The 55,105-nt window shown below is 71.8% G+C and carries 57 protein-coding genes (2 of these 57 cut by a window edge); 16 read left to right on the top strand and 41 right to left on the bottom strand.

Annotated features, from left to right (window positions below; translation table 11 throughout):
* Positions 1–2,119, bottom strand: partial view of a protein kinase domain-containing protein gene (locus tag V4Y03_RS20790; protein ID WP_443079808.1) — the 5' portion only. It extends 389 nt beyond the left edge of the window; 2,119 of the gene's 2,508 nt are visible here — the first part of the coding sequence; the start codon lies at positions 2,117–2,119; its stop codon lies off the left edge, out of view.
* Between the two features lie 190 nt (positions 2,120–2,309).
* Entirely contained in the window at positions 2,310–4,016 is a 1,707-nt protein-coding gene (locus V4Y03_RS20785) for a glycerol-3-phosphate dehydrogenase/oxidase (protein ID WP_317874243.1), read from the bottom strand.
* Positions 4,017–4,325: 309 nt separating this feature from the next.
* On the opposite strand from V4Y03_RS20785, the gene V4Y03_RS20780 reads away from it, so the two are divergent.
* Positions 4,326–5,567: a nucleotide sugar dehydrogenase gene (locus V4Y03_RS20780; protein WP_332435870.1), complete on the top strand. Its 1,242-nt coding sequence runs from the start codon at positions 4,326–4,328 to the stop codon at positions 5,565–5,567.
* A gap of 90 nt (positions 5,568–5,657) precedes the next feature.
* Positions 5,658–6,149 (top strand): hypothetical protein, encoded by a 492-nt coding sequence (locus V4Y03_RS20775; protein WP_317874245.1) that lies wholly within the window; start codon positions 5,658–5,660, stop codon positions 6,147–6,149.
* A gap of 67 nt (positions 6,150–6,216) precedes the next feature.
* Here the strand turns inward: V4Y03_RS20775 and V4Y03_RS20770 are convergent, their stop codons facing one another.
* The 4 genes from V4Y03_RS20770 to V4Y03_RS20755 all read right to left on the bottom strand — a co-directional run bounded on the left by V4Y03_RS20770 (position 6,217) and on the right by V4Y03_RS20755 (position 10,611).
* Positions 6,217–7,341 (bottom strand): GuaB3 family IMP dehydrogenase-related protein, encoded by a 1,125-nt coding sequence (locus tag V4Y03_RS20770; protein WP_332435869.1) that lies wholly within the window; start codon positions 7,339–7,341, stop codon positions 6,217–6,219.
* 106 nt (positions 7,342–7,447) lie between these two features.
* The gene (gene guaB, locus V4Y03_RS20765) at positions 7,448–8,950 is read right to left on the bottom strand and encodes an IMP dehydrogenase (RefSeq protein WP_332435868.1); all 1,503 of its coding nucleotides are present in this window, start codon (positions 8,948–8,950) and stop codon (positions 7,448–7,450) included.
* Positions 8,951–9,153: 203 nt separating this feature from the next.
* Positions 9,154–9,756 carry a sigma-70 family RNA polymerase sigma factor gene (locus V4Y03_RS20760; RefSeq protein ID WP_056552247.1) on the bottom strand — a complete coding sequence of 201 codons (603 nt, stop codon included), beginning with the start codon at positions 9,754–9,756 and terminating at the stop codon, positions 9,154–9,156.
* 243 nt (positions 9,757–9,999) lie between these two features.
* Positions 10,000–10,611, bottom strand: a complete 612-nt coding sequence (locus tag V4Y03_RS20755) for a response regulator transcription factor (RefSeq protein ID WP_003948568.1) — start codon at positions 10,609–10,611, stop codon at positions 10,000–10,002.
* 433 nt (positions 10,612–11,044) lie between these two features.
* On the opposite strand from V4Y03_RS20755, the gene V4Y03_RS20750 reads away from it, so the two are divergent.
* Entirely contained in the window at positions 11,045–11,407 is a 363-nt protein-coding gene (locus V4Y03_RS20750; protein WP_332435867.1) for a WhiB family transcriptional regulator, read from the top strand.
* 133 nt (positions 11,408–11,540) lie between these two features.
* Here V4Y03_RS20750 and V4Y03_RS20745 read toward each other — a convergent pair whose 3' ends face one another.
* Complete coding sequence (locus V4Y03_RS20745; RefSeq protein WP_317874249.1) at positions 11,541–12,434, bottom strand: LysR family transcriptional regulator; 894 nt, start codon at positions 12,432–12,434, stop codon at positions 11,541–11,543.
* 81 nt (positions 12,435–12,515) lie between these two features.
* On the opposite strand from V4Y03_RS20745, the gene V4Y03_RS20740 reads away from it, so the two are divergent.
* Both V4Y03_RS20740 and V4Y03_RS20735 read left to right on the top strand, forming a co-directional pair.
* On the top strand, positions 12,516–13,190 hold the full coding sequence (locus tag V4Y03_RS20740) for an MOSC domain-containing protein (RefSeq protein ID WP_332435866.1): 675 nt from the start codon (positions 12,516–12,518) through the stop codon (positions 13,188–13,190).
* A 50-nt stretch (positions 13,191–13,240) separates the two neighbouring features.
* Positions 13,241–14,014, top strand: coding sequence for an SDR family NAD(P)-dependent oxidoreductase (locus V4Y03_RS20735; RefSeq protein ID WP_317874251.1), 774 nt, complete (start codon positions 13,241–13,243; stop codon positions 14,012–14,014).
* Positions 14,015–14,027: 13 nt separating this feature from the next.
* Here the strand turns inward: V4Y03_RS20735 and V4Y03_RS20730 are convergent, their stop codons facing one another.
* Positions 14,028–15,881 carry a DUF2264 domain-containing protein gene (locus V4Y03_RS20730; RefSeq protein ID WP_332435865.1) on the bottom strand — a complete coding sequence of 618 codons (1,854 nt, stop codon included), beginning with the start codon at positions 15,879–15,881 and terminating at the stop codon, positions 14,028–14,030.
* A gap of 163 nt (positions 15,882–16,044) precedes the next feature.
* Here V4Y03_RS20730 and V4Y03_RS20725 point away from each other — a divergent pair, with 163 nt between their 5' ends.
* From V4Y03_RS20725 to V4Y03_RS20700, 6 genes are all read left to right on the top strand, one after another.
* Positions 16,045–17,142: a LacI family DNA-binding transcriptional regulator gene (locus V4Y03_RS20725; protein WP_332435864.1), complete on the top strand. Its 1,098-nt coding sequence runs from the start codon at positions 16,045–16,047 to the stop codon at positions 17,140–17,142.
* Positions 17,143–17,242: 100 nt separating this feature from the next.
* Positions 17,243–18,559 (top strand): ABC transporter substrate-binding protein, encoded by a 1,317-nt coding sequence (locus V4Y03_RS20720; protein ID WP_332435863.1) that lies wholly within the window; start codon positions 17,243–17,245, stop codon positions 18,557–18,559.
* A gap of 4 nt (positions 18,560–18,563) precedes the next feature.
* Complete coding sequence (locus V4Y03_RS20715) at positions 18,564–19,472, top strand: carbohydrate ABC transporter permease (RefSeq protein ID WP_317874255.1); 909 nt, start codon at positions 18,564–18,566, stop codon at positions 19,470–19,472.
* Complete coding sequence (locus tag V4Y03_RS20710) at positions 19,469–20,323, top strand: carbohydrate ABC transporter permease (RefSeq protein WP_317874256.1); 855 nt, start codon at positions 19,469–19,471, stop codon at positions 20,321–20,323. The genes V4Y03_RS20715 and V4Y03_RS20710 overlap by 4 nt, the downstream gene beginning before the upstream one ends.
* Positions 20,324–20,340: 17 nt before the next feature.
* Positions 20,341–21,363 (top strand): hydroxyacid dehydrogenase, encoded by a 1,023-nt coding sequence (locus V4Y03_RS20705; RefSeq protein WP_332435862.1) that lies wholly within the window; start codon positions 20,341–20,343, stop codon positions 21,361–21,363.
* Between the two features lie 88 nt (positions 21,364–21,451).
* Positions 21,452–22,150 (top strand): ester cyclase, encoded by a 699-nt coding sequence (locus V4Y03_RS20700; RefSeq protein WP_317874258.1) that lies wholly within the window; start codon positions 21,452–21,454, stop codon positions 22,148–22,150.
* Between the two features lie 90 nt (positions 22,151–22,240).
* Here the strand turns inward: V4Y03_RS20700 and groL are convergent, their stop codons facing one another.
* The 4 genes from groL to V4Y03_RS20680 all read right to left on the bottom strand — a co-directional run bounded on the left by groL (position 22,241) and on the right by V4Y03_RS20680 (position 25,662).
* The gene (gene groL, locus V4Y03_RS20695; RefSeq protein ID WP_317874259.1) at positions 22,241–23,869 is read right to left on the bottom strand and encodes a chaperonin GroEL; all 1,629 of its coding nucleotides are present in this window, start codon (positions 23,867–23,869) and stop codon (positions 22,241–22,243) included.
* A 134-nt stretch (positions 23,870–24,003) separates the two neighbouring features.
* On the bottom strand, positions 24,004–24,312 hold the full coding sequence (groES, locus tag V4Y03_RS20690) for a co-chaperone GroES (protein WP_017239619.1): 309 nt from the start codon (positions 24,310–24,312) through the stop codon (positions 24,004–24,006).
* A 175-nt stretch (positions 24,313–24,487) separates the two neighbouring features.
* A complete protein-coding gene (locus V4Y03_RS20685) occupies positions 24,488–24,745 on the bottom strand; it encodes a hypothetical protein (RefSeq protein ID WP_332435861.1) in 258 nt (85 codons plus the stop codon).
* On the bottom strand, positions 24,742–25,662 hold the full coding sequence (locus V4Y03_RS20680) for a polysaccharide deacetylase family protein (RefSeq protein WP_332435860.1): 921 nt from the start codon (positions 25,660–25,662) through the stop codon (positions 24,742–24,744). Before V4Y03_RS20680 ends, V4Y03_RS20685 begins: the two co-directional genes overlap by 4 nt.
* 129 nt (positions 25,663–25,791) lie before the next feature.
* Between V4Y03_RS20680 and V4Y03_RS20675 the strand changes: the two genes are divergently transcribed.
* The gene (locus tag V4Y03_RS20675) at positions 25,792–26,985 is read left to right on the top strand and encodes a class I SAM-dependent methyltransferase (RefSeq protein WP_332435859.1); all 1,194 of its coding nucleotides are present in this window, start codon (positions 25,792–25,794) and stop codon (positions 26,983–26,985) included.
* Here V4Y03_RS20675 and V4Y03_RS20670 read toward each other — a convergent pair.
* The 8 genes from V4Y03_RS20670 to tsaB all read right to left on the bottom strand — a co-directional run bounded on the left by V4Y03_RS20670 (position 26,982) and on the right by tsaB (position 32,934).
* On the bottom strand, positions 26,982–27,623 hold the full coding sequence (locus V4Y03_RS20670; RefSeq protein WP_317878876.1) for a hypothetical protein: 642 nt from the start codon (positions 27,621–27,623) through the stop codon (positions 26,982–26,984). The genes V4Y03_RS20675 and V4Y03_RS20670 overlap by 4 nt on opposite strands.
* 10 nt (positions 27,624–27,633) lie before the next feature.
* A complete protein-coding gene (locus V4Y03_RS20665) occupies positions 27,634–28,962 on the bottom strand; it encodes an RNA polymerase sigma factor (protein ID WP_443079807.1) in 1,329 nt (442 codons plus the stop codon).
* Positions 28,963–29,005: 43 nt separating this feature from the next.
* Positions 29,006–29,371, bottom strand: coding sequence for a YciI family protein (locus tag V4Y03_RS20660; RefSeq protein WP_317878964.1), 366 nt, complete (start codon positions 29,369–29,371; stop codon positions 29,006–29,008).
* Positions 29,372–29,470: 99 nt separating this feature from the next.
* Complete coding sequence (locus tag V4Y03_RS20655; RefSeq protein ID WP_332435858.1) at positions 29,471–30,337, bottom strand: polysaccharide deacetylase family protein; 867 nt, start codon at positions 30,335–30,337, stop codon at positions 29,471–29,473.
* Positions 30,338–30,383: 46 nt separating this feature from the next.
* Complete coding sequence (locus V4Y03_RS20650; protein ID WP_317878931.1) at positions 30,384–30,623, bottom strand: hypothetical protein; 240 nt, start codon at positions 30,621–30,623, stop codon at positions 30,384–30,386.
* Positions 30,624–30,637: 14 nt separating this feature from the next.
* The gene (gene tsaD / locus V4Y03_RS20645) at positions 30,638–31,747 is read right to left on the bottom strand and encodes a tRNA (adenosine(37)-N6)-threonylcarbamoyltransferase complex transferase subunit TsaD (protein ID WP_317878930.1); all 1,110 of its coding nucleotides are present in this window, start codon (positions 31,745–31,747) and stop codon (positions 30,638–30,640) included.
* Positions 31,748–31,777: 30 nt separating this feature from the next.
* On the bottom strand, positions 31,778–32,239 hold the full coding sequence (rimI, locus tag V4Y03_RS20640) for a ribosomal protein S18-alanine N-acetyltransferase (protein ID WP_317878932.1): 462 nt from the start codon (positions 32,237–32,239) through the stop codon (positions 31,778–31,780).
* Between the two features lie 23 nt (positions 32,240–32,262).
* Complete coding sequence (gene tsaB / locus V4Y03_RS20635; RefSeq protein WP_332435857.1) at positions 32,263–32,934, bottom strand: tRNA (adenosine(37)-N6)-threonylcarbamoyltransferase complex dimerization subunit type 1 TsaB; 672 nt, start codon at positions 32,932–32,934, stop codon at positions 32,263–32,265.
* A gap of 96 nt (positions 32,935–33,030) precedes the next feature.
* Between tsaB and V4Y03_RS20630 the strand changes: the two genes are divergently transcribed.
* Positions 33,031–33,597: a hypothetical protein gene (locus V4Y03_RS20630; protein ID WP_332435856.1), complete on the top strand. Its 567-nt coding sequence runs from the start codon at positions 33,031–33,033 to the stop codon at positions 33,595–33,597.
* Between the two features lie 32 nt (positions 33,598–33,629).
* On the opposite strand, the gene V4Y03_RS20625 is transcribed toward V4Y03_RS20630, so the two are convergent.
* From V4Y03_RS20625 to V4Y03_RS20585, 9 genes are all read right to left on the bottom strand, one after another.
* Positions 33,630–33,809, bottom strand: coding sequence for a hypothetical protein (locus V4Y03_RS20625; RefSeq protein ID WP_332435855.1), 180 nt, complete (start codon positions 33,807–33,809; stop codon positions 33,630–33,632).
* A 114-nt stretch (positions 33,810–33,923) separates the two neighbouring features.
* The gene (gene tsaE, locus V4Y03_RS20620; protein WP_317877991.1) at positions 33,924–34,424 is read right to left on the bottom strand and encodes a tRNA (adenosine(37)-N6)-threonylcarbamoyltransferase complex ATPase subunit type 1 TsaE; all 501 of its coding nucleotides are present in this window, start codon (positions 34,422–34,424) and stop codon (positions 33,924–33,926) included.
* 10 nt (positions 34,425–34,434) lie between these two features.
* A complete protein-coding gene (locus tag V4Y03_RS20615; RefSeq protein ID WP_332435854.1) occupies positions 34,435–35,613 on the bottom strand; it encodes an alpha/beta fold hydrolase in 1,179 nt (392 codons plus the stop codon).
* A 10-nt stretch (positions 35,614–35,623) separates the two neighbouring features.
* Positions 35,624–36,772, bottom strand: a complete 1,149-nt coding sequence (gene alr / locus V4Y03_RS20610) for an alanine racemase (RefSeq protein WP_317877993.1) — start codon at positions 36,770–36,772, stop codon at positions 35,624–35,626.
* Positions 36,773–36,792: 20 nt separating this feature from the next.
* Positions 36,793–37,638, bottom strand: a complete 846-nt coding sequence (locus V4Y03_RS20605; protein WP_443079806.1) for a L,D-transpeptidase family protein — start codon at positions 37,636–37,638, stop codon at positions 36,793–36,795.
* Between the two features lie 185 nt (positions 37,639–37,823).
* Positions 37,824–39,272, bottom strand: a complete 1,449-nt coding sequence (locus V4Y03_RS20600; RefSeq protein WP_332435853.1) for an NAD(P)H-hydrate dehydratase — start codon at positions 39,270–39,272, stop codon at positions 37,824–37,826.
* A 185-nt stretch (positions 39,273–39,457) separates the two neighbouring features.
* Complete coding sequence (locus V4Y03_RS20595; protein ID WP_332435852.1) at positions 39,458–39,826, bottom strand: holo-ACP synthase; 369 nt, start codon at positions 39,824–39,826, stop codon at positions 39,458–39,460.
* A gap of 7 nt (positions 39,827–39,833) precedes the next feature.
* A complete protein-coding gene (glmS, locus tag V4Y03_RS20590; protein WP_317874240.1) occupies positions 39,834–41,681 on the bottom strand; it encodes a glutamine--fructose-6-phosphate transaminase (isomerizing) in 1,848 nt (615 codons plus the stop codon).
* A 39-nt stretch (positions 41,682–41,720) separates the two neighbouring features.
* Positions 41,721–42,479, bottom strand: a complete 759-nt coding sequence (locus V4Y03_RS20585) for a sensor domain-containing protein (protein WP_332435851.1) — start codon at positions 42,477–42,479, stop codon at positions 41,721–41,723.
* A gap of 209 nt (positions 42,480–42,688) precedes the next feature.
* Between V4Y03_RS20585 and coaA the strand changes: the two genes are divergently transcribed.
* Positions 42,689–43,657, top strand: coding sequence for a type I pantothenate kinase (gene coaA, locus V4Y03_RS20580; RefSeq protein WP_317874238.1), 969 nt, complete (start codon positions 42,689–42,691; stop codon positions 43,655–43,657).
* An 18-nt stretch (positions 43,658–43,675) separates the two neighbouring features.
* Positions 43,676–44,626, top strand: coding sequence for a DUF389 domain-containing protein (locus tag V4Y03_RS20575; protein ID WP_317874237.1), 951 nt, complete (start codon positions 43,676–43,678; stop codon positions 44,624–44,626).
* Between the two features lie 104 nt (positions 44,627–44,730).
* Here the strand turns inward: V4Y03_RS20575 and glmM are convergent, their stop codons facing one another.
* The 4 genes from glmM to V4Y03_RS20555 all read right to left on the bottom strand — a co-directional run bounded on the left by glmM (position 44,731) and on the right by V4Y03_RS20555 (position 49,108).
* A complete protein-coding gene (gene glmM / locus V4Y03_RS20570; protein WP_317874236.1) occupies positions 44,731–46,089 on the bottom strand; it encodes a phosphoglucosamine mutase in 1,359 nt (452 codons plus the stop codon).
* Positions 46,090–46,221: 132 nt separating this feature from the next.
* Entirely contained in the window at positions 46,222–46,734 is a 513-nt protein-coding gene (gene rpsI, locus V4Y03_RS20565; RefSeq protein ID WP_015035601.1) for a 30S ribosomal protein S9, read from the bottom strand.
* A gap of 44 nt (positions 46,735–46,778) precedes the next feature.
* Positions 46,779–47,222, bottom strand: coding sequence for a 50S ribosomal protein L13 (gene rplM / locus V4Y03_RS20560; RefSeq protein ID WP_030318630.1), 444 nt, complete (start codon positions 47,220–47,222; stop codon positions 46,779–46,781).
* Positions 47,223–47,485: 263 nt separating this feature from the next.
* Entirely contained in the window at positions 47,486–49,108 is a 1,623-nt protein-coding gene (locus V4Y03_RS20555) for an ABC-F family ATP-binding cassette domain-containing protein (protein WP_317874235.1), read from the bottom strand.
* Positions 49,109–49,164: 56 nt separating this feature from the next.
* Here V4Y03_RS20555 and V4Y03_RS20550 point away from each other — a divergent pair, with 56 nt between their 5' ends.
* Positions 49,165–50,160 (top strand): hypothetical protein, encoded by a 996-nt coding sequence (locus V4Y03_RS20550; protein WP_332435850.1) that lies wholly within the window; start codon positions 49,165–49,167, stop codon positions 50,158–50,160.
* On the opposite strand, the gene truA is transcribed toward V4Y03_RS20550, so the two are convergent.
* The 8 genes from truA to map form a co-directional block, all read right to left on the bottom strand.
* A complete protein-coding gene (truA, locus tag V4Y03_RS20545; protein WP_332435849.1) occupies positions 50,131–50,988 on the bottom strand; it encodes a tRNA pseudouridine(38-40) synthase TruA in 858 nt (285 codons plus the stop codon). The two genes, V4Y03_RS20550 and truA, sit on opposite strands and share 30 nt — an antisense overlap.
* A 103-nt stretch (positions 50,989–51,091) precedes the next feature.
* On the bottom strand, positions 51,092–51,562 hold the full coding sequence (rplQ, locus tag V4Y03_RS20540; protein WP_317874232.1) for a 50S ribosomal protein L17: 471 nt from the start codon (positions 51,560–51,562) through the stop codon (positions 51,092–51,094).
* A gap of 178 nt (positions 51,563–51,740) precedes the next feature.
* Positions 51,741–52,763, bottom strand: coding sequence for a DNA-directed RNA polymerase subunit alpha (locus tag V4Y03_RS20535; protein WP_317874231.1), 1,023 nt, complete (start codon positions 52,761–52,763; stop codon positions 51,741–51,743).
* Positions 52,764–52,893: 130 nt separating this feature from the next.
* Entirely contained in the window at positions 52,894–53,298 is a 405-nt protein-coding gene (gene rpsK, locus V4Y03_RS20530; RefSeq protein WP_003956432.1) for a 30S ribosomal protein S11, read from the bottom strand.
* Between the two features lie 66 nt (positions 53,299–53,364).
* Positions 53,365–53,745: a 30S ribosomal protein S13 gene (gene rpsM / locus V4Y03_RS20525; RefSeq protein ID WP_030214048.1), complete on the bottom strand. Its 381-nt coding sequence runs from the start codon at positions 53,743–53,745 to the stop codon at positions 53,365–53,367.
* Positions 53,746–53,944: 199 nt separating this feature from the next.
* Entirely contained in the window at positions 53,945–54,058 is a 114-nt protein-coding gene (rpmJ, locus tag V4Y03_RS20520) for a 50S ribosomal protein L36 (protein WP_003956441.1), read from the bottom strand.
* A 63-nt stretch (positions 54,059–54,121) separates the two neighbouring features.
* On the bottom strand, positions 54,122–54,343 hold the full coding sequence (gene infA / locus V4Y03_RS20515; RefSeq protein WP_003956442.1) for a translation initiation factor IF-1: 222 nt from the start codon (positions 54,341–54,343) through the stop codon (positions 54,122–54,124).
* Positions 54,344–54,522: 179 nt separating this feature from the next.
* Positions 54,523–55,105, bottom strand: the 3' portion of a protein-coding gene (gene map / locus V4Y03_RS20510; RefSeq protein WP_332435848.1) for a type I methionyl aminopeptidase. 284 nt of this gene lie beyond the right edge of the window; 583 of the gene's 867 nt are visible here — the last part of the coding sequence; its start codon lies beyond the right edge, outside the window — the gene reads right to left on this strand; its stop codon occupies positions 54,523–54,525.

The raw sequence follows: 55,105 nt of genomic DNA, 5'->3' as shown, positions 1-55,105 counted from the left end.
GGAAGGTCGAGGGCATCGCCATCGAGAAGTGGAAGCGGTCGCTGGTGACGAGGGTGTAGCCGGCGGGCAGTTGCGCGCCCGCGCCGCCGGGCTTCCCGGACGGCGTGACGCCGTTGCCGTTCGTCCCGTTGGCCCCGTTCGTGGCGCCGGTGGTGCCGTTCGCGCCCGTCGAACCGTTGGATCCGCTGTCCCCCGGCTGCACGCCGCCCTGCTGGCCGGGGCCGCCGGAGGTCTGTCCCTTGCCGCCGTCCGCTCCGGCGCCGCCGGAGCCGTCACCGCCGGCCGAGGCACCGGCCGAGGAGGTGGTGCCCCCGTCGCCCTTGCCCTGGTCGCCCTCGTCGCCACCGCCGAGAGAGACCGCGAGGATCGTCCCGAGCAGGGCGAGCACCACGACGGCGGCGATGATCACCAGCGTGCGGCGCGGCACGACATCGGTGAGCGGGGCGCGCGCCGGGGCCGGCCGGCCGGTGCCCCGCTGCTGCGCGGAGCCCGCGCCCGCGTGTGCGTTCCCGTGCGCCACCGGCGTGGATTCGGGCTTCACCGAGGCCGCCGCGTTGCGTACGGACTTCAGGGCGCCCCGCATCCGGTCGGCGGCGTCGGTCGTCCTGTCCTGGCCGGCCGCGGGTGCCGCCGGTCCCACCGGCGCCCCCGGAGTCCCCTCGGGGCGGGGCGGCAGCGGTACGACCCTGGTGACCTCGGGCGAGACCTGGGGCGCCGCCGCGGGAGCGTCGAGCACGGCGCGCAGCAGCACGCGCGCGCCGGCGTCGTCGAGCCGCTGGGCGGGATCCTTGGCGAGCAGGCCGTAGATGACCTTCTCCAGCTCGGGTCCCGCGTTCTTCGGCGGGTCGACCGGCTCGGTCATCACCGCCGTGAGGGTGGCGATGGCGGAACCCTTGTCGTACGGCGGGCTGCCCTCGACCGCCGCGTAGATCAGGCCGCCGAGCGACCACATGTCCGCGGCGGGGCCGGGCTTGTGGCCGCGGGCGCGCTCCGGGGAGATGTACGAGGGGGCGCCGACGAGCATGCCGGTGGAGGTGATCGAGGGGTCGCCCTCCACCTGGGCGATGCCGAAGTCGGTGAGGACGACCCGGCCGTCCTCGGCGATCAGCACGTTGGACGGCTTCACGTCGCGGTGCAGGATGCCCTCGCGGTGGGCCGAGCGCAGCACGTCGAGGATGGCGAGGCCGACCTCGGCGGCGCGCCGAGGCGTGAGGGTGCCGTCCTCGCGCACGGCGTCCGCGAGGGACTTGCCCTCGATGAGTTCCATGACGATCCACGGACGGTCGTCCTCGTCGACGACGTCGTACACGGTCACGGCGCCGTTGTTGCGGATCCGGGCGATGGCCTTGGCCTCGCGCAGGGTCCGGGTGATGAGGCGTCGCTTCTCGTCGTCGTCGATGCTGGTGGGGAAGCGGAGTTCCTTGACCGCGACGGTACGGCCGAGGGTCTCGTCGACCGCGCGCCACACCGTGCCCATGCCGCCGCGCCCGAGGACCGCGCCGAGGCGGTAGCGGCCCGCGAGCAGCCGGCCTTCGCCGGCCGCGGCCTTGCGCATCCGGTCTCCGCCGGTGCCGCGCGCGGAGGCCGCGCCCGGTGCCGACCGGCGGTCGCTCCCGCCGTCGCCGTCCCCGGCGCCGAACCCGGCCCGCCCGGTCGACGGCTCGGTCCCCCGCAGCCGCCCGGCCAGGGCGGCATCGTCGCCACCACCGCCGGCTCCGGTCCCGGTGCCGGATCCCGCCGGACCCGTCGCACCGTCAGACGGCACGTCCTGAGGGCCCTTAGCACCGTCAGACGGCACGTCCTGAGGGCCCTTAGCGCCCTCGGGGCCCGACGCCGACTCGGGCGCCGATCCCGGCCCCGACGCCGACCCGGGCTCCGAGCCCGGCCCCGAGTCAAGCCCCGGCTTCGGTTCCGACCTGGGCTCCGGATCGCTCCCGCGCCCGTCCTCCGAGTCTCGCGCACCCCGGCTGACCTGCGCGTCCTCGTCCGCGTCCCGTACGTCCCGCTCAGGCTCACGCGCTGCCGGGACCACTCCTCGGTCGCCGTCGGTCGCGGCCCCCGCGGCGGCGTCCCGCCTGGGGTCCTTCGCCGTGTCCCGCGACTGCTCCGCCTCCGACATGCGTCCCCTCTGCGATCCCTGATCTTCGCCGCGTCTGCCGCTTCCCGCGCGATGCGGTAACCCGCCCTGGAAGAGAGCCCATTGTCCCTCACCTCGGGACGGGTGGCGCCCCCGGGTCCGTACTCCGGGATGACGACGCCCCCGCACACCCCCCAGGTTCCCACCGGAATCGGGCGACCCGGACGTACTGTCAGATCGGCACGATGTCCGGCGCCCCGAGCCGCGCCGCGTCGGCCGTCAGGTCGTCGGGCTGCCGCTGCGACTCGCGCTCCGCCTCGACCCGCTTCTCGTAGTGCTCGACCTCCTTCTCGATCTGCCGGTCGTCCCAGCCGAGGACGGGCGCCATCAGCTCGGCGCACTCGCGGGCGCTGCGGGTGCCCCGGTCGAAGGTCTCGATGGAGATCCTGGTCCGCCGGGTGAGGACGTCGTCGAGGTGGCGGGCGCCCTCGTGCGAGGCGGCGTAGACGATCTCGGCGCGCAGGTAGTCGTCGGCCGCCGCGAGCGGTTCGCCCAGGGCGGGATCCTCGGCGACGAGGTCGAGGATCTGCTCCGTCAGGGAGCCGTAGCGGTTGAGGAGGTGCTCGACGCGGACGACGTGGAGGCCGGTGCGCGCGGCGATCCTGGCCCGCGCGTTCCACAGGGCCCGATAGCCCTCGGCGCCGAGGAGCGGGGTGTCCTCGGTGACGCAGGGGGCGACGCGCTGATCGAGGCCGTGCACGGCCTCGTCGACGGCGTCCTTCGCCATGACGCGGTACGTCGTGTACTTGCCGCCTGCCACCACGACGAGGCCGGGGACGGGGTGGGCGACAGTGTGCTCGCGCGAGAGCTTGCTCGTGGCGTCCGACTCGCCGGCGAGCAGGGGCCGCAGGCCCGCGTAGACGCCCTGGACGTCGTCGCGGGTGAGGGGCGTGGAGAGCACGGTGTTCACATGCTCAAGGAGGTAGTCGATGTCGGCGCTGGACGCGGCGGGGTGGGCCTTGTCGAGGTCCCACTCGGTGTCCGTGGTGCCGACGATCCAGTGGCGGCCCCAGGGGATCACGAAGAGAACGGACTTCTCGGTGCGCAGGATGAGTCCGGTGGTCGAGTGGATCCGGTCCTTGGGGACGACGAGGTGGATGCCCTTGGAGGCGCGGACGTGGAACTGGCCGCGCTCGCCGATGAGGGCCTGGGTGTCGTCGGTCCACACCCCGGTGGCGTTGACGATCTGCTTGGCCCGGATCTCGTACGCGAGACCGGCCTCGACGTCCTGGACGCGCGCGCCGACGACCCGCTCGCCCTCGCGCAGGAAGCCGGTGACGCGGGCCCGGCTCGCGGCCCTGGCGCCGTAGGAGGCGGCGGTGCGCACGAGGGTGGTGACGAAGCGGGCGTCGTCCATCTGGGCGTCGTAGTACTGGAGGGCGCCGACGAGCGCGTCCTTCCGCAGGCAGGGGGCGACCCGCAGGGCCGAGCGCCGGGAGAGGTGCCGGTGGACGGGGAGGCCCCGGCCGTGGCCGGAGGAGAGCGACATCGCGTCGTACAGCGCGACGCCGGAGCCCGCGTAGAACCGCTCCCAGCCCTTGTGCTGGAGCGGATAGAGGAACGGGACCGGCTTCACCAGATGGGGTGCGAGCCGCTCCAGGAGCAGACCGCGCTCCTTGAGGGCTTCTCTGACCAGGGCGAAGTCCAGCATCTCCAGATAGCGCAGGCCGCCGTGGATGAGCTTGCTGGACCGGCTGGAGGTGCCGGAGGCCCAGTCGCGGGCCTCGACGATGCCGGTGGAGAGCCCTCTCGTGACGGCGTCGAGGGCGGTCCCCGCGCCGACCACTCCGGCGCCGACGACCAGCACGTCCAACTCACGCTCGGCCATGGCCGCGAGCGCCTCGGTGCGCTCGGCGGGTCCCAGTGTCGCTGTCCTCACGGCTGCGGCTCCCGTCGTTCCTGTCGTTCCCGTAGTCCCTGTCGTCCTCGTCGTCGCGCGTCGTTCGCTTCTCACCGACACGCGAACCGGACCGCGTGTGGTCCGGCTCACAGCTCGATTCTGTCCCGCCCCGGCGACTTCAGCCACCGCCTCGCCGCCGACCTGTGGATAACACTCGATGACCTTCGGCCCCACAATGCGGCATATCGGTCATATTTACGCCTAGTCTGACATTGCGCTCGACCCCTTCTGTCCACCGGGCTTGCGCCGCGCGTGCCCTCCGGCTACTGGGAAGGACGGTCCACCTCCATGCCCGCTGATCTCGCCGTCATCGGCCTCGGCCACCACGGACTCCCTCTCGCCCAGGCCGCCGCCGCCGCAGGCGTCGACACCATCGGCTACGACACCGACCCCCGGCCCGTCGCCGATCTCGCCGCGGGCCGGTCCCCGGTCGACGGCTCCCTCACCGTCCCGGAGATCCGCCGGATGCTCTCCGGGCGCTTCCGGCCGACCGCCGACCCCACCGAACTCGGCCGGGTCCGCACCGCCGTCATCTGCGCCCCGACCCCCCTCGCCCCCGACCGCACCCTCGACCTCACCACCGTGACCGACGCGGCCCGCGCGCTCGCCGCCCGGCTGCGCCCCCACACCACCGTCCTCCTGGAGTCGCCCGTCCCGCCCGGCACCACCGAGGGCCTGCTCCGCGACCTCCTCGAAGAGGGCTCGGGCCTCCGCGCCGGCCGCGACTTCCACCTCGCGTACTCCCCCGGCCGCCTCGACCCCGGCAGCCGCACCCACGGCTTCGCCGGCACCCCCAAGGTCATCGGCGGCCTCACCCCGGCCTGCACCGAATCGGCGGCCGCCTTCTACGGCCGGCTCACCGACAAGGTGGTACGCGCGCGTGGCCCCCGCGAGGCGGAGACGGTCAAGCTCCTCGAGACCAACTTCCGGCACGTCAACATCGCCCTGGTCAACGAGATGGCGGTGCTCTGCCACGAACTCGGCGTCGACCTCTGGGACGTCATCCGCTGCGCCGAGACCAAGCCCTTCGGCTTCCAGGCCTTCCGGCCGGGCCCGGGGGTGGGCGGCCACGGCGTCCCCGTCGACACCGTCGGCGCCCACCGCCCGCTCCGGCTGGTCGAACTCGCCGGGCAGGTCAACGAGCGCATGCCGCAGTACGTCGTCCAGCGCGCCGCCACCCTTCTCAACGAGCACGGCAAGTCGGCCCGCGGGGCCCGCGTCCTGCTCCTCGGCATCACCTACAAGCCCGACCTCCCCGACCGCCAGGGCTCCCCCGCCGACGAGATCGCCCGGCGTCTGATGGACCTGGGCGCGGCCGTCAGCTACCACGACCCGCACGTCCCCGACTGGCGCGTCCGGGAACTCCCCGTCCCGCGCGCGGACTCCCTCTACGAGGCCGCCGCCCACGCCGATCTGACGGTGCTGCTCCAGCAGCACCGCACGTACGACCTCCAGGGCCTCTCGGTCAAGGCCCAGCTCCTCCTCGACACCCGGGGCGCCACCCCCACGGGCTCGGCCCACCGCCTCTGAGATCTCCCGGGCGGGTGTCGGACCGGGCTGTTAGTCTCCGGGCTCTTGTTCGCACACACGTGCGCCATGTGTCCCAGGGGGATCACCACCATGTCTCAGCCCGTTCCGCCGCCCGGCAATCCCTTCGCCGAAGGCGCCGCGCCCCAGCCCTACCCGATGGCCCCGCCGCCCGCCCCGGCCCGCGGCAACGTGGGTCTCGGCCTGGTGGCCGCCCTGGTCGCGGCGCTCGTCGCGGGCGGGGTGTACGGCGGCATCGCCGGCGCCGTCGAGCGCGAGATCGGCTGGGCCGCCGTCGGCGTCGGCTTCCTCATCGGCTTCGCGGCGGGCAAGGCCGGCGGCAGCAACCCCGTGCTGTCCGTGGTCAGCGCCGTGCTCTCGCTCGGCTCGGTGTACCTCGGCCAGCTGGTCGCCCTCTCGATCATCGGCGCCAAGCAGCTGAACGCCTCCGCCACCGAGATCTTCTTCGAGCACTTCGACCTGCTCACCGAGGCCTGGAAGGAAGACCTGGACCCGCTCACGTTCCTGTTCTTCGCCCTCGCCGCCTTCGCCGCCTTCTCCGGCGCCAGGAAGGCCGCCGCGTAGTCGCGCGTACGCCGAAGGGGCCCCGCACCACCCGGTGCGGGGCCCCTTCGCGTACGGATCTACGGGGTCAGCGCTTGTGCTGCGCGTCCGCGACCGTGACCTCGACGCGCTGGAACTCCTTGAGCTCGCTGTAGCCCGTCGTGGCCATCGCGCGGCGCAGGGCGCCGAAGAAGTTCATCGAGCCGTCCGGGGTGTGCGACGGGCCCGCGAGGATCTCCTCGGTGGTGCCGACGATGCCCAGGTCGACCAGCTTGCCGCGCGGCACGTCCTCGTGGACGGCCTCCATGCCCCAGTGGTGGCCCTTGCCGGGCGCGTCCGTGGCACGGGCCAGCGGGGAACCGATCATGACCGAGTCGGCACCGCAGGCGATGGCCTTCGGCAGGTCGCCGGACCAGCCGACGCCGCCGTCGGCGATGACGTGCACGTACCGGCCGCCGGACTCGTCCATGTAGTCGCGGCGGGCCGCGGCCACGTCGGCGACCGCGGTCGCCATCGGGACCTGGATGCCCAGCACGTTACGGGTGGTGTGCGCGGCGCCGCCGCCGAAGCCGACCAGGACGCCCGCCGCGCCGGTGCGCATCAGGTGCAGGGCCGCGGTGTACGTGGCGCAGCCGCCGACGATGACCGGGACGTCCAGCTCGTAGATGAACTGCTTCAGGTTCAGCGGCTCGGACGCGCCGGAGACGTGCTCGGCGGAGACCGTCGTACCGCGGATGACGAACAGGTCCACGCCCGCGTCGACCACGGCCTTGGAGAACTGCGCGGTGCGCTGCGGGGAGAGCGCGGCGGCGGTGACGACACCGGAGTCGCGCACCTCCTTGATGCGCTGCCCGATCAGCTCTTCCTTGATCGGCGCGGAGTAGATCTCCTGCAGACGGCGGGTCGCGGACGCCTCGTCCAGCTGGGCGATCTCGTCGAGCAGCGGCTGCGGGTCCTCGTACCGGGTCCAGAGACCCTCCAGGTTCAGCACGCCCAGGCCGCCCAGCTCGCCGATGCGGATGGCGGTCTGCGGCGAGACGACCGAGTCCATCGGCGCGGCCAGGAACGGCAGCTCGAACCGGTAGGCGTCGATCTGCCAGGCGATCGAGACCTCCTTCGGGTCCCGGGTGCGCCGGCTCGGGACGACGGCGATGTCGTCGAACGCGTACGCCCTGCGGCCGCGCTTGCCGCGCCCGATCTCGATCTCAGTCACGATGTGTGGCCTTTCCCTCTACGTCTGCGCCTACCAGTATCCCCGACACAAGCGTGAGGGGCGGTTCCGGTCGTGTTCCGGAACCGCCCCCACGCGTCGCGCTGTGTTACTTCCTGCTGTAGTTCGGCGCCTCGACCGTCATCTGGATGTCGTGCGGGTGGCTCTCCTTGAGGCCCGCGGAGGTGATCCGCACGAAGCGGCCCTTGGACTCCATCTCCTCGACCGTGGCGGCACCCACATAGCCCATGGTCTGGCGAAGACCGCCGACGAGCTGGTGCAGGACGTTGGAGAGCGGGCCGCGGTACGGCACCTGGCCCTCGATGCCCTCGGGCACGAGCTTGTCGTCGGAGGTGACCTCGGCCTGGAAGTAGCGGTCCTTCGAGTACGACCTGCCCTGGCCGCGGGACTGCATGGCGCCGAGCGAACCCATGCCGCGGTACGACTTGAACTGCTTGCCGTTGATGAACATCAGCTCGCCGGGCGACTCCTCGCAGCCCGCGAGGAGGCTGCCGAGCATCACGGTGTCGGCGCCGGCGGCCAGCGCCTTGCCGATGTCGCCGGAGTACTGCAGACCGCCGTCGCCGATCAGCGGGATCCCGGCGGCGCGGGCCGCGAGGGAGGCCTCGTAGATGGCGGTGACCTGCGGGACACCGATGCCCGCGACCACGCGGGTGGTGCAGATGGAACCGGGGCCGACGCCCACCTTGATGCCGTCGACACCGGCGTCGATCATCGCCTGCGCGCCGTCACGCGTGGCGACGTTGCCGCCGATCACGTCGACGTTCACGCTGGACTTGATCTTCGACATCCAGCTGAGGGCGTTGCTGTTGTGGCCGTGCGAGGTGTCGACGACCAGGAAGTCCACGCCGACGGCGGCGAGCGCCTGGGCGCGCTCCAGCGACTCCGGGCTGGCGCCGACGGCCGCGCCGACGAGCAGACGGCCCTCGGAGTCCTTCGCGGCGTTCGGGTACTTCTCCGCCTTGACGAAGTCCTTGACGGTGATCAGACCCTTGAGCACGCCCCTGTCGTCGACGAGGGGCAGCTTCTCGATCTTGTGGCGGCGCAGCAGCTCCATGGCGTCGACGCCGGAGATGCCGACCTTGCCGGTGACCAGCGGCATCGGCGTCATGACCTCGCGGACCTGACGGCTGCGGTCGCTCTCGAAGGCCATGTCGCGGTTGGTCACGATGCCGAGCAGCTTGCCGGCCGGGTCCGTGACGGGGACACCGCTGATGCGGAACTTCGCGCAGAGCGCGTCCGCCTCGGCGAGGGTCGCCTCCGGGTGCACGGTGATCGGGTCGGTGACCATGCCGGACTCGGAGCGCTTCACGAGGTCGACCTGGTTGACCTGGTCCTCGACGGAGAGGTTCCGGTGGAGCACGCCGACGCCGCCGAGACGGGCCATCGCGATGGCCATGCGGGATTCGGTCACCTTGTCCATCGCCGCGGAGAGCAGCGGGATGTTGACCCGGACGTTGCGCGAGATGCGGGACGAGGTGTCGACCGCGTTCGGGAGCACCTCGGATGCGCCCGGCAGCAGCAGCACGTCGTCGTAGGTCAGCCCGAGTGTCGCGAATTTCTCGGGCACTCCGTCGACGTTTGCAGTCATGACACCTTCCCCAAATGGCCTTGATCGGTGCGGATGTCCATGCTAACGGCCCAAAGCGGTGTCTCATTCCACGATCAAGATCAGCCGCAAGCTTTGGACATTCGTACGTGTACGAAAGGGCCGACACGCACCGGGAACGCTTACTGGTCGGCTACCGAGCGCTCGGCCGCACCGCTTCCGCCGCCGCCACCGCCCGCTCGGTGCTACTGCTCCGCCAGCGCGCGCAGCCGGCTGAGCGCGCGGTGCTGCGCGACCCGGACGGCGCCCGGGGACATGCCGAGCATCTGGCCGGTCTCCTCGGCGGTCAGCCCGACGGCTACCCGGAGCACGAGCAGTTCGCGCTGGTTCTCCGGGAGGTTGGCGAGCAGCTTCTTGGCCCACTCGGCGTCATCGCTGAGCAGCGCGCGCTCCTCGGGACCGAGGGAGTCGTCGGGGCGCTCCGGCATCTCGTCGGAGGGCACGGCGGTGGACCCGGGGTGCCGCATGGCGGCCCGCTGGAGGTCGGCGACCTTGTGTCCGGCGATGGCGAAGACGAAGGCCTCGAAGGGCCTGCCGGTGTCCTTGTAGCGCGGCAGCGCCATCAGGACCGCGACGCAGACCTCCTGGGCGAGGTCCTCGACGAAGTGCCGGGCGTCACCGGGGAGCCGGTTGAGGCGGGTGCGGCAGTACCGCAGGGCGAGCGGATGCACGCGCGCGAGCAGGTCATGGGTGGCCTGGGCGTCGCCCTCCACCGCGCGGCGGACGAGCGCGCCGATCTCCCCCTGCCCGGCAGGCATGGGGGAACCCACGGTCTCGTCGTCGCGCATCGCTCCATGGTGCCCCGACGCCTCTGCGTTCGCGGCACCGCGTCCGTAGTTGTGCACCGAAGCGTTATGAGCAGGTGCGCCGGAACTCATCTCCCGCGCCCTCCCCTCCCGCTCGATCGACTCGTCCCCGAGGAACTCCACATCTCAAGGATGCGGCATCCGGCGGGGAAGTGACACAAGCCCGCCCCGTCCGGCCCGCGAAGGGTGCGGGCGAGGACGGGGACACGGCGGGTGACCTGCGACTCAGCGGACCAGGCCCCAGCGGAAACCGAGGGCGACGGCGTGCGCCCGGTCCGAGGCGCCCAGCTTCTTGAAGAGACGCCGGGCGTGGGTCTTGACGGTGTCCTCGGAGAGGAAGAGCTCGCGCCCGATCTCCGCGTTGGACCGGCCGTGGCTCATGCCTTCGAGGACCTGGATCTCGCGCGCGGTGAGGGTGGGCGCGGCGCCCATCTCGGCCGAACGGAGGCGGCGCGGGGCGAGCCGCCAGGTCGGGTCGGCGAGTGCCTGGGTGACGGTGGCCCGCAGCTCGGCGCGCGAGGCGTCCTTGTGCAGATAGCCACGCGCACCCGCGGCGACCGCGAGGGCGACGCCGTCGAGGTCCTCGGCGACCGTGAGCATGATGATGCGGGCGCCGGGGTCCGCGGAGAGCAGCCGGCGGACGGTCTCCACGCCGCCCAGACCGGGCATGCGTACGTCCATCAGAATCAGGTCCGAGCGGTCCGCGCCCCAGCGGCGGAGGACTTCCTCGCCGTTGGCCGCGGTGGTCACACGCTCGACGCCGGGCACGGTCGCGACCGCCCGGCGGAGCGCCTCTCGGGCAAGCGGGGAGTCGTCGCAGACGAGGACGGATGTCATGCCTGACCTCCGCGGCTCTCGCAGCTGTTGCGCGTCACCTTGAGCCTCCAGGGCTGTACGTAATCGTCACCTGTGCGATTGACGCCCTCGGACACCTGCCCGAGCGCTTATTCCTTCAACCGCCTCCGCACTCTCAACGACGGTCACTCGAAAGAGTTACGGGTCGGACGGCAGCCTTCGGCACTCTACGTGAGGGGTTGCGCACAGAGGAGAGCGACGCGGGTCATTCGCCGTTCATCGAACGCTATGCCCCATTTAGCGGGTTTTCTTCCCTTTTCGCGGTGTCTGTGGCTAGATTCGCAATGAGTCATATTTACATCTACTTCGACAGTAGGTGTACCGACCCGGACCCGTCGGGGACCCGAGGAGCCCCGGCCATCAGCCATCCATCCGCCCACTATCCGTTCGACACGGTTTCAAGGGGACAAGCGCTATGGCAGATTTCTCCCGCCTTCCCGGACCCAACGCCGATCTGTGGGACTGGCAACTCCTCGCGGCCTGCCGCGGAGTCGACAGCTCCCTGTTCTTCCACCCCGAGGGAGAGCGCGGCGCGGCACGGAGTGCGCGTGAGAACTCGGCGAAAGAGGTCTGCATGCGGTGCCCGGTGCGCGCGGAGTGCGCGGCACACGCACTCGCCGTGCGGGAGCCCTACGGCGTATGGGGCGGCCTCACCGAGGACGAACGCGAAGAGCTCATGGGACGCGCGCGCAATCGCCTGATGACGGCGGCGCCGGCCATGACACCCCTGACGACATCGGCGGCGGCAGCCGGCCGGCCGATCGTGGAGCGCATGTGAAGGAACGTTTCTTCAACTAGGACCGCGACACCACAGAGCCCGGACACGACCGCGCCCACGCGCGCGTGAGGGCCCCCTCAGGGTGCCTACGCGCGCGTGGCGGCGCGGATGCCCAGCGCCCGGCCGAGTGGGCTCACGCGCGCCTGGCGGCGCGGGTCAGTTCGTCCAGGGTGGCGGCGACGGCCGGGACCTGCGCCAGGTCCGGCAGCGTGAGGGCCACGATCTCCCGCTCCACGGCGGGTTCCACGGCCACGGTCCGCGCCCCCTTCGGCCGTACGGACTCGATGGCCAGCTCCGGCAGTACGGCCACGCCCAGGCCCGCGCCGACCAGGCCCACCACCGCCGGGTAGTCGTCGGTGGCGAAGTCGATGCGGGGAGTGAAGCCCGCCTCCTCGCAGACGTCGACGAGCTGGCGGCGGCAGCGCGGGCAGCCCGCGATCCAGGACTCCTCGGCGAGTTCCGCGATCCCCACGGAGCCGGCCCCGGCGAGCCGGTGCCCCTCGGGGACCAGGCCCACCAGACGGTCGGCGAGGATCGGCCGGACCACCAGGTCGTCCCACTCCGCCTGCCCGGCCCCGTAACGGAAGGCCAGGGCCACGTCGCAGTCGCCCTCGCGGAGCATCTCGACCGAGCGCGGCGGTTCGGCCTCGACGAGCGAGACGCGGGTGCCGGGGTGCGCCGCCCGCAGGGAGGCGAGCGCGGTGGGGACGAGGGTGGAGCTGCCGCTCGGGAAGGAGACCAGGCGGACCCGGCCCGCCCGGAGCCCGGCGATGGCGGCGACCTCCTCCTCGGCGGCGGTGAGCCCGGCGAGGATGCCGGAGGCGTGCCGGACGAGGACCTCGCCGGCCTGGGTGAGGCGCATCTCGCGTGCCGCGCGGATCAGCAGCGGCGTGCCGGCGGAGGCTTCGAGGGCCTTCATCTGCTGGCTGACGGCGGGCTGGGTGCAGCCGAGTTCGCGCGCGGCGGCCGAGAAGGAGCCGGTGGCGGCGACGGCGCGCAGGACGCGGAGATGGCGTGCCTCGATCATGCGTTCCAGCATAAGCGAATCTTGGGTGAACCAGCACATTTTCGCCTGCGGCTTTGAGACCTGTGCCCCTAAGGTGCCGTCATGACCTTGCTGAGTGTGAATGTGGGCCGCGCCAAGGCCGTGGACTACACCGACGCCGCCGCCGGGACGACCGGCATCGACAAGCGCCCGGTCGACGGGCCGGTGCGGATCGAGGCCCCCGGGGCGCCCGGCGTCGGGGCGAGCGGGCTGGCCGGGGACACCGTCTGCGACCTGCGGTTCCACGGCGGCGACGACCGGGCCGCGTACGCCTTCGCCCGCGAGGACCTGGACCGGTGGGAGCGGGAGCTCGGCCGCGAGATCGCCAACGGCTCCTTCGGCGAGAACCTCACCACCTCCGGCCTCGACGTGAACGGGGCCCTGATCGGCGAGCGCTGGCGGATCGGCGACGAGGTGGTCCTGGAGGTCACCGGCGGCCGCATCCCCTGCCGTACGTTCGCGGGCTTCCTGGAGGAGAAGGGCTGGGTGCGCCGGTTCACCCAGTCCGAGGCGGGTCCCGGCGCGCTGCTGCGGGTGATCGTGCCGGGCGAGATCCGCGCGGGCGACCCGGTCACCGTCGTCCACCGGCCGGAGCACGACATCACGGTCGCGCTGCTGCACCGCGCCGCCACCACCGAACGCCCGCTGCTGCCCAGCACGTTGGTCGCCGCCGAGTGGATGGAGTCGGGCCTCCTCGCGCTCGCCCGCCGGTACACCGAGAAGTACGCGCGCGCGTAGTCGCCGGTACGCGGACAAGAACGTCCGCGGCGGGGCACTACCGTGCCCGTATGACGACTGCACTGATTACGGGCGCCACCGCGGGCATCGGGGCCGCCTTCGCACGCAGGCTCGCGGCGGACGGCCACGATGTCGTGCTGGTGGCCAGGGACGTGAAGCGCCTCCGTGAGCAGGCGACCGAACTGCACGACCGGCACGGCGTCGAGGCCGAGGTGCTCTCGGCGGACCTCGCGGAGGAGAAGGGGATCGCCGCCGTCGAGGCGCGGCTCTCGGACCCGAAGCGGCCGGTGGACCTGCTCGTGAACAACGCCGGGTTCGGCAACAAGGGGCGCTTCCTCGAAGTGTCCATGGCCGACGAGTTGAAGATGCTCACGGTGCACTGCGAGGCGGTGCTGCGGCTGACCTCGGCCGCCGCCGTCTCGATGAAGGAGCGCCGCCGGGGCGCCGTCGTGAACGTCGCCTCGGTGGCGGCCTTCGTCCCCCGGGGCACGTACGGCGCCTCGAAGGCCTGGGTCGTGCAGTTCACCCAGGGCGCGGCGCGGGACCTCGCGGGCAGCGGGGTGCGGCTGATGGCGCTCTGCCCCGGCTTCGTACGGACCGAGTTCCACGAGCGGGCCGGGATGGGGACCGACAACATCCCGGGCTGGATGTGGCTCGACGCGGACAAGCTGGTGACGGCGGCCCTGACGGACCTGGAGCGGGGGAAGACGCTGTCGATCCCGGACCCGCGCTACAAGGCCCTGATGGGTGTGGTGAAGCTGGCGCCGCGCGGCCTGCTGGGCGGGGCGTCCTCCAGGGCGGGCCGGAAGTACGGACCGAAGTAGCGCTTCCGGCGGCTCAGTCGGCTTCGAGATCGAGGTGTGCGGTGGTGCCGTTCCGCCAGGTCACGGTGAGCGCCCGGGGGCCGGTGACGCGGACGGTCGCGAGCTCGGACACGGGTGCGGGGCCGGGCTCGGCGGTGAGGGAGGCGAGGGCCACGAAGAGCGCGGCCGGGCCGCTCGTCACGCCGTGCAGGCTCAGGGTGCGGCTGCCGGGACCCTGAAGGGTTTCCCCGGTGGGGAGTTCGACGGCCGGGCGGTCCGCGGGATAGCCGTGGACCGGATGGAGCTGGGCGTGCGGCCCGTCGGGGGTGGTGGCCCAGCCTGTCTGCCGTACGGGGGTCCCCTCCGGGGCGCCGAGGACGAGATGGGCGCGGACCTCGGCCCGCCCGTGGGCGAGGGTCGCGGAGAGGACCCGGACGCCGGGCAGCGGGTGGTGGAGGGAGACGGCCCGGTCGGGGCCGGTGCCGAGGAGGGTGGCGGGGCCCCGGGTGGTGGCCCGGCCGTCCGCCGTCAGCAGCGCGAAGTGGTTGTCGGCGGGGGCGTCGCCGGTGGTGGGTCCCGTACGGGTCGAGTAGGCGTGGCGGGCGTATCCGGGGGCGTCCGACCCGCCCTCCGCGCTGCCCACGTGGTTGCTGCCGTGGTTGTGGAGGCGTACGAGCCCGTCGGCGGCGGTGCTCTGGACGAGCAGCCCGGCGGGGGCGAAGGCCCGGACGGTGTCGGTCCGTTCGGCGGGCAGGGGTTCCTCGGGTTCGGTCCAGGCGGGGTGGTCCTCGGGAAGCAGGAGGCCGAGGAAGCCCTTGGACGCCCAGTAGGGGGAGCCGGGGCCCGAGTACTCCTGGACGAGCGGCGGGTACGGGCCGTGCCAGCCGAGGGTGAGGAGCCCGTTCGGGTCGGTGGCGCCCCGGTCGAGGAAGTACCGGAGGGTGCCGGAGGCGAGGCGGCGGGTGGCGCCGGGGGTGAGCGGGGTGTGCCCGGTGAGGGTGCCCAGCCAGGGCGCGGCGGCTGCGGCGAAGCGGTAGATCAGGGAACGCCCGTACGGGAGGGGGGAGCCGCCGGCGTCGAAGAGGTGGACGTAGTCGTCGAGATGGGCGCGCAGGCGGGGCCCGTAGTGGTCGAGGAGCTTCCGGTCGCCGGCGAGGTGGGCGTGGAGCACGGGGTAGAAGTGCAGCGCCCAGGCGTTGTAGTGGTCGAAGGCGCGGTTGTCGCCGTCGCTGTACCAGCCGTCGCCGAGGTACCAGTCCTCGACGCGGGCGAGGGAGCGGTCGATCGTGGCGGCGGCCAGGTCCGTCTCGATGCCGGCGTCCTGGAGGAACCCGGCGACGGTGAGGCCGAACAGCCACCAGTTGTTGTCGACGGGGGAGGGCCCGAGCGCGGGGCGGAGCCAGTCGACGACCCGCTCGCGGACGCGGTCGTCGAGCCGGTCCCAGAGCCAGGGGCGGGTGAGGCGGAGCCCGAGGGCGATCGAGGCGGATTCGACGATCGCCTGACGGGTGTCGGCCATCAGGGGCCAGGAGTCGGGGCCTTGGGCACGGCAAGCGCCGGCTGCGGACCCCGCCTGTCCCATGTTCCCCGCCCTCGCCGTCCCCGCCGCGAGCCCCTCCGCGTACCGGTCGAGATGCCCGTAAGGGTCCCCGCCCCGGGCGCCCGCGACCCTGAGCGCCGCGAGGAGGAAGGTGCGGGCCCAGCCCTCCAGGCCGTCGGAGCGGGGGCCGGACCAGCTGGGGCGGGGGCCCGGCAGGTCGATGAGGCCGAGGCCCGGCGAGGCGAACGGGCGTACGTCCAGAAGGAGTCGGTCGGCCGCGGTCTCCCAGTGGGCACGCGTCCAGCCGGTGTACGGGCTGAGCTCACGGTTCTCGGGCGGCGTGGGCATGATGCTCCCTGGGACTCCTGCGGTGACATCTGCGTCGCCGGAAATCCTGAACAGGCTCCGATCGAACGTCAAGAGATTCGGAGCGAATGATCGAAACTCCCGTCGTTCGATCATTCCTGGGCTAGGGTCGGGGATCCACCACCACCGCGAGGGGGAACGCGCCGTGCGCGAGAGTGCTGCCGAACGACACGACCGACTGCTGGCCCTGGTGCGCGAGCGCGGCACCGCCCGCGTCTCCGAACTGGCCGAACGGCTCGGGGTCTCCCCCGTCACCGCCCGCCGCGACGTCGAGGTCCTGTCCGGCCGCGGCCTGCTCGACCGGGTGCACGGCCAGGTGTCCTGGCCGCTCCGGCAGGGCGCGCCCGGTGGCGGACGGACCGGCGAGGGCCTGGTCCTCGGCCTGCTCGCGCCCTCCGCCACGTACTACTTCGCCGAGGTCATCCGGGGGGCGCACGAGGCGGCGGCCCGCGCCGGGGCGCGGCTCGTGCTGCGCATCTCGGACTACCGGCCGGAGGAGGACCGGGCCCGCACCGAGGGGCTGCTCGCGGCCGGTGCCGAGGGGGTGCTCGTCGCGCCCGGCTGGCGGGGTCCCGAGGACCGGCCCGCGTACGGCGACTGGCTGGCCGAACTTCCCGTGCCCGCAGTGCTCCTGGAGCGCACGGCCGAGCCCGGCAGCCCCCTGGACGGGCTGGACCGGGTGGCGTCCGACCACGGCCACGGCGTCCTGCTCGCCCTGCGCCACCTGCTCTCCCTCGGGCACGCGACTCCCCTCCTCGTGGCCCGCAAGGACTCCCCCACCGCGCTCGCGGTGCGCACCGGGTACGCCGACGCGCTGAAGACGCTGGGCCTAGAGGAGCCGCGGCCGGTCATCGACTCCGTGCCGGCGGAGGCGGACCCGGAGGGCTTCGAGCGGGCGGTCCGGGCGCTGCACGAGGCGGTCGGTTCGGGCCTGGCGGGCGCGGCCCTGGTGCACAACGACGTGGACGCGATCGAGATCGTGCAGCGCCTGGCCGAGCTGGGCGTACGGGTGCCGCAGGACCTGGCCCTGATCGCGTACGACGACGAGGTCGCCGCGCTCGCGGACACCCCGCTCACGGCGGTCGCCCCGCCGAAGCGGCAGGTGGGTCGGCACGCGACGGAACTCCTGGTGGAGCGGCTCACCCAGGACCCCGACGAGGACGCGGCGCGGCGCCATCTCGGCCTGCTGCCGAGGCTGCGGGTGCGGGCCTCCTGCGGGGCGCGTTCCACCCACACTTTCTGATCTTTTTTCGATCAATCAATCTTTCGCTCTTGACTTCGGTCATGAACGGTCACAGGATCACGGCCACAACCTCCCCGTCGCCGCCCTCAGGAGTCGTGCCGTGACCCGCAGTTGGAGCAGAACGTCCCGTGTCATAGCCGGCACCGCCACCGCCCTCGCCGTCCTCACGGCCTGCGGCGGCGGCGGTGACGACACCGCGAACAAGCCCGCCGGGCCCGTGACCCTCACCTTCTGGGGCTGGGCCAAGGGCTCCAAGGACGTCGTCGACGCCTTCAACGCCTCCCACACCGACATCCAGGTGAAGTTCGAGGAGATCCCCTCCGGCACCGCCGGCGGCTACGCCAAGATCTCCAACGCGGTGAAGGCCGGCAACGCCCCCGACCTCGTCTCCATCGAGTACTCCTCGCTCCCCGAGTTCGTGAGCTCCGGCGCCCTCCAGGACATCGGCGGCGAGTTCACCGAGGCCGACCGCGCCAAGCTGCTGCCGCAGACCGTCGACCTCACCACCCTCGGCGGCAAGACCTGGGCCGTCCCCTTCGACGCCGCCCCGCAGGCCTTCTTCTACCGCAAGGACCTCTTCGCGAAGTACCAGGTCCAGGTCCCCACCACCTGGGACGAGTTCAAGAAGGCCGCCGAGCAGGTCAAGAAGGCCGACGCCAAGGCCCGTATCGCCACCTTCTTCCCGGACGACCCGACCACCTTCGAGGCGATGGCCTGGCAGGCCGGCGCCCAGTGGTTCAAGGCCGAGAACGACACCTGGAAGATCAACACCACCGACCCCGCCACCACCAAGGTCGCCGCCTACTGGCAGGGCCTCCTCGACGGCGGACTCGTCCACAAGAACGCCTCCTTCAGCCCCGAGTGGACCGGCTCCCTCAAGAACGGCACCACCATCGGCTACCTCGGCGCCAGCTGGGGCGCGGGCGTCCTCAAGGGCACCCTTCCCGAGCAGAGCGGCAAGTGGGCCGTCGCCCCCATGCCCAGCTGGGACGGCAAGCCCGCCAGCGGCATGCTCGGCGGCACCTCCTTCGCCGTGACCAAGGACAGCAGGCAGAAGGCCGCGGCCGTCACCTTCGCCGAGTGGATGTCCACCACCGAGGCAGGCGTCAAGGCCCGCATCGCCTCCGGCACCTCCTCCGCCTTCCCGGCCGCCACCGCGCTCCGCCCCGCCGCCAAGAAGGCCTTCGACGCGAGCTACTACGGCGGCCAGGACATCTACGCCCTCTTCGAGAACGCGGGCGCCGCCATCAGCTCCCACTGGGCCTGGGGACCGACCACCGGCACCACCAACACCACCATCAAGGACAACTTCGGCAAGATCGCCCAGGGCGGCCCCGGCATCGCCGAAGCCGTCAAGGCCGGCCACGACGCCACCGTCGCCGAACTCACCAAGCGCGGCCTGAAGGTCGAGGGCTGACCGTATGAAGGCCCGCACCCGCGCCGCCACGATCCTGCTGACCCCCTTCTTCCTGCTCTTCACCGCGGTGATGGTGGTGCCGATCGGATACGCGGTCTGGCTCAGCCTCTTCACCGAGAAGCAGTCCGGACTGGGCTTCGGCGGCACCGAGACCGTCTTCACCGGCCTCGACAACTACACCGCGGCGCTGGGTGACCGGGCCTTCCGCGAGGGCTTCGGCGTCCTGCTCGGCTACTGCCTCTTCTACATCCCGCTGCTGCTCGCCGGGGCCCTCGGCCTCGCCCTCCTGCTCGACTCGGCACTCGCCCGCGCCCGCCGCTTCTTCCAGCTGGCGCTGTTCCTGCCGCACGCCGTCCCCGGCATCATCGCCGCCCTGATCTGGGTCTACCTCTACACGCCCCAGCTCAGCCCGGTCGTCCAGGCCATGGAGTCCGGCGGTATCGGCTTCGACTTCTTCTCCCCCGAAGGCGCCCTGCCCTCCGTCGTCAACATCGCCCTGTGGGAGTGGCTCGGCTACAACATGGTCATCTTCTACGCGGCCCTCCAGGCCATCGACCGCTCCGTCCTCGAAGCGGCCACCGTCGACGGGGCCGGCGCCTGGCGGATCGCCTTCTCCGTCAAGATCCCGCTGGTCAAGGCCTCCCTCGCGATGGTCGGCCTCTTCACGGTCATCGGCTCCCTCCAGCTCTTCACCGAGCCGCTGATCCTCAGCAAGGGCACCGGATCCGCCGTCACCTCCACCTGGACGCCGAACATGTACGCCTACACCGCGGCCTTCGACCGCAACGACTACGGGCTCGCCGCCGCCGCCTCCGTACTCCTCGCCCTGACCGCGGCGCTGCTCTCCTTCGTGGTGACCCGGCTGACCGGCCGCCGCAAGGCCGGTGCGGCCCGGAAGGAGAAGGCGGCATGAGCAGGCCCCGTACCCCCAACCGCTGGCTGTCGAAGACCGCCGTCAACGGCGCCCTCCTCCTCGCCGTCGTCTACATGCTCTTCCCGCTCGTCTGGCTGCTGACCGCCGCCACCAAGGACGCGGGCGGCCTCCTCGCCGGAAACGCCTTCTCCTTCGAGGGCTTCGACCTCGGCGGCAACCTCTCGCGGCTCGCCGAGTACAACGACGGCATCTACTTCCACTGGTACCTGAACAGCCTCCTCTACGCCGGACTCGGCGCGCTGGCCTGCTCGTTCGTCAGCGTCGCCGCCGGATACGCCTTCCACGTCTACGACTTCAAGGGCAAGGAGAAGCTCTTCGGCCTCGTCCTCCTGGGCGTGCTCGTCCCCACCACCGCGCTCGCCCTGCCGATGTACCTCCTCGCCAGCGAGGTCGGCATCGTCAACACCTACTGGGCCGTCCTGATCCCCGTCCTCGTCAACCCCTTCGGCGTCTACCTGTCCCGGGTCTTCTGCGCCGGCTACATCCCCGACGAGGCCCTGGAGGCCGCCCGTATCGACGGGGCCGGCGAGCTGCGCGTCTTCTGGTCCATCGGTCTGCGCATGGTGATGCCCGGCTTCGTGACCGTCTTCCTCTTCCAGTTCACCGCCGTCTGGAACAACTTCTTCCTCCCCCTGGTGATGCTGTCGGACCAGAAGCTCTACCCCCTGAGCCTCGGCCTGTACGCGTGGAACAGCAACGCCCACGCCGAACCCGACTACTACCCCCTCGTCGTCACCGGATCCCTGCTCGCCGTCGTCCCCCTCGTCGTCGCCTTCGTCTCCCTCCAGCGCCACTGGAAGGCCGGTCTGACCGCCGGCAGCGTCAAGTGAGGAACACAGGTACAACGATGCACCCGACCACTGACAACCGCCCCGCGCTGCTGCTCGCGATGGGCGAGGACGTCGCCGAACGCCTCCTCACCGACGCCCACCGCACCCGCCTCACGGCCCTCAGCCGCACCGACCCGCACCTGGTCGCCCACGACCTGACGGACCCCGGCCCCCGGGTCGCCGCCGCCCTCGCCGAGGCCGAGATCCTCCTCACCTGCTGGGGAGCGACCCCGCTCACCGCCGAGGTCCTGGACCGCGCACCCCGTCTGAAGGCGGTCGTCCACGCGGCCGGCTCGGTCAAGCACCACATCACCGACGCCTGCTGGGAGCGCGGGCTGCGCGTCACCTCGGCCGCCGCCGCCAACGCGCTCCCCGTCGCCGAGTACACCCTCGCCGCGATCCTCTTCGCCGGGAAGCGGGTCCTCGGCTCCGCCCAGCGGTACGCGGAACTCCGCGCCGACCACTCCTGGCTCACCGAGTCCGCCGCCTGGGGCAACTACCGCCGCACGGTCGGCATCGTCGGCGCCTCCCGCATCGGCCGCAGGGTCATCGACCTGCTGCGCCCCTTCGACATCGAGATCCTGCTGTACGACCCGTACGCCGACGTCCCGCCCCCCGGCGTGGAGCTGGTCACGGACCTCGACGAGCTCTGCGCCCGCAGCACGGTCGTCTCGGTCCACGCACCCCAGCTCCCGTCCACGTACCGCATGATCGGGGCGGCACAACTGGCGGCGATGCCGGACGGCGCGACCCTGATCAACACCTCCCGGGGCTCCCTGATCGACGAACAGGCCCTGCTCCCCCACCTCGTCCGGGGCCGCCTGCACGCCACCCTGGACGTCACGGACCCGGAACTCCCGCCCCCGGGCTCCCCGCTCTACACCCTTCCGAACGTCCTGCTCACCCCGCACGTGGCGGGCTCCCTGGGCAACGAACTCCACCGCATGACGGACCAGGCGCTGGACGAGGTGGAGCGCTACGGGAAGGGGGACCCGTTCGCGGAGGAGGTACGGGCCTCGGACCTCCAGCGCTCGGCGTAGCCGCGGGCGGGAGGAGCGCCGGCGGAACCCAGCCGGGTCCCTGCACCCGACCTAGACTGGAAGGACCGCACCTGGGTCTGGAGGCGTCATGACGTTCGTACAGATCATCGACTGCAGGACCAGCCGCATGGACGACCTGAACCGGCTCATGGACCGGTGGGTCGAGCAGACCCAGGGCAAGCGGACCGCCACGCACAGCATCGTCGGCAAGGACCGGTCCGATGCCTCGCATCTCGTGGAGATCGTCGAGTTCCCCTCGTACGACGTGGCCATGCGCAATTCCCAGCTTCCCGAGACCGACCGGATCTTCCGGGAGATGGTCGCCCTCTGTGACGAGATGCCGACCTTCACGGACCTGGACGTCGTCCGGGACGAGGCCCTCTACATGGCGACCGCCCGCCGCCTCCTGGGGATGTTCGAGTCCGAGCCGGAACTCGCGCTGCTCGACGAGGTGCTCGCCGAGGGCTACCACGACCACGATCCGACGAACGGGCAGGACGTCATCGGCATGGACGCCGTCCGGCGCCAGGTCGAGATGTGGCGGGGCGGCTTCGACTTCGCCTTCGTCGTCGACGACCAGCTCGCGGACGGCGACCGGGTGTGCACCCGCTGGACCTGGCGGGGCTCCCACAACGGCGACTTCATGGGGCTCCAGCCCACCGGCATGGACGTCACGATGACCGGCACGGTCATCCACCGCTTCCGGGAGGACGGGAAGATCGCGGAGGGCTGGTGGCAGTACGACCTGCTCGGGCTGATGGGGCAGCTCGGCGCGGTCGAGGGGTGACGGCACCGGCAGACGCACCGACGAGCAGAAACACCGAGGCCCGGTGCTCCCGCGACGGGAGCACCGGGCCTCGGCTGTCAGTCGGCTGCCTCAGTGCGAGTGGCCGTGACCGTGGCCGTGGCCACCGTCCGACGGCTCCTCTTCCTTCTTCTCCACCACGAGGGTCTCGGTGGTGAGGAGGAGGGAGGCGATCGAGGCGGCGTTCTCCAGGGCGGAGCGCGTCACCTTCACCGGGTCGATGACGCCGGCCTTGACCAGGTCGCCGTACTCGCCGGTCGCGGCGTTGAAGCCCTGGCCCTTGTCGAGCTCCGCCACCTTCGAGGTGATGACGTAGCCCTCGAGGCCGGCGTTCTCGGCGATCCAGCGCAGCGGCTCGACGGCGGCGCGGCGGACGACCGCGACACCCGTGGCCTCGTCGCCGGTCTTGTCGAGGTTGCCCTCAAGGACCTTGACGGCGTGGACGAGCGCGGAGCCACCGCCGGAGACGATGCCCTCCTCGACCGCGGCGCGGGTCGCGGAGATGGCGTCCTCGAGACGGTGCTTCTTCTCCTTCAGCTCCACCTCGGTGGCGGCGCCGACCTTGATCACGCACACGCCGCCGGCCAGCTTCGCGAGGCGCTCCTGGAGCTTCTCGCGGTCCCAGTCGGAGTCCGTGGACTCGATCTCGGCCTTGATCTGGTTGACGCGGCCCTGCACCTCGGAGGAGTCGCCGCCACCGTCGACGATCGTGGTGTCGTCCTTGGTGATGGTGACGCGGCGGGCGGTGCCGAGCACGTCCAGACCGGCCTGGTCGAGCTTGAGGCCGACCTCCTCGGCGATGACGGTCGCACCGGTGAGGGTGGCGATGTCGCCGAGCATGGCCTTGCGGCGGTCGCCGAAGCCGGGGGCCTTGACGGCCACGGCGTTGAACGTGCCACGGATCTTGTTGACGACCAGGGTCGACAGGGCCTCGCCCTCGACGTCCTCGGCGATGATCAGCAGCGGCTTGCCGGCGCCGGCCTGGATGACCTTCTCCAGGATGGGCAGCAGGTCCTGGATCGAGGAGATCTTGCCCTGGTTGATCAGGATGTACGGGTCGTCGAGGACGGCCTCCATACGCTCCTGGTCGGTCACCATGTACGGGGACAGGTAGCCCTTGTCGAAGGCCATGCCCTCGGTGAAGTCGAGCTCCAGGCCGAAGGTGTTGGACTCCTCGACGGTGATGACACCGTCCTTGCCGACCTTGTCCATCGCCTCGGCGATGAGCTCGCCGACCTGCTGGTCCTGCGCGGAGAGCGCGGCGACGGCGGCGATGTCGGACTTGTCCTCGATCGGGCGCGCGGTGGCGAGCAGCTCGTCGGAGACGGCCTTGACCGCGGCGTCGATGCCCTTCTTCAGGGCGGCCGGGGAGGCACCCGCGGCGACGTTGCGCAGACCCTCGCGGACCAGGGCCTGGGCGAGCACGGTGGCGGTGGTGGTGCCGTCACCCGCGATGTCGTTGGTCTTGGTCGCCACCTCCTTCACCAGCTGGGCGCCGAGGTTCTCGTACGGGTCCTCGATCTCGACCTCGCGGGCGATCGTGACACCGTCGTTGGTGATGGTGGGGGCGCCGAACTTCTTGTCGATGACGACGTTGCGGCCCTTGGGGCCGATCGTCACCTTCACCGTGTCGGCAAGCTTGTTGACGCCGCGCTCAAGGGCGCGACGGGCGTCCTCGTCGAACTTCAGGATCTTCGCCATGGGAGCGGTTCAGCCCTCTCGGAATCGGGGTGGAACGAACCGCGCCCCGGGGCGCCTGGAAGGGGCCTCGGGGCGCAGCTCTAGAGCATCTGCTTCAGTGCTCGGTACTTCAGGTACTTCGGTACGTCGGTGAATTACTTCTCGACGATCGCGAGCACGTCGCGAGCCGAGAGGACGAGGTACTCCTCGCCGTTGTACTTCACCTCGGTGCCGCCGTACTTGCTGTACAGCACGATGTCGCCGGTCTTGACGTCGAGCGGCAGACGCTCGCCGTTCTCGAAGCGACCCGGGCCCACGGCCAGGACGACGCCCTCCTGGGGCTTCTCCTTCGCCGTGTCCGGGATGACCAGGCCAGAGGCGGTGGTCTGCTCGGCGTCGAGCGGCTGGACCACAATGCGGTCCTCGAGCGGCTTGATGGCAACCTTGGAGCTGGTGGTCGTCACGATCCGACCTCCCCCTTCGGAGATCTCGGGGTTAACTGTCTGAGGTGGCGACCAGGTGGATCCGTCGTCGCGGGTGCCGGACCTGCCCGTCGCTGTGTTGGCACTCTCCAGTGGGGAGTGCCAGAGCCGAGACTATGACCGCGATTAGCACTCGGTCAAGCGGAGTGCCAATTCCTCACTCCGTGGCGGTCCGCACCGCCTCCGAGTCCCGGTCGGTGCCGAGGCGTTCCGGCGCGTCCCGGGTGGTGCCGGAACGCTCCGTCCCGTCCCGGGTGCCGACCCGCTCCGCCGCCTTGCGGCCGAGGCGCTCGATCGAGTCCACGGCCGAGGCGCAGCCGCCGAGGCCGAGCAGGACGCCGGCGAGCAGCAGGAGGGCGAGGGGCCGGCGCGCACGCGCACACGGCCCCCGGCGGCTCGATCGCGCTCGGCTCACACGTAGTCCTCGAGCTTGGCGACCGCGTACCCCTTGGCCGTGATCACGTTCATCACCCTGCGGATCATGTCCGGCATCGTGCCCTTCCAGTCCTCCTTGCCCCGGAAGTGGGTGAGCACGATGTCGCCGGGGTGCAGGTCCCGGTCCCACTCGCGCCACTCCATGTGGTCGGGGAAGGCCTCGGAGGCCCACAGCGGGACGGCCTTGACGCCGCAGGACTTCGCGGCGCGCAGGGTGTCCTCGTTGTAGTTGCCGTACGGGGGGCGGAAGAGCGGCGGGCGTTTGCCGAAGCGCTTCTCGATGACGTCCTGCATGCCGCAGATCTCGCGCTTCTGCTCGCTGTACGACAGTCCGGGCAGGTAGCGGTGGTTGAGGGTGTGGTTGTTCAGGGCGATCCCGCCCGGCTGCGACTTCTGCATGCGGGCGAAGTAGGCGTAGTCGTCCTTGACGACGTAGTCGCTGAGGAAGGCGCTGTACGGGATCCGGAGGTCGTTCATCATCCGCAGCAGCGCGGGATCCTTCTCCGCGCCGTCGTCGATCGTCAGGAACACGACCTTCTGCTTGGTCGGCACGGTGGTGAAGACCGGCGGCAGGCCTTCGCCGTCCGTCTCGAAGCCCTTGCGGGTGGTGATCCTCGGCTTGACGGCGGGCGGGGCGGGCGCTTCGAGCGGGGGCCGGGCCAGGCCCCACTTCTTGGCGGCGAGGACGCGGGCGGCCCGCTGCTCGCGGACCTTCTCGACGTACGCGTTGAGCGCGCCGGCGGCACCCTGCCCCTGGGCCTGCTGTCCGGCGGCGGGTGCGGGCGGGCCGCCGGCCGGCTCGGTGCCGGCGGAGCAGGCCGTGGCGGCGGCGGCGAGGGCGGCGAAGGCGAGCGCCGCCCCGAGCGCCCGAGAGGAACGGTGCACACCTTTTGCCATCATTTGTTCCTTTTGTCGTACGAGCGGTATGGCGCCGCATCCTGTCAGCGCGCAAGCCCCTCCGGGCCACGACACCGCCGTACCGCCACCACCGTCCCCCGGCCGGCCCACACCACCGCAGGGCCCACAATGGGACGGGTGACCGACCTCGCCTCCTTCGCCTCCCTGCTCGGCCCCGAGGGCCAGACCCTGCTGGCCGCGCTGCGCGACCACGACCCCGCCCAGGAGCTGGCCGTCGTCTCCCGGCTGCGCCGCGACCACCCCGCCGAACTGGTCACGGCGGCCGTCGGGCAGGCGCGTCTGCGGCAGCGGGCGGTGGCGAAGTTCGGCGCGGAGGACGCGTACCGGATGTACTTCACGCCCAACGGCGTCGAGCAGTCGACCCGCGCCTCCGTCGGCACCTACCGGGCGGCCCGCCTCAAGGCGCTCGGCGTCCGGAGCGTCGCGGACCTCTGCTCCGGCATCGGCGGCGACGCGATCGCCCTCGCCCGCGCCGGGATCTCCGTCCTCGCCGTCGACCGCGACCCGCTGACCGCCGAGGCGGCCCGCGCCAACGCCGAGGCGCTCGGCCTCGCGGAGCTGATCGAGGTGCGGTGCGCGGATGTCACCGACATCGACACCGGCCCGTACGACGCGGTCTTCGTCGACCCGGCGCGACGCGGCGGCCGGGGCCGGATCTTCGACCCCGAGGCCTACTCCCCGCCGCTCTCCTGGGCCGTCGAGGCGGCCCGCAAGGCCCCGCACGCGGCCCTGAAGGTGGCCCCCGGCATCCCCCACGAAGCCGTTCCCGAGGACGCCGAGGCCGAGTGGATCTCGGACGGCGGGGACGTCAAGGAGGCCGTGCTCTGGTTCGGTACGCGGCCGGGCGCGCGCCGCGCCACCCTGCTCCCCTCGGGGGCCCGCCTGGTCGGCCGGGGCCTGCCCGACCCGGCGGTCCGCCCGGTCGGCCGCTACCTCTACGAGCCGGACGGCGCGGTCATCCGCGCGCACCTGGTCGCGGAGGTGGCGGAGGACCTGGACGGCGGTCTGATCGACGCGACGATCGCGTACATCACGGCCGACGCGCTCGCCCCCACCCCGTACGCCGCCGCCTACGAGATCACCGACGAACTCCCGTTCAACCTGAAGAAGTTGAAGGCACTGTTGCGCGAGCGCGAGGTCGGCACGCTGACGGTGAAGAAGCGCGGCTCGGCGGTCGAACCCGAGGAGATCCGCCGCAAGGTGAAGCCGAAGGGCCCCAACTCGGCGACGGTACTGCTCACTCGGGTGGCGGGCGCACCGACGATGCTGATCGGGCGGCCGGCGGGAACGACGAAGGGCTAGGAACTCCTCCCGGCGGCGTCCCCTCCGCCGGTCAGGCGGACCGCGAAGCGGTAGTGGCCGAAGGCCTTGGCCAGGCCGGTCAGGCCGGTGATCCAGAAGATCAGGGCGACGCCCATGCCGTAGACGACCAGGCCGTATCCGTCGTCGCGGCTCACGCCCGCCGGGACCGCGAAGCCCAGCCAGAGGCCGGTTCCACACAGCGCGAAGGACAGCAGGAACCAGACGGCGCTGAGGACGGGGGCGCGCAGCCGGGCGTCCGTCGGGGCGTGCCGGTCGAGGGCCGCCCACTGGGCGAGGCGCTCGCGGACGGTCCGGTCGCGCCGCAGGCTGCGGATCGTCAGCCACACGGCCGGGACGAAGACCCCGAGGCCGAAGAACGCCGAGATGATCCCGAACAGCACCATGAACGGGTCGGGCAGGGGCGCGCCGGCCGCTATGGCCAGGAGGCCGATCATCGACCAGCCCAGTTCCAGCAGGAGGAACCAGAGCAGGAACAGCGCGAGCCGCCCGCCGCCGAGCAGCCGCCGGCCGAGCTCGTCGAGGGCCAGCGCCCGGTCGGCGAGCCGCGCGTCCCGGTCGGGCCAGCTCTGGAGTTCGGCGGGCGGGGGCGGCGGAGGGAGCGGAGTACGCGGGGACATGCCAAGCACCCTAGGGCCTGTCGTCGCACTCCCGCCTGCGACGGGAGTGCGACGACAGGCCCTGAGCCTCCCCCGGCTCCCCCCACTCCACGGCCTTCGCCCGCAGCAGCGCCCGTTCGCTCTCGTTGCGGGTGAGGGCCGCCGCCCGTTCGAACTCCGCGCGGGCCTCCGTCGTACGCCCCAGCCGGGCCAGCAGGTCGCCGCGTACGCTCGGCAGCAAGTGGTAGCGCGCCAGGGCCGGTTCGGCGGTGAGGGCGTCGACCAGCGGGAGGGCCGCCGCCGGGCCCAGCGCCATCGACACGGCGACCGCGCGGTTCAACTCGACGACCGGGGACGGGGCGAGGACGCCGAGCCGACCGTAGAGCGCGGCGATCGTCCCCCAGTCGGTCTCCTCGTACGAGGCGGCCCGCGCGTGGCAGGCGGCGATGGCGGCCTGGAGGGCGTACGGCCCGTACGAGCGGCCGTCCCCGGCCCGCGCCAGGGCGTCGAACCCGCGCCGGACGAGCAGCCGGTTCCAGCGCCGCCGGTCCTGCGCGGCGAGCAGCACCGGCCGCCCGTCGGGCCCGGTCCTGGCCGCCGTCCGGGAGGCCTGGAGCTCCAGCAGGGCGGCCAGGCCCTGCGCCTCCCCCTCCTGCGGTACGAGCGCGGCGAGGACCCGGGCGAGCCGCAGCGCGTCCTCGCACAGGCCGGGCCGCAGCAGGTCGTCGCCGGCGGTCGCCGCGTACCCCTCGTTGAAGATCAGGTAGACGACTTCGAGGACGGAACCGAGGCGGGCCGCCCGGTCCTCCCCGTACGGCACCTCGAACTCCACGCCCGCCTTGGCGAGCGTCCGCTTCGCGCGGGTGATCCGCGCCGCGACGGTCGCCTCCGGTACGAGGAAGGCGCGGGCGATCTCGTCCGTACGGAGCCCGCCGACGAGCCGCAGGGTCAGCGCCGCCCGCGCCTCGGCGGAGAGCACCGGGTGGCAGGTGGTGAAGACGAGCCGCAGCACGTCGTCGTCGATGTCGCCGGGTCCTAACGGCTCCGGGTCGTACGACTCCTCCGTGAGGGTCCTGCCGACCTCGGCGAGCTTGCGCGCATACGTCTCGCGGCGCCGCACGAGGTCGACGGCGCGGTGCTTGGCGGTGGCCGTCAGCCAGGCGCCCGGCCGCTCGGGGACCCCCGTCAGCGGCCACTGCTCCAGGGCGGCGACCAGGGCGTCCTGGGCGATCTCCTCGGCGATGCCGACATCGCGGACGATGCGCGCCGCGGTGGCGACGATCCGCGGGGACTCCATGCGGAAGACCGTGTCGAGGGTGCTCTCCACCGCGTCGGTGCCGTGTGCCGTCACACTTCCCATGACAGCACACGGCACCGACGGCGGACCGGCAGCGGGCCGGGTCTCAGCCTCCCGGCATCTCCTCGATCTCGCGGACCTCCAGGCCCACCGTCCAGTGCGCCGGGTGCACCGCCAGGAAGCGCCTGGACCACTCCATCGCCTCGGCCATGTCCTTGCACTGCATCAGGGCGTAGCCGCCGACGACCTCCTTGGTCTCGGTGAACGGCCCGTCCGTGTACGACAGCTTCCCGTCCGACCAGGTGATCCTGGCCGCCTCGGCGGTCGGCTTGAGGCCCGCCGTGTCCAGCATGACGCCGGCCTTGGTGATCTCCTCGAAGAGGGCGCCCATGCGCTCCTCGAAGCCGGGGTCGGCGTCCGCCATGTCGATGGTGTTCTCCTCGATGCGGACCAGGGAGAGGTAGCGGGGCATGGTGGCTCCTCGGGGGTGCGGTGGCGGGGCTGTTCCCCGCCTCTCACTCATACGTCGAACGGGCCCGTCCCGCATCGACACCGCGCCCGGGGAAATTTCTCAGACGTAGTCCTCCAGGCGCGCCACCGTGAAGCCCTGCTCCTGGATGCGGCGCAGCATCGTCGCCGTCATCTCGGTCATCGTCCGGCCCTTGAGCTCGGAGGGGCCCCGGAAGTGGGCCAGGATGATGTCGCCGGGGCGCAGCTTCCGGTCGCCGCGCTGGTACTGCATGTTCTTGATCTGCATGGACTCGCGCCAGAGCACGATCGCGTCGACGTCGCACTCCCCGGCCGCCGCGCGCGTGGCCTCGTTCCAGTTGCCGTAGGGCGGGCGGAAGAGGCGCGGGGCCTTGCCGTACCGCTGCGTCAGCCTGTCCCGCTGGCCGCAGATCTCCCGGCGCTGGGCCTCCTGGGAGAGGGTGGGCAGGTTGGGGTGGGTGAGGGTGTGGTTGGCGAGCCCGTGGCCCTGGGCGACGAGCGGGGCGAAGTACGGGTAGTCGCCCCGGATGGCCGCGTCGGTGAGGAACATCGTGACCGGGACCTTGAGGTCCTTCATCATCGTGACGAACGCGGGGTCCTTCTCGGCCCCGTCGTCGATCGTGATGAAGACGATCTTCTCGGTGGTGGGTATCTCGCTGATCACGGGCACGGGACCGCCCTGCTTGCGGCTCACCGGCTTGACCGCGGGCGGGGCGGGCGGGGCGGGGAAGGGCGTGAGCCCCCACTTCCGGTACGCGGCGGCAGCGGCGGCCCTGGCTTCCTCGGGCGCCCCGGCGGCCTCACCCGCCTCACCCGCACCGGCGGGCGGCCCCACCGCGGGCGTCTTCTTCGCCGTCGGCGGGGGACCCGCCGGGTCCCCCGCCGCGCAGCCGGTCACCAGCAGGGCGGCGGCGGTGAGGGCCGCCCACAGCACGATCGTCTTCTTCACGCATGGTGGGATGCCCGGCCCGCTCGAAAGGTTGCTCGATAGTCGCCTATTCGACCGATTCGAAGCGCCAGCGGTGGACCGGCCGGGTGATCAGCTCCGCGTCCGGCTCGGGCAGCTCCGGCAGCTCCGCGTCGAAGGCCGCCGCCTCCCACCAGGTGAGGACGAGGACCCGGTCCTGGGGTGCGCGGAACAGCTCCCGGCGCAGCGGCTCGCGCGCGAGCACCTGGGCCCTGGCCCACTCCAGGAGCTCGGCGCCGCGCCCCTGGGCGGCCCGCGCCTCCCACATCAGGGTCACGGTCGTCACGGGTACAGGTTCTCCTTGCTGACCTCGTGCACATGATCGTGGTCGTGGGAGTGCGCGTGCGCGCCCGGCACGTGCGGGTCCGTCACCGGCAGCGAGGAGTCGGCGGACAGCTCCAGGTCGGAGGCCGGCCGGTTGCGGGCGACCATCTCGGAGCCGAGGGCCGCGACCATCGCGCCGTTGTCGGTGCACAGACCGGGCCGGGGGACGCGCAGCCGGATGCCGGCCCGCTCGCAGCGCTCCTGGGCGAGGGCCCGGAGCCGCGAGTTGGCGGCGACGCCGCCGCCGATCATCAGGTGGTCGACGCCCTCGTCCTTGCAGGCCCGGACGGCCTTGCGGGTGAGGACGTCCACGACGGCCTCCTGGAAGGACGCGGCCACGTCCCGTACCGGCACGTCCTCGCCGGCCGCGCGCCTGGCCTCGATCCAGCGGGCCACGGCGGTCTTGAGACCGGAGAAGGAGAAGTCGTACGCGGGGTCCCGGGAGCCGCTCAGACCGCGCGGGAACGCGATGGCGGCCGGGTCGCCCTCCTTGGCGAGCCGGTCGATGACCGGACCGCCGGGGAAGCCGAGGTCGAGCACCCGGGCGATCTTGTCGAAGGCCTCGCCGGCGGCGTCGTCGATGGTGGCGCCCATCGGGCGGACGTCGGAGGTGATGTCCGAGGAGAGCAGCAGCGAGGAGTGGCCGCCGGAGACGAGGAGGGCCATCGTCGGCTCGGGCAGCTTGCCGTGCTCCAGCTGGTCGACGCAGATGTGCGAGGCCAGGTGGTTGACGCCGTAGAGCGGCTTGCCGAGGGCGTACGCGTACGCCTTGGCCGCCGAGACGCCGACGAGCAGCGCGCCCGCCAGGCCGGGACCGGCCGTGACCGCGATGCCGTCGAGGTCCTTCGGGGAGACGCCGGCCGTCTTCAGGGCGCGCTCGATCGTCGGGACCATCGCCTCCAGATGGGCGCGGGAGGCGATCTCGGGCACGACGCCGCCGAAGCGGGCGTGGGTGTCGACGCTGGACGCGACGGCGTCGGCGAGGAGCGTGGTCCCGTGGACGATGCCGACGCCGGTCTCGTCGCAGGAGGTCTCGATACCGAGTACGAGCGGTTCGTCAGCAGCCATCAGTCGGTCCAGCCAGGGGTCGTACGGCCATCAGATCTCAGTCCCGGTTCCTTGAACGGTCAGTCGCATCACGAGCGCGTCCACGTTTCCGGGCTGGTAGTAGCCGCGCCGGAAACCGATGGGCTCGAAGCCGAAGCGCTCGTAGAGCTTCTGGGCCCTGGTGTTGTCCACGCGCACTTCGAGGAGGACCTCCTCGCATTCGAAGGCGGTGGCGTGCTGGAGCAGGTCGGTGAGGAGCCGGGCGCCGAGGCCCGTGCCCCACTGGTCGCGGGCGACGGCGATGGTCTGCACGTCGCCCAGTCCGCCGGCGGCGGCGAGCCCGGCGTACCCCACGAGCCTTCCCTCGCCGTTCTCCGCCACGATGTAGCGGCGGGTGGCGCGGGGGCCCCTGGAGTGCGCCAGCTCCGACCAGAACATCCCCGCCGACCAGGCGTCCTCGGGGAACAGCTCGTCCTCCAGAGCGAGCACCGGTGCGATGTCCCACCAGCGCATCTCGCGCAGTTCCACGGCGCCGGTCACTTGGGGGTGACCACCTTGTAGTTCTTGGGCACCTGCGCGTCGGGGCGGCGCAGATACATCGGCAGCGGCTCCAGGAAGCCGTCGTCGCCGTCCGCCGAGGGGCCTGCCGCCAGTTTCTCCGCCGCGAGCGCGGCGAGCCCGGCCGCCGACTGGTGCTCGGGGTCACGGGCGTCGGGGAAGGCCTCCGGGTAGAGGCGGGCGCCCGCGCCGACGACCGGGAGGCCCGCGAGCCGCTCGGCGATCTCGGCGGGCCGGTCGACGGCCGCGTCGGTCACGCGCGTACGGGAGTCCGCGTACCGCGCCCAGTAGACCTCCTTGCGGCGCGCGTCCGTGGCGACGGCGAAGGGCCCGTCGAGCCCGGAGGCGTACGCGAGGCCGTCGAGGGTGCACAGGCCGTGGACCGGCACGCCGAGCGCGGAGGAGAAGGCGGCGGCCGTGACGAGACCGACCCGGAGTCCGGTGTACGGCCCCGGTCCGACGCCGACGACGATCCCGGTGACCGCGTCGAGCTTCAGCCCGGCCTCGGTGAGGACCCGGTCGACGGCGGGCAGCAGCAGCTCCCCGTGACGGCGGGCGTCGACCTGGGCCGACGAGGCGACGACGGCCTCGCCGTCGTGGAGGGCGACGGTGACGGCGGGGGTGGCGGTATCCATGGCGAGCAACAGCACGCGAACAGCCTACGGCTCCCGGGCACGGTGCCCCGCCCCGCGCTCCCCCGGCTGCTACCGTCACCCTTCGAAACGTTCGTACGAGAGGTGGGCACGGTGGCACGGAGCAGCTCGGGATTCGTGGCCGGGCTCACGGCGGTGGCCGTCGCCGCGGTCTGCTTCCTGGCCTACCAGGCCTCGGCGAACGCTCCCGCGAATCCGTCGGCCGACCCCCGGACGCCGAACAGCGCCGCGCCCTCGGTCTCGCCGAGCGGCGGCCCCAAGAAGCCTGCCGAGAACCCCCTCGCCGTCCCCGCCGACTCGGGCAGCGGCGCGCGGGTCGTGTACGCGCTCGCCGACCGCCGGGTGTGGCTGGTCGACGCGAAGGGCAAGGCGACCCGGACGTTCACGGTGATGCCGAGCACCGTGCACCCGGTGCCGGGGGCGTACAGCGTGACGTCCCGCTCGGGCTCGGTCCGTGGTTCGGACGGGGTACAGATCGAGCACGTCGTGCGGTTCGCGACGACGCAGGACGTGGCGATCGGGTTCAGCGCGGCGGTCGACGGCTCGACGCCCGCCCCGGACGCGTCGAAGAAGACGGGCGGCATCCGCATGAAGCGGACCGACGGCGACGCGCTGTGGACGTTCGCGGTGATCGGCGCGAAGGTCGTCGTCGTCGCGTAGGCCGTCGTCGCGCGGTCCTTCCCGACGAAGGGCTACGCGGCCTCTTCACGCACCACCGGACGCGCCAGCGGCTCGCCCGGAGGCTCCTCGTCGCATCGCTCCGGCGTTCTGCGCGGCGGGGTCGAGAGCGCCCGTGCCGCCGCGCAGGACGCCAGCAGCTCACTCATCGGGACGTGGTCCCGGGCGGGTTCCGCGTGCTCCGGCGTCGCCATGCATGCCTCCCGTAGGTTAGGTGCACCTAACCAGCTCGTGCTTCCATGTCACCACGGCACACACGACGCACGCAACACCTTCCCGACACGTTGTCGGAATCTACCGGCCGCCGCTCAGAGCGCGGCCAGGTCCGCGGCGGCCCAGCGCGCCCCGATCCCGCGCAGCACGACCGTGCGCCGGTCGTCGTCGGTGTCGCCGGTCACCCGGTGGATCAGGAGGTGGAGACGGTCGTCGGTCAGCTCCTCGACCTTGCCGTCGCCCCACTCGACGACGACCACCGACTCGGGCAGCGAGACGTCCAGGTCGAGGTCCTCCATCTCGTCGAGACCGCCGCCGAGGCGGTACGCGTCCACGTGCACCAGGGCCGGGCCGCCGACCAGTGACGGGTGGACGCGGGCGATGACGAAGGTCGGCGAGGTGACGGCCCCGCGCACCCCGAGGCCCTCACCGAGGCCCCGGGTGAGGGTGGTCTTCCCGGCCCCCAGCTCGCCGGTGAGCATGACGAGGTCGCCGGGGCGGAGGATCTTCGCGAGGCTGCGGCCGAGCTCCTGCATCTGCTGGGGGGAGTCGACGGAGAGGGTGGCGCCGGAGACGGGCGGGTGCGCTGCTTCCATACCCGCCAACTTAGCCGTTGCGGGGGTCCGGCTCGGCCGTGACCGTCGCCGGCACGGCTCCCGCCCGTACCAGCAGGTCCGCGAGGCGGTCGGTGACCGCCTCCGGGTGCTCCAGCATCACCAGATGACCCCCGTCGGGGACGATGACCAGCTCCGCGTCCGTGAGCAGACCGGCGATGACCTCGGTGTGCGAGCTGGGGGTCACCAGATCGTGGTCCCCGGCCAGCGCCAGCACCGGAAGCTCGCTCAGGACGGCCAGCGCCGCCGCCTTGTCGTGCTCGGCGAAGGCCGGATAGAAGGCGGCGACCACGTCGATCGGGGTCGACTCGATCATCCGCTCCGCGAACCGGGCCACCGCCGGGTCCACGTCCTTCGACGCGAACGAGTACTTCTTGATCAGCCCGGCGAACAGGTCCGCCGTCGCCCGCCGGCCCCGCTCGACCAGCTCCGCCTGCGAGCCCAGCGCCCGCAGGACCCCCGGCAGGACCCGCCGGACGGCGTTGACGCCGGCGATCGGCAGCCCGTACGACACCTCTCCGAGGTTCCCCGCGGAGGTGCCGACGAAGGAGACGCCGACGACCCGCTCACGGACGAACTCCGGGTACCGGTCCGCCAGCGCCATGATCGTCATGCCGCCCATCGAGTGCCCGACGAGGACGAGCGGCCCCTCCGGCGCCGCCACGTCGAGGACCGCCTTGAGGTCGCGGCCCAGCTCGTCGATGGAGACGGGCACCGCGTCGGGCCCCGACTGCGAGACGCCCTGCCCCGAGCGGCCGTGGCTGCGCTGGTCCCAGTGGACGGTACGGACCAGACCGCGCAGCGCGGCCCGCTGGAAGTGCCAGGAGTCCTGGTTGAGGCAGTAGCCGTGACTGAAGACGACGGTGACGGGCGCGGGCTCCTTGCGCCCGAAGAGCCTTCGGCGGCGGGCCGGCGGAGTGTCGTCCTCGACCTCGTCGACCTCGTAGTAGAGGACGGTCGAGTCCTCCGCGAGCGCCCGTCCCGGCGTCCCCCGCAGCCCCCCGTAGGGGCCGGTGGCGTCCAGGGCCAGCCGCGCCTTCTGCCGTACGGAACGCCCGACGGTGAGCCGCTCGACGGCCACCCCGGCCGCCGCGCCCGCCGCCAGCACGCCTATCGCGGCGCCGGCGAATCCGGCGCGCCGCCAGGTACCGGTGCTGCTGGACTCGCCCACGGGGCCCCCTCTACTCGCCCAGGTACACGCGCGGGACGCGCGCGCCGATCCGGGTGACGATCTCGTACGCGATGGTGTCGGCGGCCACCGCCCAGTCCTCGGCGGTCGGTTCGCCCCCGTCGCCGGGGCCGAACAGCACGGCCTCGGTGCCCGGCGCGGGCTCCTCCCCGCCGAGGTCGACGACGAACTGGTCCATGGCGACCCGCCCGGCGACCGTACGGACGGTGCCGGCGACCAGGACGGGGCCGCGGCCCGAGGCGTGCCGGGGGACGCCGTCGGCGTAGCCGAGCGGGACGAGACCGAGGGTCGTCTCCGCGTCGGTGACGTAGTGGTGGCCGTAGCTGACGCCGTGCCCGGCCGGGACCCGCTTCACCAGGGCGACGCTCGCCTTGAGCGACATCACCGGCCGGAGTCCCAGCTCGGCGGAGGTGCCGAGCTCCGGGCTCGGCGAGACGCCGTACATCGCGATCCCCGGCCGCACCAGGTCGAAGTGGGCCTCGGGGAGGGTGAGGGTGGCCGGCGAGTTGGCGATGTGGCGGACCTCGGGCCGGACGCCCGCCTTCTCCGCGTGGTCGAGCATCGAGCGGAAGACGTCGAGCTGCGCGGCGATCGAGGGGTGGTGGGGTTCGTCGGCGCACGCGAAGTGCGACCAGAGCCCGGTGACCTTGACCAGGCCCTCGGCCTCGGCCTTCAGCGCCCGCTCCACCAGCTCCGGCCAGTCTGCGGGCTGGCAGCCGTTGCGCCCGAGGCCGGTGTCGGCCTTGAGCTGGATCCTGGCCGTCCCCCCGGTCGCGCGGGCCGCCTCGACGACCTCCTCCAGGGCCCACAGCCCGCTCACCGACATGTCGAGACCGGCCTCGATGCCCCGGTCCCAGGGGTCGCCCGGCGTCCAGAGCCAGCACATCACCGGCACGTCCGTGATCCCGGCGGCGCGCAGCGCGAGCGCCTCGTGCGGGGTGGCCGTACCGAGCCAGTCCGCGCCCGCGTCCAGGGCGGCGCGGGCGCAGCGCACCGCGCCGTGTCCGTACGCGTCGGCCTTGACCACGGCCATGATCCGGACGTGGGGGGCGACGCGGGCGCGCAGCGTGCGGACGTTCGCACGCAGCGCACCGAGGTCGATCTCGGCGCGGGCTCTGCGGGGCGGCGGTGTCTCAGTCATCGCGCCCAGTCTCTCAGGTGTCAGCCCGCGGGCCGCTTTCCCCAGATGTAGACCCGGTCACCCTTGCGGAGCACGTTCCAGAGTTTCTCGGCCTTGCGGTAGCTGAGATTCACGCAGCCCCGGCTGCCGGTGGGCGTGGCGAGCTGCCCGTAGACGCTGTGGAAGGCCTGGCCGCCGCTGAAGAACTGGGCGAACGGCATCGGGGATTCGTAGATGGACGACCAGTGGTCCTTGTGGCGCCAGTAGACGGAGTGCCAGCCGGTGCGGGTGGCGTACCCGGCCCGCCCGCTGCGGATGTTGACGACCTCGAAGGTGACCTTCTTGCCCTTCTTCACCCACATGAGCTGACGGTCGAGGTCGACGCAGGCCACGGCGTACTTCCTCGCGGGGCAGCGCCGGCCGGGGTCGAGGTTCCTGCGGGCGGCGAGGAGTTCGGCGCGGGCCCAGGTGACCGGGCCCGCGTAGCCGTTGGCGGGCTTGATCTTCTCCTTGGCCTGGAAGGCGCGGATGGCACGGCAGTCGGCGGCGGACTGCCTGCCGTCGACGGGCAGCTCGAGCAGCCGCTCGACCTGCCGCTGGTAGGTGCCGGTCGTGGCGGCGCAGGCGGCCCCGAGCACGCTCCTCGGCAGGTACTCGACCAGCTCGTCCACCTCCTCCCGCGGCTCGGGCACGGGCACGTCGCCCTCGGGCTGGAGGGGCGGCAGCACCTGGTCGGGGGTGTCCATCGGGTACTCGGCCCGCCCGGCACCGACGACACCGGGCACGAGCGCGTCCCCGGCGGCGGGGGCGTCGGCGAAGGCCCCGGGTTCGGGGGCGTCGGCGAAGGCGGTGCCGGCCGGGGGCACGAGCAGGGCGGCAAGAAGCAACGACAGAGGCGCGACGCGCCTTCTCCATCTGGTCACCCCACCCACCCAATCCCCAGCGCCGGGAAGCAGCGCGCCGGGAGGCGCGGGTGGGGCAACGGGTTCCGCCGGGTGGGCGAAACGGGGGCCGACCGTCGGGGGGGGGAACCCGGGTGGGGCCACCCGCCGGGTGGGGAATCCCTGGGGGCCTACCTGCCGGCCCCTACGTCCCGTACGTCCCGCCACGCGCCTCCCAGCGCCTCCGCGACCTCCCCCGCCGTCACAGGTCCGCGATCCTCCGACGCCCGCCGGGCCGCGAGACCGTGGAGGTACGCGGCGCACGAGGCCGCGTCCACCGGGCGCAGGCCTGCCGCCAGGAGCGAGCCCGCGAGCCCGGAGAGGACGTCGCCGCTGCCGGCCGTGGCCAGCCAGCCGGTCCCGGTGGGGTTCACCCGTACGGGGCCGCCTTCCGGCCCGTGCACCAGCGTCGTCGAGCCCTTGAGCAGCACCGTCGCCCCGAACCTGCCCACCAGTTCGCGTACCGCCGCGAGCCGGCCCGCCTCGACCTCCTCCCGGGACGCGCCGAGCAGCGCCGCCGCCTCGCCCGCGTGCGGGGTGAGCAGGGTCGGGGCGCTGCGGGCCCGTACGAGGGCGGGGTCGAGGTCCCGCAGCCCGTCGGCGTCGACGAGCACCGGCACGTCGGAGGCGAGGACCTCCGCGACGCCCGGCCCGTCGCCGAGTCCGGGCCCGACCACCCAGGCCTGGACGCGCCCGGCCTTGTCCGGGGGTCCGGCGTGGACCAGCGCCTCGGGGTGCCGGGCGATCACCGCGTCGGCGGCCGGGCCGACGTACCGGACCGCACCGGCCCCGCCGCGCAGCGCCGCCGCGACGGTGAGGACCGCCGCCCCCGGGTAGCGGGCGGAGCCGGCGACGACGCCGAGGACCCCGCGCCGGTACTTGTCGCTCGCGGCGCCCGGTACGGGCAACAGCCGTGCCACGTCCTGGTGCTGGAGCGCCTCCAGGTCGGGCACGCCGGGCAGTTCGTCGCCGAGCCCGATGTCGACGAGGCGCAGGGCGCCCGCGTACCCCCGTGCCGGATCGACGAGGAGACCGGGCTTGTACGTACCGAAGGTGACGGTCGCGTCGGCGCGCAGGGCCTCCCCCGCCACCTTCCCCGAGTCCGCGTCGACGCCGCTGGGCAGGTCGACGGCGACGACGACTGCGTCGGAGCCGCGCGCGGCCCGGGCGACGGGCACGGCCTCGGGCCGGAGCCCGCCGCGCCCGCCGATGCCGATGATGCCGTCGAGGACCAGGTCGGCGGTGGCGAGCGGTTCGAAGGGGTCTTCGGCGACGCGTCCCCCGGCCGCCCGGAGCGCGGCGAGCCCGGCGCCGTGGGCGCGGGTGCCGAGCAGGACGGCGGTGACTCCGGCGCCGCGCCGGGCGAGCCGGGCCCCGGCGTACAGGGCGTCGCCGCCGTTGTCGCCGCTGCCGACGAGGAGGACGACCCGGGACCCGTACACCCGCCCCTTGCCGAGCAGTGAGCAGCAGGCGGCGGCGAGCCCGGCGGCGGCCCGCATCATCAGGGCACCCTCGGGGAGGCGGGCCATGAGAGCGGCCTCGGCGGCCCGTACGGTCTCCACGCGGTAAGCGGTACGCATGGTCAGCAGTCTGCCGCGCGCACCGGAGGAACGCTCCCCGTACGGGAACGCCGTACGGGACCGCCGTACAGGAGCCCCGTAGGGGAACCGCCGTACAGGATCCGCCGTAAGGGCCCCCGTACGGGCCCACGCACGGGAACCCCCGTACGGGAACCCCCGTACGGGCCTCAGCCGCGCGGCCGGGCTCAGCCCTCCGCGATCACCACCGCCGAGGCGACCCCCGCGTCATGGCTCAGCGAGACGTGCCAGTGCCTCACGCCCAGCTCCGCCGCCCGCGCCGCCACCGTGCCCCGCACCCGGAGCCTCGGCTGCCCGGTGCCCTCGACGTACACCTCGGCGTCCGTCCAGTGCAGCCCGCCCGGCGCGCCGAGCGCCTTCGCCAGCGCCTCCTTCGCGGCGAACCGCACCGCGAGCGAGGCCGGCCCCCGCCGCTCCCCGCTGGGCAGCAGCAGCTCGCTCTCGACGAAGAGGCGCTGGAGCAGCCCCGGCGTCCGTTCGATCGACGCGGCGAAGCGGTCGATCTCCGCCACGTCGATCCCCACCCCAATGATCATTTCCCACTCACTCCACGGTCACCGATTTGGCCAGGTTGCGCGGCTGGTCGACCTCGTTGCCCCGCGCGGTGGCGAGCTCGCAGGCGAAGACCTGGAGCGGCACCGTGGAGACCAGCGGCTGGAGCAGCGTAGGCGTGGCGGGGATGCGGACGAGGTGGTCGGCGTACGGGACGACCGTCTCGTCGCCCTCCTCGGCGATCACGATCGTCCGGGCACCGCGCGCCCGGATCTCCTGGATGTTGGAGACGATCTTGTCGTGGAGGACGGAGCGGCCCTTGGGCGAGGGCACCACGACGACGACCGGCAGGTCCTCCTCGATGAGCGCGATCGGCCCGTGCTTGAGCTCACCGGCGGCGAAGCCCTCGGCGTGCATGTACGCCAGTTCCTTGAGTTTCAGGGCGCCTTCGAGGGCGACCGGGTAGCCGACGTGCCGGCCGAGGAAGAGGACCGTGTTCTTGTGGGCGAGCGAGCGGGCGAGGGCCCGGACCGGCTCCATGGTCTCCAGGACCCGCTCCACCTCGTCGCCGATGCGGGCGAGTTCGCGGACGACGGCGCGGATCTCGTCGCCCCACTTGGTGCCGCGCACCTGCCCGAGGTAGAGCGCGAGGAGGTAGCAGGCGACCAGCTGGGTGAGGAAGGCCTTGGTCGACGCGACGGCGATCTCGGGCCCGGCGTGGGTGTAGAGGACGGCGTCCGACTCCCGTGGAATCGTCGAGCCGTTGGTGTTGCAGACGGCGAGGACCTTCGCGCCCTGCTCGCGCGCGTGCCGCAGCGCCATCAGCGTGTCCATGGTCTCGCCGGACTGCGAGATCGCGATGACGAGGGTCTTCTGCCCGAGGATCGGGTCGCGGTAGCGGAACTCGCTGGCGAGCTCGACCTCGCAGGGGATGCGGGTCCAGTGCTCGATGGCGTACTTGGCGATGAGTCCCGCGTGGAAGGCGGTGCCGCAGGCGATGATGACGACCTTGTCGGCCTCGCGGAGCACGGCGTCCGGGATGCGCACCTCGTCGAGGGTCAGCCGGCCGTTGCCGTCGATCCGGCCGAGGAGGGTGTCGGCGACGGCCTTCGGCTGCTCGGCGATCTCCTTGAGCATGAAGTAGTCGTAGCCGCCCTTCTCGGCGGCCGAGGCGTCCCAGTCGACGTGGAAGGCCCGTACGTCGGCGGGGGCGCCGTCGAAGTCGGTGACGGTGACGCCGTCCCTGGTCAGCTCGACGACCTGGTCCTGGCCGAGCTCGATCGCCGAACGGGTGTGGGCGATGAAGGCGGACACGTCGGAGGCGAGGAAGTTCTCGCCCTCGCCGACGCCGACGACCAGCGGGGAGTTCCGGCGGGCGCCGACGACGACGTCCGGCTGGTCGGCGTGCACGGCGACCAGGGTGAAGGCCCCTTCGAGGCGCCGGCACACCAGCCGCATGGCCTCCGCCAGCTCGCCGGCGGAGGAGAACTCCTCCGCGAGGAGGTGGGCCACGACCTCGGTGTCCGTCTCGGACACCAGGTCGTGGCCGCGCTCGGTGAGCTCCGCGCGCAGGTCGGCGAAGTTCTCGATGATGCCGTTGTGGACGACGGCGACCCGCCCCGCGTTGTCCAGGTGCGGGTGCGCGTTGACGTCGGTCGGCCCGCCGTGGGTGGCCCAGCGGGTGTGTCCGATGCCCACGGACCCGCCGGCCAGCGGCCGGTCGACGAGTTCCTTCTCCAGGTTGACGAGCTTGCCCGCCTTCTTGGCCGCGGCCAGCCCTCCGTCGGAGAGCACCGCGACACCGGCCGAGTCGTAGCCCCGGTATTCGAGCCTCTTGAGGCCCGCGACCACCACATCAAGCGCCGACTGCCCGCCGACGTATCCCACGATTCCGCACATGACGGAAGCGTACGGCGGAAGGTGCCCGCAGGGCCGGAGTCAGCCCAGCTTGGCGGCCTGCGCGTCGACGACGTCCTTCGGGAGCGCCTTCACACCGCCGGAAGCGAAGCTGATCGTCGAGAACGACGCGAGCGTGTTGCCCTGGCGGAAGACGACCACCTTGCTGGCGAACGGCCGGCCCTCCAGTTCGCTGGTGACGGTGAAGGCGACCGCCTCCTCCCCCGCGGTGACGCTCTCCGGGGCGACCTTGGTGACCTTCGTCCTCTCCGCCCCGTGGATCACCGTGAAGCCGCCGGCGCACTCGCCGCCGGCCTTCTTCACCGAGGCGAAGGCGTCCTGGGCGCCCTGCCCGTCGTACGACCCGAGCGTCACGGCCGTCACCCGGACACCGAGCCCGACGAGGAGGGCTTCCTCCGGGGAGGCCGTGGCGTCCTTCTTCGGCTCCTCCAGCACCTTGCGCTGCACCGAAGCGGCGGGCGAGCCGGGCGAGATGAAGGACATGGCGTGGGCGATCGGCGCGCAGGGGGCCTTGTCGGTGGTGACCTCGGAGGCCGGTACGACGTCGTCGCCGTGGGCCTTGGCCACCTGGTAACCCTTGAGATCGCCCTTCTCGACGATCAGCTTGTCCAGCTCGGCGGCGGACAGTGCCTTCGCGGCGGGCGCGGGCGCGCTCGTCGCGGAGGCCGAGGCCTTGGGGGCGTCCTTCCCCTTGCCGTCGTCGCTCTTCCCCTCCCCACCGCACCCGCTGACGAGCAGGGCGAGGGACACGGCGGTACCGGCGACGACGGCGCTTCTCATGGACGTACGCATCTGGGGTGACTCTCTGTTTCTCTCGGTGCTCTCGACATGCCGCCCGAAGGGCGGCTCCCCCCGCGTGACGAGCAGAGACCCACGCGGCATGGAACAGGATCACCCTAGGGCCGGGGCCGGACAACGGCTTTTGTCGCGTGACCCAGCCCACGGCCCGCGGGGTCCCGTGAACCCCCTCGACCCCCGACAATGGCGGGGTGATCACTTCGCCGCCACGAAGCGCCAGCGGGGCGAGCCCCTACGTCGACCTCACCCGGGCCGAGTGGAGCGCCCTGCGCGACAAGACGCCCCTGCCGCTGACCGCCGACGAGGTCGAGCGGCTCCGCGGTCTCGGGGACGTCATCGACCTCGACGAGGTGCGGGACGTCTATCTGCCCCTGTCCCGGCTGCTCAACCTGTACGTGCAGGCCACCAGCGGGCTGCGCGGGGCCCTCAACACCTTCCTCGGCGAGAGCGCCGAGCAGCGCGGCACCCCCTTCGTCATAGGGGTCGCCGGTTCGGTCGCCGTCGGCAAGTCGACGGTCTCCCGCCTCCTGCAGGCCCTCCTCGCCCGCTGGCCCGAGCACCCGCGCGTGGAGCTGGTCACCACCGACGCCTTCCTCTACCCGATGGAGGAGCTGAAGGCGCGCGGGCTGATGTCCCGCAAGGGCTTCCCCGAGTCGTACGACCGCCGGGCCCTGACCCGCTTCGTCGCCGACATCAAGGCGGGCAAGAAGGAGGTCTCCGCCCCGGTCTACTCGCACCTGATCTACGACCGCGTGCCCGACGAGCGGCTCGTCGTCCGCCGCCCGGACATCCTCATCGTGGAGGGGCTGAACGTCCTCCAGCCCGCCCTTCCCGGCCAGGACGGCCGCACCCGCGTCGGCCTCGCCGACTACTTCGACTTCTCGGTGTACGTCGACGCGCGGCCGGAGGACATCGAGCGCTGGTACCTCAACCGCTTCCGCAAGCTCCGCGACACCGCCTTCCAGAACCCGTCCTCGTACTTCCAGCGCTACACGCAGGTCTCCGAGGACGAGGCCCTCGACTACGCCCGGACCATGTGGCGGACCATCAACAAGGTGAACCTCCTGGAGAACGTGGCCCCGACCCGCGGCCGGGCGACCCTCGTCGTCCGCAAGGGCCCCGACCACAAGGTGCAGCGCCTGAGCCTGCGCAAGCTCTGACCTTCGTAAGCTCGGGGCATGTTGCATCTACGGATGATCGTCCCGCCGGAACGCACCACGTCCGCGATCGCGCTGATCGAGTCGACGGTCGGCACCACCCACCTCGTGGTGCTGCCGGGCGTGGCCAGAGACCCCCACGGCGACGTGGTCATGTGCGACATGGCCCGCGAGTCGGCCGACGAACTCCTGCACGGCCTGCGCGACATGAAGATCGATCAGGACGGCTCGATCGCGGTGGACGGCATCGACCTGTCGATGTCGACCCGGGCGGACAAGGCCGAGCGGGAGGCCCCGGGCGAGGGCGCGGACGCGGTCATCTGGGAGCAGCTGGCGGAGGCGACCCACGAGGAGTCGACGCTCTCCTTCACGTACCTCTCGTTCATGGGTCTGGCGACGATGATCGCGGCCTGCGGTGTCGTCCTGGACAACGCGATCCTGATCGTGGGCGCCATGGCGGTCGGCCCGGAGTTCGGCCCGCTCGCCGGGGTGTGTACGGCGATCGTGCAGCGGGCGCCGAAACTGGCGGCACGCTCGCTGATGGCGCTGCTCATCGGCTTCGCGACGGCGATCCTGGCGACGACCGTGTTCAGCCTGGTCATGGACCGGCTGAACCAGTTCAGTCAGTCCATGCTCGACGCGCAGCGCCCGCAGACCAGCTTCATCTGGCAGCCGGACCTGTTCTCGTTCGTGGTGGCGCTCCTCGCGGGCGCGGCCGGCACCCTCTCGCTGACCTCGTCCAAGTCGGGCGCGCTGGTGGGCGTGGCGATCTCGGTGACCACGGTCCCGGCGGCGGCGAACGCGGCGGTGGCCCTCAGCTACGGCGAGGTCGGGCAGATGTGGGGCTCGATCCAGCAGCTGCTGCTCAACCTGCTGGGGATCATGCTGGCGGGAACGGCGACGCTGTCCCTGCAGAAGCGACTGTGGCGGACCCAGCGCGGCCGGCTGCGACACAGGCTGCGCAGGGGCTGAGCACGCCACGTGGCGGAAGACGCCCGCACGCGAAGAGGCCCCGCCGCACCGGACGTCCGGTGCGGCGGGGCCTCTCGTCAGAGCATGACGGTGCCTCAGAAAGCCTAGCCCAGAGCCGACTTCACGACGTCCGCGAGCCGCTGCGCGACCGCGCGGGCCTGTTCGATGTCGGCCGCCTCGACCATCACGCGGACCAGCGGCTCGGTGCCGGAGGGGCGCAGCAGGACGCGGCCGGTGGAGCCGAGCTCCTGCTCGGCGGAGGTGACGGCGGCGGCCAGGTCGCCGGAGGTCTTCACCCGGGACTTGTCGACGTCGGGGACGTTGATGAGGATCTGCGGCAGTCGCTCCATCACCCCGGCGAGGTCCGCGAGCGACCTGCCGGTGGCGGCGATACGGGCCGCCAGCATGAGGCCGGTGAGGGTGCCGTCGCCGGTGGTGGCGTGGTCGAGCACGATGACGTGCCCGGACTGCTCGCCGCCGAGCGCGTAGCCGTGCTCCTTCATGGACTCCAGCACGTACCGGTCGCCGACCGCGGTCTGGACGAGGTTCAGGCCCGCGCCCTCCATGGCGAGCTTGAAGCCCAGGTTCGACATGACGGTCGCGACGACGGTGTCACCGCGCAGCGTCCCCGCCTCGCGCATGGCGAGGGCGAGCACGGCGAGGATCTGGTCGCCGTCGACCTCGTTGCCCGCCGCGTCCACGGCGAGGCAGCGGTCGGCGTCGCCGTCGTGGGCGATGCCCAGGTCGGCGCCGTGCTCGACGACGGCGGCGCGGAGCAGCCCGAGGTGGGTGGAGCCGCAGCCGTCGTTGATGTTGAGGCCGTCCGGCTCGGCGCCGATGGTGACGACCTGCGCGCCGGCCCGGGTGAAGGCCTCGGGCGAGACGCGGGCGGCGGCGCCGTGGGCCTCGTCGAGGACGACCTTGAGGCCGTCGAGCCGGTTGGGGACGACGGCGAGGAGGTGGGAGACATACGTCTCGAAGCCCTCGTCGTAGTCCCGGACCCGGCCGACGCCGGAACCGGTCGGACGCTCCCAGGGGGCGCCGGTGCGGTGCTCCTCGTAGACCGACTCGATCTTGTCCTCGAGGTCGTCGGCGAGCTTGTGGCCGCCGCGCGCGAAGAACTTGATGCCGTTGTCGGGCATGGCGTTGTGGCTGGCGGAGAGCATCACGCCGAGGTCGGCGCCGAGGACGCCGGTGAGGTGGGCCACGGCCGGGGTGGGCAGCACGCCGACGCGCAGCACGTCGACACCGGCGCTGGCGAGTCCCGCCACGACGGCCGCTTCCAGGAACTCTCCGGACGCACGCGGGTCCCGCCCGACCACGGCGGTCGGCCGGTGGCCCTCGAAGGTGCCCGACTCGGCGAGCACGTGCGCCGCCGCGACCGAGAGACCGAGCGCCAGCTCCGCCGTCAGGTCCGCGTTGGCCACACCGCGCACGCCGTCCGTGCCGAAGAGTCGTCCCACAGCTGTCCTCCGAAAATACGTGCCCAAGCTGATGAAAGATGAAAGAGGTGACGAAAGAGCTTATGAAAAAACGTACGCCCCGACGGCACGGGCAGTGCCGCCGGGGCGTACGAAAGCAGACCGAGCAGGCGATTAACGCTTGCTGTACTGCGGAGCCTTACGGGCCTTCTTGAGACCGGCCTTCTTGCGCTCGACCGCACGGTCGTCGCGGGAGAGGAAGCCGGCCTTCTTGAGCGCCGGGCGGTTGTTCTCGACGTCCGCCTCGTTCAGCGCACGGGCCACACCGAGGCGCAGGGCGCCGGCCTGACCGGAGACACCGCCACCCGCGATGCGGGCGATGACGTCGTAGCGGTTGTCGAGCTCGAGCACCTTGAAGGGCTCGTTGACTTCCTGCTGGTGCACCTTGTTGGGGAAGTAGTCCTCAAGGGTGCGACCGTTGATCTTCCACTTGCCGGTGCCCGGAACGATCCGGACGCGGGCGATGGCGTTCTTGCGACGGCCCAGGCCGGCGGCCGGCTGCGGGTCGCCGAAGCGGGACGCGAGCGACTCGGAGGTGTACTCACCCTCGACGAGCTCGGTCTCGGTGGTGTACTCCTCAACGCCCTCGAACTCGTCGACGGGGGTTTCGGGGGTGGTCTCGGCCACGATTCTCCTCAGATTTCTTTCGTTCTTAGGGGGTGTGGCCGGAACTACTGCGCGACCTGGGTGATCTCGAACGGAACCGGCTGCTGAGCAGCGTGCGGGTGGTTCTCGCCCGCGTAGACCTTCAGCTTCGAGATCATCTGACGGCCCAGGGTGTTCTTGGGGATCATGCCCTTGATGGCCTTCTCGACGGCCTTCTCGGGGTTCTTCGACAGCAGCTCGTCGTAACGGACGGAGCGCAGACCACCCGGGAAGCCGGAGTGGCGGTACGCCAGCTTCTGGGTCTTCTTGTTGCCGGACAGGTGGACCTTGTCAGCGTTGATGATGATGACGAAGTCGCCCATGTCCATGTGCGGGGCGTAGACCGGCTTGTGCTTGCCTCGGAGGAGGTTCGCAGCCGTGGTCGCCAGACGGCCCAGGACGATGTCCTGCGCGTCGATGATGTGCCACTGGCGAGTGACATCGCCGGGCTTGGGGCTGTACGTACGCACTTCGTAGCCTTCGCTTCTTCAGTGGATGGAGTCCAGACACACCTGAAGCGATCATGCAGCTGGGGCCTGCACTGCCGGGACGACGCCCGTATGCGAGCCACTGGTAACTGCTCCAGGGAACCTGCGTAAGGGCCGTTCGCCTGAGAACGACGAAGCCACTACGCATAACAAACCGCAACACTACCCGCGCGCCCCCCGACGGGTCAAAACGCGCCGAGCCACCGACCGCCGACCGCCCACCGCCGACCACCGACCCCCCGAGGTCACCGCGCCCGCTCGACCCGTCGCTCGTCCCACACGGGCTCGCTCGTCTCCCGTACGACCCCGTCCGAGCCGAAGACCAGGAACCGGTCGAAGCTCTTCGAGAACCAGCGGTCGTGGGTCACCGCGAGGACGGTCCCGTCGTACGACTCCAGCCCGTCCTGGAGGGCTTCCGCCGACTCCAGGTCCAGGTTGTCCGTCGGCTCGTCCAGGAGCAGCGCCGTCGTCCCGGCCAGCTCCAGGAGCAGGATCTGGAACCGTGCCTGCTGCCCGCCGGAGAGCCTGTCGAAGGACTGGTCGCCCTGCCGCTCCAGCTCGTACCGGCGCAGCATCGACATCGCCCCGCCCCGGTCCTTGGCGTGCTCCGTCCACAGGATGTCGACGAGCGGGCGCCCGGTCAGCTCCGGGTGCGCGTGGGTCTGGGCGAAGTGCCCCGGCACCACGCGCGCGCCGAGCTTCCAGTCGCCCGTGTGGGCCACCGACGGGTCGCCGGCGAGCAGCCGCAGGAAGTGCGACTTGCCCGACCCGTTCGAGCCGAGGACGGCCACCCGCTCCCCGTAGAAGACCTCCAGCGAGAACGGCTTCATCAGACCGGTCAGCTCGAGGTTCTCGACGGTCACGGCCCGCACCCCGGTCCGGCCGCCGCGCAGCCGCATCCGGATGTCCTGCTCGCGCGGCGGCTCCGGCGGCGGCCCGGCCTCCTCGAACTTCCGCAGCCGGGTCTGCGCCGCCGCGTACCGCGAGGCCATCTCGTGGCTGACCGCGGCCGCCTGCCGCAGGTTGACCACGAGCTTCTTGAGCTGGGCGTGCTTCTCCTCCCAGCGCCGCTTCAGCTCCTCGAAGCGCGCGAACCGCTCCCGCCGCGCCTCGTGGAAGGTGTCGAAGCCGCCGCCGTGTACCCACACGTCCGACCCGCCGGGACCCGGCTCGACCGCGATGATCTTCTGCGCGCCGCGGGAGAGCAGCTCCCGGTCGTGAGAGATGAACAACACGGTCTTACGGGTCTCCCGCAGCCGCTCCTCCAGCCACCGCTTGCCGGGCACGTCCAGATAGTTGTCCGGTTCGTCGAGCAGCAGCACCTCGTCGGAGCCGCGCAGCAGCGACTCCAGGACCAGCCGCTTCTGCTCGCCGCCGGAGAGCGTCCTGACCTGCCGGAACTGCGCCTTGTCGTACGGCATGCCGAGCGCGGCCATGGTGCAGATGTCCCAGAGGGTCTCCGCCTCGTACCCCTGCACCTCGGCCCAGTCGCTGAGGGCCTGCGCGTACTTCATCTGCGCGGCCTCGTCGTCGACCGTCATGATCAGGTGCTCGGCCTCGTCGACGGCCTTCGCGGCCTCCCGGATGCGCGGCTGAGCCACCGAGACCAGCAGGTCACGGACGGTGGACTCGTCCCGTACGGAGCCGACGAACTGCGGCATCACGCCGAGCCCGCCGCTGACGGTGACGGAGCCGCCGTGGGGCTGGAGCTCTCCGGCGATCATCCGGAGCAGTGTGGTCTTCCCGGCGCCGTTGGCCCCGACGAGGGCGACCACGGCGCCCTCCCCGACCCGGAAGGAGGCGTCCCCGAGGAGGACCCTCCCGTCGGGAAGGTAGTACTCAAGATGCGCGGCCTCGACATGTCCCATGAGGTGCATTGTCGCCGCCCGCGTCGGCCGGGCCCAACCGGTTTAGGATGCGCGGCATGAGCTTTGGGGGACCGCAGTGGCCGCAAGAGCCGCAGCAGCAGGGGCAGCAGGGGTACGGCGGACAGCCGCCGCAGGGGTACGGGCAGCAGCCCGGGTACGGCGGCCGGCCCGGCCACGGACCGCAGCAGGGCCACGGCGGGCAGCCCGGATACGGCGGCGGGCAGCCGGACCCCTTCCCGGGCGCCCAGGACGGCGGGAGCACCCCCGACTGGGGCGCCCTGGCCGATGCCTCGGCCTCCCGTAACCGGCGCAAGCGCTGGCTGATGATCGGCGGCGGCGCGGTGGCCGCGGTCGTCGTCGGCGCGATCGTCGCCACCGCCGTGGTGGCGAGCGGCAAGAAGAACGACGAGGCCGGGACCGCCGGGGGGCCCACCGGCACGGCCGCCCCCACCGCCTCCCCCACCCCCGAGCCGACCTTCTCGTCGGTGGCGCCGCCGCCCCCGCCGAACCCGAAGGACTACATCTCGGACCCGAAGAAGGACAAGGCCCCGCTGAGCGCGGAGGGCCTCTTCCCGGGCAAGAAGCTCACGATGAACAAGCGCCCCTACAAGAAGGGCGCGACCTCGGCCACGACGAACTGCGCGGCCGTCACCCAGGGCGGTCTCGGGACCGTCCTGAAGAACAACGGCTGCCAACGGGTGCTCCGCGCCACCTATGTGAAGGACGGCGTGGCGATCACGGTCGGCGTCGCCGTCTTCCCCTCGGAGGCCGCGGCCCTCAAGGCGAAGAGCCAGGCCACCGGCGGCGTCTCCCCGCTGGCCGGGGCCGGCGTGGCTGACTTCTGCCACGCCACGGTCTGTCTGCGCCGCTCGAACGCGGTCGGCCGCTACGCGTACTTCACCCAGGCCGGCTTCGCCGACGGCAAGAAGGTCACCAAGGCCGACAAGGCGGTCTTCCAGGCCAGCGACGACCTGGGCACCTTCACCTTCAACCAGATCTACGCCCGGGGCCGCTCCCAGGCCTCAGCAGCAGCCGGCGCTCCCGGGGAGTGACCGCTTGTTCCTGGCCTCCAGGTTCCGGGCGGCCAGGAGCTCGTCGGCGGGGTAGCCCACCTCTTCGAGGGTGAGCCCGTGCGGCCGTACGACGTGCACGGCCGAGTCCCGCACCCCCGCCGCCAGGACCTTGCCCGGCCAGTCCACCGGCCGGTGCCCGTCGCCGACGAACAGCAGGGCGCCGACGAGCGAGCGGACCATGTTGTGGCAGAAGGCGTCCGCCTTCACGGTGGCTTCCATCACACCGTCGGGCCGCCGCTCCCAGCGCAGCTCCTGGAGGGTGCGGATGGTGGTGGCGCCCTCGCGCCGCTTGCAGTACGCGGCGAAGTCGTGCTCGCCGACGAGCGCGGCGGCGGCCTCGTTCATGGCGTCCATGTCGAGGGCCCAGTCGTGCCACAGGACGTGGCCGCGCAGCAGCGGGTCGACCCCGCCGGGGTTGTCGGTGACGCGGTAGGCGTAGCGGCGCCAGATCGCGGAGAACCGCGCGTTGAAGCCGCTGGGGGCCTCGGTCAGGGACCACACCCGTACGTCGTGGGAGAGGCGCCCCGCGAGCCGCCTGAGCAGCTTGTCGCGGTGCTCGGCCCACAGCTCGGCCGGCAGGTCGACATGGGCGACCTGGCCGCGCGCGTGCACCCCGGAGTCGGTGCGGCCGGCCACGGTCAGCTCGTACGTCTCCTTGGACCGGGTCACGGTCCGCAGGGCGTCCTCGATGTCCCCCTGCACCGTCCGCCGCCCGCCGGCCTGCTTGGCCCAGCCGGAGAAGTCCTTGCCGTCGTACGACAGGTCAAGCCGAACCCGTACGAACCCGTCCTGCACGTCATCGCTCACGCGGAGATCCTCTCAAACACACGGGAACGGGCCCGCACCCCAGGGGGTACGGGCCCGCTCACGAGAAACGTCCGAAGAACGCTCACGCGTCCTTCAAGGCGTCTTACTTGGCCGAGTCCTCGACGGTCTCGGCCGGAGCCTCGGCGGCCGCGTCGGCCTCCTTGACGGCGCGCACGGTGGCGGCCTCGGCCTCGGCGACGGTCGCCTTCTTGGCGATCTCGCCCTCGACCAGCTCGATCACGGCCATCGGGGCGTTGTCGCCACGACGGTTGCCGATCTTGGTGATACGGGTGTAACCACCCGGACGCTCCGAGTAACGCGGGGCGATCTCGGTGAAGAGGGTGTGGACGATGCCCTTGTCGGTGATCGTCTGCAGCACCAGGCGACGGTTGTGGATGTCGCCCTTCTTCGCCTTGGTGATCAGGCGCTCGGCGACCGGACGCAGGCGACGGGCCTTGGCCTCGGTCGTGGTGATGCGGCCGTGCTCGAAGAGCGACTTCGCCAGGTTGGCGAGGAGCAGCTTCTCGTGCGCGGCGGAACCGCCGAGGCGGGCACCCTTCGCGGGACGCGGCATGGTGTTTCTCCTTGTGATCTGCACCGGCCGTATGAGGTACCGATGACAGTGTCCGAGCGGGCGGATACCCGTCGAAGATCCGGACTGCCCCCGAAGGGGCGCCCGGAAGGGGCGCGGGGAACTGCGCGATCAAGCACAGCGCACCCGCACCCTGGTACGGACCGTGAGGCCCGAGCTCTTAGTACTGCTCGGTCTCGACGAAGCCCGCGTCCGCGTCGTCGTCGGCGCCGAAGGCGTCCGCGGCGGCGGTCGGGTCGAAGCCGGGAGGCGAGTCCTTCAGCGCGAGGCCCATACCGGCCAGCTTCGCCTTGACCTCGTCGATCGACTTCGCACCGAAGTTGCGGATGTCGAGCAGGTCGGCCTCGGAGCGCGCCACGAGCTCACCCACGGAGTGGATGCCCTCGCGCTTGAGGCAGTTGTACGAACGAACGGTGAGCTCGAGCTCCTCGATCGGCAGCGCGAGGTCGGCGGCCAGGGCGGCGTCCGTGGGGGACGGGCCCATGTCGATGCCCTCGGCGTCGATGTTGAGCTCGCGCGCCAGACCGAACAGCTCGACCAGGGTCTTGCCGGCGGACGCCATGGCGTCACGCGGGCGCATGGCCTGCTTGGTCTCGACGTCGACGATCAGCTTGTCGAAGTCGGTGCGCTGCTCGACACGGGTCGCCTCGACCTTGTACGTGACCTTGAGCACCGGGGAGTAGATGGAGTCGATCGGGATACGGCCGATCTCCTGGCCCACCTGCTTGTTCTGCACGGCGGAGACGTAGCCGCGACCGCGCTCGACGGTCAGCTCCATCTCCAGCTTGCCCTTGCCGTTGAGCGTGGCGAGGACGAGGTCGGGGTTGTGCACCTCGACACCGGCCGGGGGCGCGATGTCGGCGGCGGTGACCAGACCCGGGCCCTGCTTGCGCAGGTACATCACGACGGGCTCGTCGTGCTCCGAGGAGACGACCAGCTGCTTGATGTTGAGGATGAGGTCGGTCACGTCCTCCTTGACGCCCGGCACGGTGGTGAACTCGTGCAGGACACCGTCGATGCGGATGCTGGTGACAGCAGCGCCGGGGATCGACGAGAGGAGGGTGCGGCGGAGGGAGTTGCCGAGGGTGTAGCCGAAGCCCGGCTCCAGCGGCTCGATGACGAACCGGGAGCGGAACTCGTCGACGACCTCTTCGGTCAGCGACGGACGCTGAGCGATCAGCATGTCTGTGATTCCTTCAGTCGAGGACGCCCACTATTTGACGCCCGACGGGTACTACGTATGCAAGGGTACGGGCGGTACGCCCCCAAAGGGGACGCACCGCCCGAAATTCCCTGGTCAAGCAGCCGGAGCGTCAGACGCGGCGGCGCTTGGGGGGACGGCAGCCGTTGTGCGGCGTGGGGGTGACGTCCTGGATCGAACCGACCTCGAGGCCCGTGGCCTGGAGGGAGCGGATCGCGGTCTCACGGCCGGAGCCGGGACCCTTGACGAAGACGTCGACCTTGCGCATGCCGTGCTCCTGCGCGCGGCGGGCGGCCGACTCGGCGGCCATCTGCGCGGCGAAGGGGGTGGACTTGCGCGAGCCCTTGAAGCCGACGTGGCCGGCGGAGGCCCAGGAGATCACGTTGCCCGAGGGGTCCGTGATCGAGACGATCGTGTTGTTGAACGTGCTCTTGATGTGCGCGTGGCCGTGAGCGACGTTCTTCTTTTCCTTGCGGCGCACCTTCTTGGCAGCGCCCTGACGACCCTTGGGGGGCATCTATATCTCCTACGGGAGGTGGTCGGTCCTACAGCGAAGACCGCTTGGTCAAGCGTCCGCTGAGGACTACTTCTTGCCCGGCTTCTTCTTGCCGGCGATGGCGCGACGCGGGCCCTTGCGGGTACGAGCGTTCGTGCTGGTGCGCTGGCCGCGGACGGGCAGGCCACGACGGTGGCGCAGACCCTGGTAGCAGCCGATCTCGACCTTGCGGCGGATGTCGGCGGCGATCTCGCGGCGGAGGTCACCCTCGGTCTGGAGGTTGGCGTCCACGTACTCGCGGATCTTGACGAGGTCTTCCTCGGCAAGCTCGCGGACACGGGTGGACGGGTTCACGCCGGTCGCGGCGAGAATCTCCTCGGACCGGGTACGCCCGATACCGAAGACGTAGGTGAGTGCGACCACCACGCGCTTTTCGCGCGGGATGTCAACACCGGAAACGCGTGCCATTCAATGGCTCCTGTGTTCTCGGGGGTCTGCTGCAGAACCGCTCCCGGCCGCCGACTCCTGTGAAGAAGTGGTACGTCCGGGTCCCCGGCCCCCGCCGGAGGTGCCGTCAACCGTGGAACACGGCCCGACGGGCTCTGCGTATGTACGTATTGCTATGCGTCGCGCGAAGAACTGCGATATGCAGGTCGGTCGGCGTGCGTCAGCCCTGGCGCTGCTTGTGGCGCAGGTTGTCGCAGATGACCATGACCCGGCCGTGACGGCGGATCACCTTGCACTTGTCGCAGATCTTCTTGACGCTCGGCTTGACCTTCATGGGATGTGAGGTTCTCCGGGTCAGTGCCACCACCCGCGCACGGAGGCGGGGTGCGGGCAAGATCTACTTGTACCGGTAGACGATCCGGCCACGCGTCAGGTCGTACGGAGAGAGCTCCACGACGACCCGGTCGTCCGGGAGGATTCGGATGTAGTGCATCCGCATCTTGCCGGAGATGTGCGCGAGGACCTTGTGACCGTTCTGGAGCTCCACCTTGAACATGGCGTTCGGGAGGGACTCGATCACGGTGCCCTCGATTTCGATGGCACCTTGCTTCTTGGCCACGCTTCGCCTTTCGAATCGGCTACCTTGATCGACTCCCGCCGCCGTGTGCGGACACACGGGTACACGAGAGCCGACGCATCAGTCTACGTCAGGCCCCAGGAAAAGACGAATCGGGAAGTCTGCCCACCCGAACTGATCCTTACGCAAGTCACCACGCCGTAGAAAATTCAAACGTACTCCTACGCCAGCGGATCGGGCGCCGCCGTCACACCCAGCTCCGCCAGCTTCGCCTTGCCGCCGTCGACCGCCGTGAGGACCAGGGGGCCCTCCTCGGTCAGGGCGATCGAGTGCTCCCAGTGGGAGGACCAGGTGCCGTCGGTCGTGATGACCGTCCAGTCGTCCTTGAGGACCTCCGTCCGAGGCGTGCCCAGGGAGACCATCGGCTCGATCGCCAGGCAGAGGCCGGGGACCAGCTTCGGGCCCTTGCCGCGCTTGCGGGAGACGTAGTTCAGCAGGTGCGGGTCCATGTGCATCTCGGTGCCGATGCCGTGGCCGCCGTAGTCCTCGATGATCCCGTAGCGGCCGAGGCTGTGGTCGCCGACCGCCGGCCGCGGCTGCCGCTTGATGTACGTCTCGATCGCCTTCGAGATGTCGACCAGGCGGTTGCCGAGCTTCATGGTCGCGATACCGGCCCACATCGACTCCTCCGTTACCCGGGAGAGCTCGACCAGCTCCGGCGCGTGCCCGGTGCCCACGAAGGCCGTGTAGGCCGCGTCACCGTGCCAGCCGTCCACGATCGCGCCCGCGTCGATGGAGATGATG

Source organism: Streptomyces sp. P9-A4, from assembly GCF_036634195.1.
Taxonomy (GTDB): domain Bacteria; phylum Actinomycetota; class Actinomycetes; order Streptomycetales; family Streptomycetaceae; genus Streptomyces.
Note: the sequence above shows the minus strand (reverse complement) of the source record. Positions and strands in the feature narration are given on the sequence as shown.

Excerpts from the sequence above, each read along its gene's own strand:
- alr (WP_317877993.1), bottom strand. The coding sequence starts at position 36,772 with ATGACTGAGACACCGCCGCCCCGCAGAGCCCGCGCCGAGATCGACCTC.
- V4Y03_RS20775 (WP_317874245.1), top strand. The coding sequence starts at position 5,658 with ATGTCTCAGCCCGTTCCGCCGCCCGGCAATCCCTTCGCCGAAGGCGCC.
- V4Y03_RS20575 (WP_317874237.1), top strand. The coding sequence starts at position 43,676 with ATGTTGCATCTACGGATGATCGTCCCGCCGGAACGCACCACGTCCGCG.
- V4Y03_RS20680 (WP_332435860.1), bottom strand. The coding sequence starts at position 25,662 with ATGGCAAAAGGTGTGCACCGTTCCTCTCGGGCGCTCGGGGCGGCGCTC.
- V4Y03_RS20780 (WP_332435870.1), top strand. The coding sequence starts at position 4,326 with ATGCCCGCTGATCTCGCCGTCATCGGCCTCGGCCACCACGGACTCCCT.
- V4Y03_RS20595 (WP_332435852.1), bottom strand. The coding sequence starts at position 39,826 with ATGATCATTGGGGTGGGGATCGACGTGGCGGAGATCGACCGCTTCGCC.
- V4Y03_RS20705 (WP_332435862.1), top strand. The coding sequence starts at position 20,341 with ATGCACCCGACCACTGACAACCGCCCCGCGCTGCTGCTCGCGATGGGC.
- V4Y03_RS20555 (WP_317874235.1), bottom strand. The coding sequence starts at position 49,108 with ATGGGACATGTCGAGGCCGCGCATCTTGAGTACTACCTTCCCGACGGG.
- guaB (WP_332435868.1), bottom strand. The coding sequence starts at position 8,950 with ATGACTGCAAACGTCGACGGAGTGCCCGAGAAATTCGCGACACTCGGG.
- V4Y03_RS20740 (WP_332435866.1), top strand. The coding sequence starts at position 12,516 with ATGACCTTGCTGAGTGTGAATGTGGGCCGCGCCAAGGCCGTGGACTAC.
- V4Y03_RS20700 (WP_317874258.1), top strand. The coding sequence starts at position 21,452 with ATGACGTTCGTACAGATCATCGACTGCAGGACCAGCCGCATGGACGAC.
- V4Y03_RS20600 (WP_332435853.1), bottom strand. The coding sequence starts at position 39,272 with ATGCGTACCGCTTACCGCGTGGAGACCGTACGGGCCGCCGAGGCCGCT.
- V4Y03_RS20670 (WP_317878876.1), bottom strand. The coding sequence starts at position 27,623 with ATGTCCCCGCGTACTCCGCTCCCTCCGCCGCCCCCGCCCGCCGAACTC.
- V4Y03_RS20750 (WP_332435867.1), top strand. The coding sequence starts at position 11,045 with ATGGCAGATTTCTCCCGCCTTCCCGGACCCAACGCCGATCTGTGGGAC.
- rplQ (WP_317874232.1), bottom strand. The coding sequence starts at position 51,562 with ATGCCGCGTCCCGCGAAGGGTGCCCGCCTCGGCGGTTCCGCCGCGCAC.
- V4Y03_RS20735 (WP_317874251.1), top strand. The coding sequence starts at position 13,241 with ATGACGACTGCACTGATTACGGGCGCCACCGCGGGCATCGGGGCCGCC.
- V4Y03_RS20675 (WP_332435859.1), top strand. The coding sequence starts at position 25,792 with ATGGGACGGGTGACCGACCTCGCCTCCTTCGCCTCCCTGCTCGGCCCC.
- V4Y03_RS20715 (WP_317874255.1), top strand. The coding sequence starts at position 18,564 with ATGAAGGCCCGCACCCGCGCCGCCACGATCCTGCTGACCCCCTTCTTC.
- tsaE (WP_317877991.1), bottom strand. The coding sequence starts at position 34,424 with ATGGAAGCAGCGCACCCGCCCGTCTCCGGCGCCACCCTCTCCGTCGAC.
- groL (WP_317874259.1), bottom strand. The coding sequence starts at position 23,869 with ATGGCGAAGATCCTGAAGTTCGACGAGGACGCCCGTCGCGCCCTTGAG.
- rpsM (WP_030214048.1), bottom strand. The coding sequence starts at position 53,745 with ATGGCACGCGTTTCCGGTGTTGACATCCCGCGCGAAAAGCGCGTGGTG.
- V4Y03_RS20585 (WP_332435851.1), bottom strand. The coding sequence starts at position 42,479 with ATGAGAAGCGCCGTCGTCGCCGGTACCGCCGTGTCCCTCGCCCTGCTC.
- rpsK (WP_003956432.1), bottom strand. The coding sequence starts at position 53,298 with ATGCCCCCCAAGGGTCGTCAGGGCGCTGCCAAGAAGGTGCGCCGCAAG.
- V4Y03_RS20625 (WP_332435855.1), bottom strand. The coding sequence starts at position 33,809 with ATGGCGACGCCGGAGCACGCGGAACCCGCCCGGGACCACGTCCCGATG.
- V4Y03_RS20660 (WP_317878964.1), bottom strand. The coding sequence starts at position 29,371 with ATGCCCCGCTACCTCTCCCTGGTCCGCATCGAGGAGAACACCATCGAC.
- V4Y03_RS20535 (WP_317874231.1), bottom strand. The coding sequence starts at position 52,763 with ATGCTGATCGCTCAGCGTCCGTCGCTGACCGAAGAGGTCGTCGACGAG.
- V4Y03_RS20710 (WP_317874256.1), top strand. The coding sequence starts at position 19,469 with ATGAGCAGGCCCCGTACCCCCAACCGCTGGCTGTCGAAGACCGCCGTC.
- V4Y03_RS20760 (WP_056552247.1), bottom strand. The coding sequence starts at position 9,756 with ATGCGCGACGACGAGACCGTGGGTTCCCCCATGCCTGCCGGGCAGGGG.
- glmS (WP_317874240.1), bottom strand. The coding sequence starts at position 41,681 with ATGTGCGGAATCGTGGGATACGTCGGCGGGCAGTCGGCGCTTGATGTG.
- V4Y03_RS20755 (WP_003948568.1), bottom strand. The coding sequence starts at position 10,611 with ATGACATCCGTCCTCGTCTGCGACGACTCCCCGCTTGCCCGAGAGGCG.
- V4Y03_RS20665 (WP_443079807.1), bottom strand. The coding sequence starts at position 28,962 with ATGGGAAGTGTGACGGCACACGGCACCGACGCGGTGGAGAGCACCCTC.
- rpmJ (WP_003956441.1), bottom strand. The coding sequence starts at position 54,058 with ATGAAGGTCAAGCCGAGCGTCAAGAAGATCTGCGACAAGTGCAAGGTG.
- V4Y03_RS20550 (WP_332435850.1), top strand. The coding sequence starts at position 49,165 with ATGAGCTTTGGGGGACCGCAGTGGCCGCAAGAGCCGCAGCAGCAGGGG.
- V4Y03_RS20730 (WP_332435865.1), bottom strand. The coding sequence starts at position 15,881 with ATGCCCACGCCGCCCGAGAACCGTGAGCTCAGCCCGTACACCGGCTGG.
- rimI (WP_317878932.1), bottom strand. The coding sequence starts at position 32,239 with ATGCGCTGGTGGGACATCGCACCGGTGCTCGCTCTGGAGGACGAGCTG.
- tsaD (WP_317878930.1), bottom strand. The coding sequence starts at position 31,747 with ATGGCTGCTGACGAACCGCTCGTACTCGGTATCGAGACCTCCTGCGAC.
- V4Y03_RS20650 (WP_317878931.1), bottom strand. The coding sequence starts at position 30,623 with ATGTGGGAGGCGCGGGCCGCCCAGGGGCGCGGCGCCGAGCTCCTGGAG.
- V4Y03_RS20745 (WP_317874249.1), bottom strand. The coding sequence starts at position 12,434 with ATGATCGAGGCACGCCATCTCCGCGTCCTGCGCGCCGTCGCCGCCACC.